General features: G+C 63.5%; 58 protein-coding genes and 1 other RNA gene (2 of these 59 cut by a window edge). 28 read left to right on the top strand and 31 right to left on the bottom strand.

From position 1 onward, the window contains the following. The 6 genes from BM059_RS22645 to BM059_RS22620 form a co-directional block, all read right to left on the bottom strand. Positions 1-469 carry the 5' end (the start) of an extracellular solute-binding protein gene (locus tag BM059_RS22645; RefSeq protein ID WP_074941438.1) on the bottom strand. It extends 533 nt beyond the left edge of the window, so only the first 469 of its 1,002 coding nucleotides appear in the window; its start codon is at positions 467-469; the stop codon falls past the left edge of the window. 93 nt (positions 470-562) lie between these two features. After that, positions 563-874 (bottom strand): YceK/YidQ family lipoprotein, encoded by a 312-nt coding sequence (locus BM059_RS22640; RefSeq protein ID WP_036999727.1) that lies wholly within the window; start codon positions 872-874, stop codon positions 563-565. A gap of 39 nt (positions 875-913) precedes the next feature. After that, positions 914-2,131, bottom strand: a complete 1,218-nt coding sequence (locus BM059_RS22635; RefSeq protein ID WP_074941437.1) for a 2-octaprenyl-3-methyl-6-methoxy-1,4-benzoquinol hydroxylase — start codon at positions 2,129-2,131, stop codon at positions 914-916. A 78-nt stretch (positions 2,132-2,209) separates the two neighbouring features. Continuing rightward, the gene (gene ubiH, locus BM059_RS22630) at positions 2,210-3,394 is read right to left on the bottom strand and encodes a 2-octaprenyl-6-methoxyphenyl hydroxylase (protein WP_074941436.1); all 1,185 of its coding nucleotides are present in this window, start codon (positions 3,392-3,394) and stop codon (positions 2,210-2,212) included. Positions 3,395-3,398: 4 nt separating this feature from the next. Further along, positions 3,399-4,733 (bottom strand): Xaa-Pro aminopeptidase, encoded by a 1,335-nt coding sequence (gene pepP, locus BM059_RS22625; RefSeq protein WP_074941435.1) that lies wholly within the window; start codon positions 4,731-4,733, stop codon positions 3,399-3,401. Between the two features lie 19 nt (positions 4,734-4,752). Next, a complete protein-coding gene (locus BM059_RS22620) occupies positions 4,753-5,307 on the bottom strand; it encodes a YecA/YgfB family protein (protein ID WP_074941434.1) in 555 nt (184 codons plus the stop codon). A 190-nt stretch (positions 5,308-5,497) separates the two neighbouring features. Between BM059_RS22620 and BM059_RS22615 the strand changes: the two genes are divergently transcribed. The 4 genes from BM059_RS22615 (at position 5,498) to BM059_RS22600 (ending at position 6,895) form a co-directional block, all read left to right on the top strand. Continuing rightward, positions 5,498-5,707, top strand: coding sequence for a TIGR02449 family protein (locus BM059_RS22615; protein ID WP_036999737.1), 210 nt, complete (start codon positions 5,498-5,500; stop codon positions 5,705-5,707). Continuing rightward, on the top strand, positions 5,704-6,009 hold the full coding sequence (locus BM059_RS22610) for a cell division protein ZapA (protein ID WP_036999739.1): 306 nt from the start codon (positions 5,704-5,706) through the stop codon (positions 6,007-6,009). The genes BM059_RS22615 and BM059_RS22610 overlap by 4 nt, the downstream gene beginning before the upstream one ends. Positions 6,010-6,076: 67 nt before the next feature. Beyond that, positions 6,077-6,255: non-coding RNA, 6S RNA (gene ssrS / locus BM059_RS22605), on the top strand. Positions 6,256-6,304: 49 nt separating this feature from the next. Next, positions 6,305-6,895, top strand: a complete 591-nt coding sequence (locus tag BM059_RS22600; RefSeq protein WP_074941433.1) for a 5-formyltetrahydrofolate cyclo-ligase — start codon at positions 6,305-6,307, stop codon at positions 6,893-6,895. A 54-nt stretch (positions 6,896-6,949) separates the two neighbouring features. On the opposite strand, the gene BM059_RS25775 is transcribed toward BM059_RS22600, so the two are convergent. Beyond that, a complete protein-coding gene (locus tag BM059_RS25775) occupies positions 6,950-7,081 on the bottom strand; it encodes a hypothetical protein (RefSeq protein WP_260619684.1) in 132 nt (43 codons plus the stop codon). A 195-nt stretch (positions 7,082-7,276) separates the two neighbouring features. Between BM059_RS25775 and BM059_RS22595 the strand changes: the two genes are divergently transcribed. From BM059_RS22595 to BM059_RS22575, 5 genes are all read left to right on the top strand, one after another. Then, positions 7,277-7,726, top strand: coding sequence for an EVE domain-containing protein (locus BM059_RS22595; RefSeq protein ID WP_074941432.1), 450 nt, complete (start codon positions 7,277-7,279; stop codon positions 7,724-7,726). A 49-nt stretch (positions 7,727-7,775) separates the two neighbouring features. Then, positions 7,776-9,632, top strand: coding sequence for a sensor domain-containing diguanylate cyclase (locus tag BM059_RS22590; RefSeq protein WP_074941431.1), 1,857 nt, complete (start codon positions 7,776-7,778; stop codon positions 9,630-9,632). Positions 9,633-9,704: 72 nt separating this feature from the next. After that, positions 9,705-10,766: an HlyD family secretion protein gene (locus tag BM059_RS22585; protein ID WP_074941430.1), complete on the top strand. Its 1,062-nt coding sequence runs from the start codon at positions 9,705-9,707 to the stop codon at positions 10,764-10,766. After that, complete coding sequence (gene rbbA, locus BM059_RS22580) at positions 10,763-13,468, top strand: ribosome-associated ATPase/putative transporter RbbA (RefSeq protein WP_074941429.1); 2,706 nt, start codon at positions 10,763-10,765, stop codon at positions 13,466-13,468. The genes BM059_RS22585 and rbbA overlap by 4 nt, the downstream gene beginning before the upstream one ends. Beyond that, positions 13,468-14,592 carry an ABC transporter permease gene (locus BM059_RS22575; protein WP_074941428.1) on the top strand — a complete coding sequence of 375 codons (1,125 nt, stop codon included), beginning with the start codon at positions 13,468-13,470 and terminating at the stop codon, positions 14,590-14,592. Before rbbA ends, BM059_RS22575 begins: the two co-directional genes overlap by 1 nt. A gap of 83 nt (positions 14,593-14,675) precedes the next feature. Here the strand turns inward: BM059_RS22575 and BM059_RS22570 are convergent, their stop codons facing one another. Next, the gene (locus BM059_RS22570) at positions 14,676-15,080 is read right to left on the bottom strand and encodes a flagellar basal body-associated protein FliL (protein ID WP_074941427.1); all 405 of its coding nucleotides are present in this window, start codon (positions 15,078-15,080) and stop codon (positions 14,676-14,678) included. A gap of 155 nt (positions 15,081-15,235) precedes the next feature. Between BM059_RS22570 and BM059_RS22565 the strand changes: the two genes are divergently transcribed. Then, the gene (locus tag BM059_RS22565) at positions 15,236-16,216 is read left to right on the top strand and encodes an NADPH:quinone oxidoreductase family protein (protein ID WP_074941426.1); all 981 of its coding nucleotides are present in this window, start codon (positions 15,236-15,238) and stop codon (positions 16,214-16,216) included. Between the two features lie 53 nt (positions 16,217-16,269). Here BM059_RS22565 and BM059_RS22560 read toward each other — a convergent pair whose 3' ends face one another. The 5 genes from BM059_RS22560 to BM059_RS22540 form a co-directional block, all read right to left on the bottom strand. Continuing rightward, positions 16,270-17,238 (bottom strand): CDP-6-deoxy-delta-3,4-glucoseen reductase, encoded by a 969-nt coding sequence (locus BM059_RS22560; RefSeq protein ID WP_074941425.1) that lies wholly within the window; start codon positions 17,236-17,238, stop codon positions 16,270-16,272. Further along, positions 17,238-18,704: a 4-hydroxy-3-polyprenylbenzoate decarboxylase gene (gene ubiD / locus BM059_RS22555; protein WP_072423534.1), complete on the bottom strand. Its 1,467-nt coding sequence runs from the start codon at positions 18,702-18,704 to the stop codon at positions 17,238-17,240. Before ubiD ends, BM059_RS22560 begins: the two co-directional genes overlap by 1 nt. A 133-nt stretch (positions 18,705-18,837) precedes the next feature. Next, positions 18,838-20,097, bottom strand: a complete 1,260-nt coding sequence (gene rho / locus BM059_RS22550; RefSeq protein WP_036999752.1) for a transcription termination factor Rho — start codon at positions 20,095-20,097, stop codon at positions 18,838-18,840. Positions 20,098-20,406: 309 nt separating this feature from the next. After that, on the bottom strand, positions 20,407-20,733 hold the full coding sequence (gene trxA, locus BM059_RS22545) for a thioredoxin TrxA (protein ID WP_003458627.1): 327 nt from the start codon (positions 20,731-20,733) through the stop codon (positions 20,407-20,409). Positions 20,734-20,842: 109 nt separating this feature from the next. Beyond that, positions 20,843-21,547, bottom strand: a complete 705-nt coding sequence (locus BM059_RS22540; RefSeq protein WP_074941424.1) for a FadR/GntR family transcriptional regulator — start codon at positions 21,545-21,547, stop codon at positions 20,843-20,845. Positions 21,548-21,834: 287 nt separating this feature from the next. On the opposite strand from BM059_RS22540, the gene BM059_RS22535 reads away from it, so the two are divergent. The 6 genes from BM059_RS22535 to ppx all read left to right on the top strand — a co-directional run bounded on the left by BM059_RS22535 (position 21,835) and on the right by ppx (position 26,778). Next, positions 21,835-22,620, top strand: a complete 786-nt coding sequence (locus BM059_RS22535) for a transporter substrate-binding domain-containing protein (RefSeq protein ID WP_074941423.1) — start codon at positions 21,835-21,837, stop codon at positions 22,618-22,620. A gap of 20 nt (positions 22,621-22,640) precedes the next feature. Next, positions 22,641-23,306 (top strand): amino acid ABC transporter permease, encoded by a 666-nt coding sequence (locus BM059_RS22530; protein ID WP_074941422.1) that lies wholly within the window; start codon positions 22,641-22,643, stop codon positions 23,304-23,306. Next, the gene (locus BM059_RS22525; protein WP_208606123.1) at positions 23,303-23,953 is read left to right on the top strand and encodes an amino acid ABC transporter permease; all 651 of its coding nucleotides are present in this window, start codon (positions 23,303-23,305) and stop codon (positions 23,951-23,953) included. Before BM059_RS22530 ends, BM059_RS22525 begins: the two co-directional genes overlap by 4 nt. Then, entirely contained in the window at positions 23,940-24,671 is a 732-nt protein-coding gene (locus tag BM059_RS22520; RefSeq protein WP_074941420.1) for an amino acid ABC transporter ATP-binding protein, read from the top strand. The genes BM059_RS22525 and BM059_RS22520 overlap by 14 nt, the downstream gene beginning before the upstream one ends. Next, on the top strand, positions 24,668-25,177 hold the full coding sequence (locus BM059_RS22515) for an ureidoglycolate lyase (RefSeq protein WP_074941419.1): 510 nt from the start codon (positions 24,668-24,670) through the stop codon (positions 25,175-25,177). The genes BM059_RS22520 and BM059_RS22515 overlap by 4 nt, the downstream gene beginning before the upstream one ends. Positions 25,178-25,275: 98 nt before the next feature. Then, positions 25,276-26,778, top strand: a complete 1,503-nt coding sequence (gene ppx, locus BM059_RS22510) for an exopolyphosphatase (RefSeq protein ID WP_074941418.1) — start codon at positions 25,276-25,278, stop codon at positions 26,776-26,778. 254 nt (positions 26,779-27,032) lie between these two features. Here ppx and ppk1 read toward each other — a convergent pair whose 3' ends face one another. Together ppk1 and hemB are read right to left on the bottom strand one after the other, a co-directional pair. After that, entirely contained in the window at positions 27,033-29,216 is a 2,184-nt protein-coding gene (gene ppk1 / locus BM059_RS22505; RefSeq protein WP_036999764.1) for a polyphosphate kinase 1, read from the bottom strand. Between the two features lie 19 nt (positions 29,217-29,235). Further along, positions 29,236-30,249 (bottom strand): porphobilinogen synthase, encoded by a 1,014-nt coding sequence (gene hemB, locus BM059_RS22500; protein WP_036999765.1) that lies wholly within the window; start codon positions 30,247-30,249, stop codon positions 29,236-29,238. A 217-nt stretch (positions 30,250-30,466) separates the two neighbouring features. Between hemB and BM059_RS22495 the strand changes: the two genes are divergently transcribed. Then, on the top strand, positions 30,467-31,021 hold the full coding sequence (locus BM059_RS22495; protein WP_036999767.1) for a DedA family protein: 555 nt from the start codon (positions 30,467-30,469) through the stop codon (positions 31,019-31,021). On the opposite strand, the gene BM059_RS22490 is transcribed toward BM059_RS22495, so the two are convergent. Then, positions 30,989-32,233 carry a sterol desaturase family protein gene (locus BM059_RS22490; protein ID WP_074941417.1) on the bottom strand — a complete coding sequence of 415 codons (1,245 nt, stop codon included), beginning with the start codon at positions 32,231-32,233 and terminating at the stop codon, positions 30,989-30,991. The two genes, BM059_RS22495 and BM059_RS22490, sit on opposite strands and share 33 nt — an antisense overlap. A gap of 175 nt (positions 32,234-32,408) precedes the next feature. On the opposite strand from BM059_RS22490, the gene elbB reads away from it, so the two are divergent. Both elbB and BM059_RS22480 read left to right on the top strand, forming a co-directional pair. Further along, positions 32,409-33,068, top strand: coding sequence for an isoprenoid biosynthesis glyoxalase ElbB (elbB, locus tag BM059_RS22485; protein WP_036999773.1), 660 nt, complete (start codon positions 32,409-32,411; stop codon positions 33,066-33,068). A gap of 225 nt (positions 33,069-33,293) precedes the next feature. After that, on the top strand, positions 33,294-33,761 hold the full coding sequence (locus BM059_RS22480; RefSeq protein ID WP_036999775.1) for a thioesterase family protein: 468 nt from the start codon (positions 33,294-33,296) through the stop codon (positions 33,759-33,761). 105 nt (positions 33,762-33,866) lie between these two features. Here the strand turns inward: BM059_RS22480 and BM059_RS22475 are convergent, their stop codons facing one another. The 6 genes from BM059_RS22475 to BM059_RS22450 all read right to left on the bottom strand — a co-directional run bounded on the left by BM059_RS22475 (position 33,867) and on the right by BM059_RS22450 (position 40,042). Further along, positions 33,867-34,316 carry a YaiI/YqxD family protein gene (locus BM059_RS22475; RefSeq protein WP_074941416.1) on the bottom strand — a complete coding sequence of 150 codons (450 nt, stop codon included), beginning with the start codon at positions 34,314-34,316 and terminating at the stop codon, positions 33,867-33,869. A gap of 52 nt (positions 34,317-34,368) precedes the next feature. After that, complete coding sequence (locus BM059_RS22470) at positions 34,369-34,704, bottom strand: enhanced serine sensitivity protein SseB C-terminal domain-containing protein (protein ID WP_036999778.1); 336 nt, start codon at positions 34,702-34,704, stop codon at positions 34,369-34,371. Positions 34,705-34,830: 126 nt separating this feature from the next. Beyond that, positions 34,831-36,720, bottom strand: a complete 1,890-nt coding sequence (locus BM059_RS22465; protein WP_074941415.1) for a cytochrome c/FTR1 family iron permease — start codon at positions 36,718-36,720, stop codon at positions 34,831-34,833. A 160-nt stretch (positions 36,721-36,880) separates the two neighbouring features. Further along, positions 36,881-37,513 carry a LysE family transporter gene (locus tag BM059_RS22460; RefSeq protein ID WP_036999781.1) on the bottom strand — a complete coding sequence of 211 codons (633 nt, stop codon included), beginning with the start codon at positions 37,511-37,513 and terminating at the stop codon, positions 36,881-36,883. 76 nt (positions 37,514-37,589) lie between these two features. Next, positions 37,590-38,129, bottom strand: a complete 540-nt coding sequence (locus tag BM059_RS22455) for a mechanosensitive ion channel family protein (RefSeq protein ID WP_036999782.1) — start codon at positions 38,127-38,129, stop codon at positions 37,590-37,592. After that, positions 38,129-40,042 carry an ATP-binding cassette domain-containing protein gene (locus BM059_RS22450; RefSeq protein ID WP_074941414.1) on the bottom strand — a complete coding sequence of 638 codons (1,914 nt, stop codon included), beginning with the start codon at positions 40,040-40,042 and terminating at the stop codon, positions 38,129-38,131. The genes BM059_RS22455 and BM059_RS22450 overlap by 1 nt, the downstream gene beginning before the upstream one ends. Positions 40,043-40,092: 50 nt before the next feature. Here BM059_RS22450 and BM059_RS22445 point away from each other — a divergent pair, with 50 nt between their 5' ends. Next, complete coding sequence (locus BM059_RS22445; protein ID WP_074941413.1) at positions 40,093-40,536, top strand: TIGR02444 family protein; 444 nt, start codon at positions 40,093-40,095, stop codon at positions 40,534-40,536. Here BM059_RS22445 and BM059_RS22440 read toward each other — a convergent pair. Then, complete coding sequence (locus BM059_RS22440) at positions 40,533-41,579, bottom strand: AlgP family protein (protein WP_074941412.1); 1,047 nt, start codon at positions 41,577-41,579, stop codon at positions 40,533-40,535. The two genes, BM059_RS22445 and BM059_RS22440, sit on opposite strands and share 4 nt — an antisense overlap. Before the next feature lie 136 nt (positions 41,580-41,715). On the opposite strand from BM059_RS22440, the gene BM059_RS22435 reads away from it, so the two are divergent. After that, a complete protein-coding gene (locus tag BM059_RS22435) occupies positions 41,716-42,363 on the top strand; it encodes an FKBP-type peptidyl-prolyl cis-trans isomerase (protein ID WP_036999788.1) in 648 nt (215 codons plus the stop codon). A gap of 188 nt (positions 42,364-42,551) precedes the next feature. Here the strand turns inward: BM059_RS22435 and BM059_RS22430 are convergent, their stop codons facing one another. From BM059_RS22430 to BM059_RS22395, 8 genes are all read right to left on the bottom strand, one after another. Then, positions 42,552-43,025 (bottom strand): Rsd/AlgQ family anti-sigma factor, encoded by a 474-nt coding sequence (locus BM059_RS22430; protein ID WP_036999791.1) that lies wholly within the window; start codon positions 43,023-43,025, stop codon positions 42,552-42,554. A gap of 311 nt (positions 43,026-43,336) precedes the next feature. Continuing rightward, positions 43,337-43,828, bottom strand: coding sequence for a disulfide bond formation protein B (locus tag BM059_RS22425; protein WP_036999793.1), 492 nt, complete (start codon positions 43,826-43,828; stop codon positions 43,337-43,339). Positions 43,829-43,979: 151 nt separating this feature from the next. After that, positions 43,980-45,227, bottom strand: a complete 1,248-nt coding sequence (locus BM059_RS22420) for a heme biosynthesis HemY N-terminal domain-containing protein (RefSeq protein WP_074941411.1) — start codon at positions 45,225-45,227, stop codon at positions 43,980-43,982. Further along, complete coding sequence (locus BM059_RS22415; RefSeq protein ID WP_074941410.1) at positions 45,224-46,354, bottom strand: uroporphyrinogen-III C-methyltransferase; 1,131 nt, start codon at positions 46,352-46,354, stop codon at positions 45,224-45,226. Before BM059_RS22415 ends, BM059_RS22420 begins: the two co-directional genes overlap by 4 nt. A 12-nt stretch (positions 46,355-46,366) precedes the next feature. After that, positions 46,367-47,137, bottom strand: coding sequence for a uroporphyrinogen-III synthase (locus BM059_RS22410; protein ID WP_074941409.1), 771 nt, complete (start codon positions 47,135-47,137; stop codon positions 46,367-46,369). Continuing rightward, a complete protein-coding gene (gene hemC, locus BM059_RS22405) occupies positions 47,134-48,072 on the bottom strand; it encodes a hydroxymethylbilane synthase (protein ID WP_036999799.1) in 939 nt (312 codons plus the stop codon). The genes BM059_RS22410 and hemC overlap by 4 nt, the downstream gene beginning before the upstream one ends. Positions 48,073-48,164: 92 nt before the next feature. Continuing rightward, entirely contained in the window at positions 48,165-48,911 is a 747-nt protein-coding gene (locus BM059_RS22400) for a LytR/AlgR family response regulator transcription factor (protein WP_036999800.1), read from the bottom strand. Then, positions 48,908-49,990 (bottom strand): sensor histidine kinase, encoded by a 1,083-nt coding sequence (locus BM059_RS22395; RefSeq protein ID WP_036999801.1) that lies wholly within the window; start codon positions 49,988-49,990, stop codon positions 48,908-48,910. The genes BM059_RS22400 and BM059_RS22395 overlap by 4 nt, the downstream gene beginning before the upstream one ends. A 232-nt stretch (positions 49,991-50,222) precedes the next feature. On the opposite strand from BM059_RS22395, the gene argH reads away from it, so the two are divergent. The 7 genes from argH to BM059_RS22360 form a co-directional block, all read left to right on the top strand. Beyond that, on the top strand, positions 50,223-51,617 hold the full coding sequence (gene argH, locus BM059_RS22390) for an argininosuccinate lyase (RefSeq protein WP_074941408.1): 1,395 nt from the start codon (positions 50,223-50,225) through the stop codon (positions 51,615-51,617). Positions 51,618-51,680: 63 nt separating this feature from the next. Next, positions 51,681-52,142 carry a sn-glycerol-3-phosphate transporter gene (locus BM059_RS22385; RefSeq protein ID WP_074941407.1) on the top strand — a complete coding sequence of 154 codons (462 nt, stop codon included), beginning with the start codon at positions 51,681-51,683 and terminating at the stop codon, positions 52,140-52,142. 67 nt (positions 52,143-52,209) lie between these two features. Then, positions 52,210-52,695, top strand: a complete 486-nt coding sequence (locus BM059_RS22380) for a GNAT family N-acetyltransferase (RefSeq protein ID WP_074941406.1) — start codon at positions 52,210-52,212, stop codon at positions 52,693-52,695. Between the two features lie 10 nt (positions 52,696-52,705). Next, on the top strand, positions 52,706-52,981 hold the full coding sequence (locus tag BM059_RS22375; RefSeq protein ID WP_074941405.1) for a hypothetical protein: 276 nt from the start codon (positions 52,706-52,708) through the stop codon (positions 52,979-52,981). A 155-nt stretch (positions 52,982-53,136) separates the two neighbouring features. Further along, positions 53,137-53,886 (top strand): substrate-binding periplasmic protein, encoded by a 750-nt coding sequence (locus BM059_RS22370; protein WP_244154450.1) that lies wholly within the window; start codon positions 53,137-53,139, stop codon positions 53,884-53,886. Continuing rightward, a complete protein-coding gene (locus BM059_RS22365; protein ID WP_074941403.1) occupies positions 53,883-54,137 on the top strand; it encodes a TIGR02647 family protein in 255 nt (84 codons plus the stop codon). The genes BM059_RS22370 and BM059_RS22365 overlap by 4 nt, the downstream gene beginning before the upstream one ends. 173 nt (positions 54,138-54,310) lie before the next feature. Beyond that, positions 54,311-55,672 carry the 5' end (the start) of a class I adenylate cyclase gene (locus BM059_RS22360; RefSeq protein ID WP_074941402.1) on the top strand. 1,497 nt of this gene lie beyond the right edge of the window, so 1,362 of the gene's 2,859 nt are visible here — the first part of the coding sequence; the start codon lies at positions 54,311-54,313; the stop codon falls past the right edge of the window.

Raw genomic sequence — 55,672 nt, 5'->3', positions numbered from 1 at the left:
GGCACAGGCGGCCTTCCCAGTTCTTGTCGGCCAGAGCTTCGTAGGTGGACAGCTCTTCCGGCTTGACGCGCTCGGTGGAGTAGAAAATGGTCCGTGCACGTAGCGACAGGCCAGTCCAGCTGTCGGTGCTGGAGCGATACTGAGCGGGGATGTTGGCGTCGATGGCGTCGGACTTGGTCGGCTGCAGTACGCCTTCCTGTTCGGCTTGCCAGAGGTTACCAGCGTCGACGGTGATCAGCAGGTCGGCCGGGGTGTTGGCACCTTCGGCCTTGAGGCGGGCGATCAGCGGGGCTTCCTTGTCTGTGATGAACTTCACCTTGACCCCGGTTTTCTCGGTATAGGCGTCAAACACCGGCTTGATCAGCTCATCGATGCGGGCGGAGTAGACCACCACCTCATCGGCAGCCTGGACGGCAGTTGCCAGGGTGCTGAGAGTGAATGCGGCGAGAAGCGCGTTACGAGCCTTCATAGGACCAGCCTCTTGTGGATTACAAAGTGGCTGAATAGTAGTGAATGTTATTTGCCTTCTCAACGTAAACAGCAACGCGAAACGCAGCAGTTATTACAAGGTATTTTCGGGCTCACGAGCTGCCAGCAGATCTGCCGGCAACAACAGCGTGTCGATTACCGCATCGACTGGCAGCGACACCACGACTATGAGCGGACAGACGATGCTAATCAGACAGATCACCGCCCCGGCATTGCCGCTACCACTGGGGCCTGGGCGCAATCCCAACAGATGGAGATCGCCGTTGACGCCCTTGTAGGTCTCCACTGGCGTCGGCTCTGCGGCGCCGCCACGACCGACCATGGTGCCGCAGCCCGCAGAAAGTGAAAATGCCGCCACAACCAGGTATTGCAGTAGGTGCTTCATTGCACACTCCTCATTCATCCATGACAGGTAAAGCGTTGGTCAGGCCCTCGCCAGCTCCGGCAGATCACCCGCCAGCCCAAGCGCCTGGCGCACGAACAGCGCCTTGGCTTCGGCCTGGCCATCGACCAGATCGAGACCGACGTTGCGCAGCAGGCGCAACGGCAACGGGTCGGCCTGGAACAGACGCTGGAAGCCCTCCATCGCCGCCATCATCGCCAGGTTGTGCGGCATGCGCCGACGCTCGTAGCGGCTCAGCACGCGCTCTTCACTGAGGCTCTCACCTCGCATAGCGGCATGCAGCAGCACCTCGGCCAGCACCGCCGCATCGAGGAAGCCCAGATTGACGCCCTGCCCCGCCAACGGGTGGATGGTGTGCGCAGCATCGCCGATCAGCGCCAGCCCCGGCTCCACGTAACGCTTGGCATGCCGTTGACGTAATGGGATGCACAGACGGCGATCAGCATGCAGGACCTTGCCCCGCCGCGACTCGAAGGCCTTGCCCAGCTCGGCGCAGAAGGCTTCGTCATCCAGCGCCATCAGCCGCTCGGCCTCCACCGGTATGGTCGACCAGACGATCGAGCACCAGTGCTCGCCGGCAGGCCCAGCCAACGGCAGAAAAGCCAGCGGACCGTCATCGGTGAAACGCTGCCAGGCGGTGGCCTGGTGCGGGCGCTCACAGCGCACGCTGGTGACGATGGCGTGGTGCAGGTAATCCCACTCGCGCGTGGCGCAACCGGCCAGGCGGCGCACTGCGGAATTGGCCCCATCGGCCGCTACCAGCAGCGGCGCGCGCAGTTGACGGCCCTCGGTAAGCGTCAGCAGCCAGTCGTCGCCGGAGCGGCGCAACTGCTCCAGGCGCGCGCCAGGCAACAGACCGATCTGGCTGTCGTGCAGGCGCTCCAGCAGCGCGTCCTGCACCACGCGATTCTCGACGATATGGCCGAGCGTCTGCGCATGCACACTGGCGGCCGCGAAGTGAATGCTGCCAGTACCGGAGCCGTCCCACACGCGCATCTCACCATAGGGGCAGGCACGCCGCGCAGCGATACCCGGCCAGACACCCAGGCGCTCGAGAATGCGCTGGCTGGCCATCGACAACGCACTGACGCGTGGCTCGAACGCTGCCTGCGCATCGAACGGCGCCACACTCAGCGAGCTGCCATCAACGATCAGGATGTCCAGGCCACTATGTTCCAGCGCCAAGGCCAGAGTGCTGCCGACCATACCGGCGCCGACGATGATCAGATCCGCGCGCATATCATTCCTTAAACCTTAGAGTGCGCTGTGCGCACCATGGCGTCCGCTTGGTGCGCACGGCACACCCTACGGGGCGGGTCATAGATTGCGGGTCCCCATACCCATGGCCTGCCGGGCAAACCAGCGCTTGGCCGGCGGCAGCAGGTCGAGGCCGAGCAGGCCCAGGTTACGCCCGGCAGTCAGCAGCGGTTGCGCGTTGCTGAACAGGCGCGTCACCTGGTCGGAGAAGCCAACAGTCATGTGTTGATCGAGCTGCTGGCGCTGCTGATAACGCTGCAGGGTGGCGAAATCGCCCAACGGCGCGTCGCTGGTGATCAGCACCTCGGCCAGCGCCAGCGTGTCGCGCAACGACAGGTTATAGCCCTGGCCGGCAATCGGATGCAGGCTGTGAGCCGCGTTGCCGAGCACCACCAGGTGCGCTCGCACCTGTTCCTGTGCCTCGACCAGGCTCAGCGGATAAAGGTGCCGCGCACCGACCTGCTGCAAGGCGCCCAGACGGTAGCCGAAAGCCTGCTGCAACTCGCCGAGAAAGCTCGCCTCGCTGACGCGCAACAAGCGCTCGGCGTCGGCGGCAGCGCGCGTCCACACCAGCGCACAGCGATTGTCACTCAACGGCAACATGGCCATCGGGCCGTCATCGGTGAAGCGCTCGAAAGCCTGGCCACGATGCGCCTCCAAGGGGCTGACGTTGGCGATCAGCGCGCTCTGCCCATAAGGTTTGACGTTGACGACGATACCGAGCTGCTCACGCAAACCGGAACGCCCACCATCGGCGAGAATCGCCAGGTCGCAGTCGAGGCAGGTTTCGTCGTTCAGCGCCAGGCGATAGCCTTCATCCAGGCGCTGCATACCGACCACTTCAGCCGGGCAGCGCCATTCGATCACGTCCGCATCCAGCGCCTGCCACAGGCAGTGGCCGATCCAGGCGTTCTCCACCACGTAGCCGAGCGCCGGCACACCTTCCTCGATGGCCTGCAAGCGCGCGGCACCGAAGCGGCCACGGTCGGAAACATGAATCTGCTGAATCGGCTCGGCACGCTTGGCGATGCTCTGCCACAGGCCGAGGCGCTCGTAGATCAGCCGACTGCCGTAGGACAGCGCGGTGGAACGCGCATCGTAGCTGGGCTGGTACTCACTGCCCGGGGCGAAGGGTTCGATCAGGGCGATGCGCCAGCCACGCTGGCGCGCCGTTTCCTGCAGGGCCAGCGCCAGGCTGGCACCGACCAGGCCGCCGCCGATAATGGCCAGCTGTACGCGCGACATGGCCTCAGGCCGCCTCGCTACGCGCGGCAGCCATCAGTGCCTCGATCTCGGCAACGGTCTTGGGCACGCCATTGGTGAGAATCTCGCAACCCTTGCGGGTCACCACCACGTCGTCTTCGATGCGCACGCCGATGCCGCGCCACTTCTTGGCGACTTTGTCGTTGTCGACGGCGATATAAATGCCCGGCTCCACGGTCATCGCCATGCCGACCTCCAGCACGCGCCATTCGCCGCCGACCTTGTAGTCGCCGACGTCATGCACGTCCATGCCCAGCCAGTGGCCGGCGCGGTGCATATAGAAGGGTTTGTAGGCTTCGCTGGCGATCAGCTCGTCGACGTCACCCTCTAGCAGGCCCAGTTCGACCAACCCGGCAGTGATCACGCGCACCGTGGCCTCATGAGCCTCGTTCCAGTGTTTGCCTGGAGCGATGAACTTGAACGCCTCCTCGTTGGCCTTCAGCACCAACTCGTAGATGGCCTTCTGCTCGGGAGAAAACGTGCCGCTGACCGGGAAGGTACGAGTGATATCGCTGGCGTAGCAGTCGATCTCGCAACCGGCATCGATCAACACCAGATCACCGTCCTTGAGCGCCGCATCGTTCTCACGGTAGTGCAGGATGCAGGCGTTGCGACCAGCGGCGACGATGCTGCCGTAGGCAGGCATCTTCGCCCCGCCCTTGCGGAACTCATAATCCAGCTCGGCTTCCAGGTGATATTCGAACAGGCCGGCGCGGCTCGCCTGCATCGCGCGGATGTGGGCGCGCGCACTGATCTCGGCAGCCTCCTTCATCACCTTCACCTCGGCGGCCGACTTGTACAGGCGCATGTCGTGCAGCAGGTGATTGAGGGCGACGAACTCGTTCGGCGGTGTCGCACCCTGGCGGGCCTTGGCACGGATGTGGTTGACCCACTCCATCAACCGATGATCGAACTCCTGGTTGCAACCGATGGCGTAATAGACGCGCTCGCGACCTTCGATCAGCCCGGGAAGGATGTCGTCGATATCGCCGATGGGGAAGGCATCGTCGGCGCCGAAATGCTTGATCGCACCGTCCTGACCGGCGCGCAATCCGTCCCACAGCTCGCGCTCGGGATCACGTTCACGGCAGAACAGCACATATTCACCATGCTCGCGACCGGGGATCAGCGCCATCACCGCTTCCGGCTCGGGGAAGCCGGTGAGGTACTGGAAATCGCTGTCCTGACGATAGACGTGCTCGACGTCGCGGTTGCGGATATACACCGGCGCTGCCGGCAGGATGGCGATGCTGTTGGGCTCCATCTGCGCCATCAGCGCCTTGCGCCGACGGGCATATTCGGACTTGGGGATGCTGATCAAGGCAGGCTCCGACGATAAATCAGTGCAGGGATGGTTTGGCGGCAGGTGCAGCGGGTTTGGCGCACTCGGTGAACAGCAGCAGCGGCGCCACGCGCAGGTACTCCATCACCTCCATGTAATCGCTCTCACCATCTTCCGATTCTTCCAGGGCGCTCTGCACCTGGGCGATGGCCGAGAGATCCTGCAACACTTCCATGGCTTCGGCACTCAGCGCACCGTCGCGAGCGGTCAGACCGAAGCCACCGAGAAAGCCCTGGCACCACTGGCCCAACGCGACCGCACGCTGCGCCAGCGGGGTTTCGTCATCCGGCAACAGCAGCACCACGGTGACGTCTTCGCTGCATAGCTCACCCTTGACCATCTCCTGCAGACCGATCAGCGCCTGGCGCACATTGTCCTGCGGCTCGCCACCGAGCAGATCGGTGGCGTCGAGCAGCCAGGCGTCGGCATCGAAGCCAGCGCCAGCACAGCTGCGACCGAGCAACAGGCCATGCAGCTCGGCAGGGGAAACGGAATGCCCAGCGCTGCTGAGCAGAGCGGCGAAGGCGGCATAGGGGGAGCTTGGAATCGACATAGATAGCTAGGCGCCAGACGGCGCAATCTCTAGAATGGAGGCCTCGTATCCTAGCACCGGCAGGCGCGGCAAGACCATCCGAGGCCGCCGGTGTGATGTCGTCATCTGCATCACACCACTGCCATCTGGGTTTGACCCGTAGCCGGGACAGGCCTATACAGTCCAGCCAGCCATCCCATAGCGAGAGCCCATGGAAGACGCCGATCTGCACGCATTGACCGCCAAGCTGGAACTGCTGATCCAGCGTGTCGATCAGCTAAAGGCTCACAACCGACTCCTGCTGGCGAATGAACAGGCCTGGCGCGAGGAACGCGCCCATCTGATCGAAAAGAACGAAATGGCCCGGCACAAGGTCGAATCGATGATTTCGCGCCTTAAAGCCCTGGAGCAGGACTCATGACCCAGTCGAACACCGTGACCGTCCACATTCTGGACAAAGAATATTGCATCGCCTGCCCGCAGGATGAACGCGCCAACCTGGAAAGTGCTGCCCGCTACCTGGACGGCAAGATGCGTGAGATCCGCACCAGCGGCAAAGTGATCGGGGCCGACCGCGTTGCCGTGATGGCCGCGCTGAACATCACCCACGACCTGCTGCACAAGCAACAGCGCCTGGATCAGGACGCCAACTCCACCCGCCACCAGGTGCGTGATCTGCTCGACCGCGTCGACCAGGCACTGGCCGACGACTCGGCTTCCTGAGCACCGCGATGCCAGCCTGTTCGTCGCAGACCGCCCCGCAGGCGCTCTGTTCGGGTATACTGGACGCTACTTCCTGGGGTGTGCGCCAGTCGGTGATGTCCCTGAGCCGATACGCACAACCACGGGGGTTGCACGTTGGGGCCGGTGTGCATGTCCGCCTGACGGAAAGCCTTAACGCCTCCTGCAACCTCCACCTTGAACTTTCGGGTTCAAGGGCTAAACCGACAGCGGCACGCCGGGAAGTCATCATTCCCTCTGGTAGCCACCGCTACCTGTCTCGCACCATCCTCGCTCCATGACCAATCCCCTTAGTCGCCCACAACTGCGTCGCGTGCTGCGTCAGCGTCGTCGTGCGCTCAGCCGTAGCCAGCAACGTACCGCCGCGCGCAACCTGTATCGGCAACTGGTGCAGAGCCCTCAGTTCCGTCGCGCCAGGCATATCGCGTTCTACCTGCCCAACGATGGCGAGATCGACCCACGCCCCCTGCTGGCCGCTGCGCAAAAACGTGGCAAATGCACCTACCTGCCGGTGCTCAGCGCCTGGCCACGCACCAAGATGGTGTTCCAGCGTGTCACGCGGCACGAGAAACTGGCGGGCAATCGCTTCCGTATTCTCGAACCGCGTCCGCAGCCAAAGCGCCAGCGCAAGGTCTGGGCATTGAATCTGGTGTTGCTGCCGTTGGTGGGCTTCGATGACCGCGGCGGGCGCCTGGGTATGGGCGGCGGTTTCTATGACCGCAGCCTGGCCTATCTACGCATGCGCAAAAATTGGCACATGCCGACGCTGCTGGGCCTGGCGCATGAGTGTCAGCGAGTGGATGAACTGGCGATGGCCAGTTGGGACGTGCCCTTGCAGGCAACGGTGACGGACGAGGCTTGGTATTGAAGCGAAGGATGCAGCACCGCGTTCCCTGCGGCGCTCACGCTTGCAGTCCGCGAATCAGGGCTGCTGCGTTACATTGACCGAAGCGTCGTTTTGACGCTCCCAGAGGCCCTGGGTGTAACCCGTGGTAACCACGCCCAGGCTGAACAGTACGACGAGAACCCACAAAAGATCTGGCTTGCGTTTCATTTATTGCCTCCCCCTTCAAGGCAATGCGCGCGTTGGTCGCGCGTTATTGTTGTATGCAATACGACAGCGCCAAGCGTTTAGCCGGGTATTTTCCGCCAGTGCCATGCGCTGCGCAATTTCCGGCGCCAACCGGCCGTCGGAGAGCGTCACTCAAACAAGCGTCCGCTTACGGACAGACCTGCAGGAGCAAAGTTCATGCCTCATTGGCTGATGAAGTCCGAACCCGACGAATTATCGATCCACGACCTGCAGCGCCTCGGTAAAACACGCTGGGATGGCGTGCGCAATTACCAGGCGCGCAATTTCATTCGCGCGATGAAAGCGGGCGACCTGTTCTTCTTCTATCACTCCAGTTGCCCGCAACCCGGTATTGCCGGCATCGCACGCATTGCCGGTGAGGTGTACCCAGACCCAACCGCGCTGGACCCACAAAGCCACTATCACGACCCCAAGGCCAGTGCCGAGAAGAACCCCTGGAGTGCCCTGGACGTCGAATTCGTCGAAGCCTTCGCCGAGGTGCTGGCATTGCAACACCTGAAGAACAACCCGCTGCTGGCCGATCTGGCACTGGTGCAGCGCGGCAGCCGGCTGTCGGTGATGCCGGTAGCCGACGCCGAATGGAAGGCAATTCTCGCCATGCGTTGAGTCACTCACGGCACTGTGCTATCACCACAGCACGCCTAGGGAGTTATCCATGCCGGCATCCTCCGCCTGGCCAGCGCGCCTTGCGCTGGCGTTCCTGTTACTGGTGCTGAGCAGCGCCAGCGTGCTGCTTTGGCGCCAGATCGAGGCGGTGCAGCAACAGCGCGTCGACGAGCGAGTTGGCTATCAGGCGCGCAGCCTGGCACGCCAACTGGAAAGCACGCTGCACCTGGAGGTGGCCAGCCTCGAACGCATCGCCCGTTTATGGAACAGCCTAGGCCGCTTGCCGCGTGCCAGCTGGGACGAAGAAGTGGAACTCGCTCTGCGCGGTTTTCCCGCTTACCAGTCGATCCAGTGGGTCGGTCCCGACCTGCACATGCGCTGGCTGCTGCCGGTGGCCGGCAACGAAGCGGCACTGAGCTTTCGCCTCGATCCCGAACACCCCAATTACCCGCTGGCCATGGAAGCTCGCGAGAGCGGCGAACAGCGCTTTTCCAACAGTTTCGACCTGGTCCAGGGTGGCCGCGGCTTCGTCCTCTATACGCCGCTGTACCGCGAGCAGGATGGCAGCAAGGTCTTCGATGGTTTCCTGCAGGGGGTATTTCGCGTCGAGCCGCTGATGCTGCAGTTGCTCACCCAGATCGACCGTGACGCCTTCAACCTCGAACTGCTGGAGAACGGTCACAGCCTGTTCCGCCACGGCGCTGCGGATGCCGAGGCGCCGCATAGCCTGCAACTGGGCCTGAGTTTGCTCAACAATCAGGGCTTCAGCCTGCGCCTGAGCCCCACCGAAGAGCTGCTCGATCAGTTGGACTCGTCGCTGCCCGACGTCGTGCTCGGCGCCAGCCTGACCATCAGCCTGTTGTTGGTTGCCGCGCTGGCCCTGGCCCTGGAGAACAGCCGCCGCGCTCACGCCCTGCAACTGGCCAACCGGCGCTTCAAGCTGGAGGCCGAACGTCGCGAGGAAACCGAACAGCGCCTGCTCGAAAACCGCGAGCGCCTGCAGCTGGTGCTCGACCTGACCGACTCCAGCCATGACGGGCTGTTCATCTTCGACAGCAGCACCCGCGAGCTGCTGCACATGAATCAGGCCACCTACGCTACGCTCGGCTACCGTCCCGAACAGTTCGCCGAGCTGCTGCGCGACGATCCGGAGAAGCTCCTGCCCGGTTTTCACCGTTGGCTGGAACAGGCGCGCCAGGCGCAACACGACAACCTCTCGCGGATTTTTCAGCGCGAACTGATTCGCCGTGACGGCAGCCGCCAGCCGGCCGAAATCAACACGCAACTGGTGCAGTTGCATGACCGCGAATACCTGATTGCCGTGTCTCGCGACAACAGCGAGCGCCTGCAGCTGGAAGCGCAGCTGCAGCGCCTGTCGCAGCTCGATGGCCTGACCGGGCTGTACAACCGCCGCTATTTCGATCAGCAACTGCTGGCCGAGTGGCGGCGACTGCGCCGCCTCGACGCGCCGCTGGCCCTGCTGATGCTGGATATCGATCACTTCAAGGCCTACAACGATGCCCTTGGCCACCTGGCCGGCGACGATGCCCTGCGCCGCGTCAGTGCCGCCCTGCGCGAGAGTCTGCAGCGCGAAGGCGACACGGCATGCCGCTACGGTGGCGAGGAATTCGCCATCATCCTGGCCAATACCAACCAGGACGGCGCCGAACAGGTCGCCGCACGCATCCATGCAACCATCGCCAGCCTGGATATCCCCCATCCGGCCAGCCCGCTCGGGCGACTGACGCTGAGCATCGGTATGACCGTGGTCGACCCGGTCAGCGACGAACAACCGGGCACGCTTGTCGCCCACAGTGATCAGGCGCTCTACCAGGCCAAACATCAGGGACGCAATCGCACCGCCCTGTGGCAGCAACCCACGGTTGACCTGCATCAAACCACCTAGACTGGTGGCGGAGGACAATGGAAAACCTCCTGATAGAGCTTCTGTCATGAGGTTCACGAAAGGACATGACCGATGAACAGAAAACCTCTGCCCTATCTGATCGCCGCCGGCGTCGCTGTGCTGGCAGCCGTGGCCTGGTGGCAGTTGCGCCCTGATGGCCTTGGTGAGGATTTTGCCAGCGGTAACGGCCGTATCGAGGCCACTGAGGTGGATGTGGCCACCAAGCTGGCCGGGCGCATCGCCAGCATCGAGGTCGATGAGGGAGATTTCGTCGAACCCGGCCAGATTCTCGCGCGCATGGACACCCAGGCGCTCGAAGCGCAATTGCAGCAGGCCCGGGCCCAGGTACGCCAGGCGCAGAACGCCGAGCGCACCGCGCTCGCTCAGGTAGCCTTACGCGAAAGCGAGAAGGTCAGCGCCGCCGCCGTAGTACGCCAGCGCCAGGCAGAACTGGATGCCGCGCAGAAACGCCACGCGCGTAGCGCCACTCTGGTCAAGCGCAACGCGCTACCGCAACAAACCCTGGATGATGACCTGGCCCGCCTGCAAAGCACCCAGGCGGCGCTGGCAGCCGCCAATGCCCAGGTCATCTCCGCTGACGCCGGTATCAGCGCGGCACAGGCACAGGTCGAGGAAGCCCGTTCGGCGGTGGAGGCGGCACAGGCCGGCGTCGAGCGCCTGCAGGCGGACATCGACGACAGCCTGCTGCGCGCACCTCGCACCGGCCGCGTGCAGTACCGCGTGACCCAGCCGGGCGAAGTGCTCGGCGCCGGCGGCAAGCTGCTCAACCTGGTAGACCTCACCGACGTCTACATGACCTTCTTCCTACCCGAGCGCCAGGCTGGTCGCGTGGCCTTGGGCAGCGAAGTCCGCCTGGTGATCGATGCAGCACCGCAATACGTGATCCCGGCCAAGGTCAGCTATGTCGCTAGCGTCGCCCAGTTCACACCGAAGACCGTGGAAACCGCCAGCGAGCGCGAGAAGCTGATGTTCCGGGTCAAGGCGCGCATCGCCCCCGAATTGCTCAGCAAACACCTGCAGCAGGTAAAGACCGGCGTGCCCGGCATGGCCTACCTGCGCCTCGACCCTGACGCCGAATGGCCCGAGCACCTGGCGATCAAGGTTCCGCAATGAACGCGGCGGTCGCGCGCCTGGTCGGCGTCGGCCTGCGCTACGGCCAGACCCACGCCCTGCAGCAGGTTGACCTGGCGCTGCCAGCACGCTGCATGGTCGGCCTGATCGGCCCGGACGGCGTCGGTAAATCCAGCCTGCTGGCGCTGATCGCAGGGGCGCGTAAGCTGCAGGACGGTCGCGTCGAAGTGCTTGACGGCGACATGGCCGACGCCCGCCATCGGCGCAACGCCTGCCCGTATATCGCCTATATGCCGCAGGGTCTGGGCAAGAACCTCTATCCGACGCTGTCGGTGTTCGAGAACCTGGATTTCTTCGGCCGCCTGTTCGGCCAGGATGCTGCAGAGCGCGAGCGGCGCATCGATGACCTGCTGCACAGTACCGGAATGGCGGCATTTCGTGAGCGCCCAGCCGGCAAGCTGTCCGGCGGCATGAAGCAGAAGCTCGGGCTGTGCTGCGCGCTGATCCATGACCCGGATCTGCTGATTCTCGACGAGCCGACCACCGGCGTCGACCCGCTGTCACGCAACCAGTTCTGGGAGCTGATCGAGCGCATCCGCACGCAGCGCCCGCAGATGAGCGTGCTGGTGGCCACGGCCTACATGGAGGAAGCCGAGCGCTTCGATCATCTGGTGGCAATGGATGCCGGCCGCGTACTGGCCGAAGGCAGCCCGGCCGAACTGCGCACACGCACCGGCTGCGACAGCCTGGAGCAGGCCTTCATCGCCCTGCTCCCCGAAGAGCGCCGGCGCGGCCACCAGCAGGTGGTAATTGCACCCCTGCAAGGCAACAGCGAGATCGCCATCGAGGCCAAAGGCCTGACCATGCGCTTCGGTGATTTCGTCGCGGTGGACTCGGTGTCGTTTCGCATCCGCCGTGGCGAGATATTCGGCTTCCTCGGCTCCAACGGTTGCGGCAAGAGCACCACCATGAAGATGCTCACCGGCCTGCTGCCAGCCAGCGAGGGCGAGGCATTGCTGTTCGGCCAGACGGTGGACCCGCGCGACATGGCCACACGCAAGCGGGTCGGTTACATGTCCCAGGCATTTTCTCTGTATGGCGAGCTGACGGTGCGGCAGAACCTGGTACTGCATGCCCAGCTGTTCCATGTCCCGGCCGACGAGATCGAACCGCGTGTGACGCAGATGGCAGCACGCTTCGACCTCGGCGAGGTCATGGACATGCTCCCCGAGCGCCTGCCGCTGGGCATCCGCCAGCGCCTGTCGCTGGCCGTTGCGGTGATCCACAAGCCGGAGATCCTGATCCTCGACGAACCGACCTCCGGGGTCGACCCGGTGGCCCGCGACGGTTTCTGGCAACTGATGCTCGACCTGTCGCGCCAGGACGGCGTGACCATCTTCATCTCCACCCACTTCATGAACGAGGCGCAGCGCTGCGACCGCATCTCGCTGATGCACGCCGGCAAGGTGCTCGACAGCGACACCCCACAGGGCCTGATGGACAAACGCGGCCTGGACAGCCTGGAAGCCACTTTCATCGCCTACCTGCAGGAGGCGGTCGGCGAGCAACCGGTCAGCGAAGTGCCGCCGCTGGAACAGGCCGCGCCGCAACAGCGCCAGCATTTCAGCCTGCGCCGCCTGCTCAGCTATGCCCGCCGCGAGGCACTGGAGCTGCGTCGCGACCCGATCCGTGGCGGCATGGCGCTGCTCGGCACGGTAATGCTGCTGTTCATCATCGGCTACGGCATCAGCCTCGACGTGGAAGACCTGACCTTCGCCGTGCTGGACCGCGACCAGACCACCACCAGCCAGGAGTACCATCTGAATCTGTCCGGCTCGCGCTACTTCCTGGAGAAGGCACCTCTCTCCGACTATGCCGAGCTGGAGCGGCGCCTGCGCAATGGCGACATCAGCCTGGCCGTGGAGATTCCGCCGCACTTCGGCCGCGACCTCAAGCGCGGCGCCAGCCCGCAGATCGGCATGTGGATCGACGGCGCCATGCCGACCCGCGCCGAAACCATCAAGGGCTACGTCACCGGCCTGCATCAACACTACCTGAGCGAGCTGGCCCGGCGCTCACCACAGCCGCAGGCAGCCAACGCCGCCGAGCTTGAAGTGCGCTACCGCTACAACCCGGACGTGGAAAGCCTCAAGGCCATGGTGCCGGCAGTGATTCCGCTACTGCTGATGCTGATTCCGGCGATGCTCACCGCGCTCGGTGTCGTGCGCGAGAAGGAGCTGGGCTCGATCATCAACCTCTACGTCACCCCGGTCACGCGGCTGGAGTTCCTGCTCGGCAAGCAACTGCCCTACATCGCCCTGGGCCTGTTCAACTTCATCCTGCTGGTGCTGCTGGCGATCACCGTGTTCGATGTGCCGCTCAAGGGCAGCCCGCTGACCCTGCTGGCCGGTGCCCTGCTCTACCTGGCCTGCGCCACCGGCCTCGGCCTGCTCATGTCGACCTTCACCAAGAGCCAGATCGCCGCCGTGTTCGGCACCGCCATCGTCACCCTGCTGCCGGCCATCCAGTTCTCCGGGCTGATCTACCCGGTAGCCTCGCTGGAAGGCTTCGGCGCCCTGGTCGGCCACAGCTATCCCACTTCGCAGTTCCTGGTGATCAGCCGCGGCCTGTTCTCCAAGGCGCTGGAGCTGCAGGACCTGGCCGGCTACTTCGGCGCCCTGGCCCTGACCATCCCACTGCTGACGCTGCTCAGCGCCAGCCTGCTGCGCAAACAGGAGGTGTGATGGAACGCCTGGCCAACATTCTGCACCTAGGTATCAAGGAACTGCGCAGCCTGCAGCACGATCTGGCCCTGGTGCTGCTGATTCTCTGGGCCTTCAGCATGGGCATCTACTCGGCTGCCACCAGCCTGCCGGAAAGCCTGCACAACGCCGCCATCGCCGTGGTCGACGAAGACCAGTCGCAACTCTCCGAACGGCTGATCCAGGCCTTCCAGGCGCCCTACTTCCGCACGCCGGAACGCATCGACCTGAGCCAGATGGATCGCGGCATGGACTCCGGGCGCTACACCTTCACACTGAACATTCCACCGAACTTTCAGCGCGACGTGCTCGCCGGCCGCAGCCCGGCGATCCAGCTCAACGTCGATGCCACCCAGGTCAGCATGGCCTTCACTGGCGCCGGCTACATCCAGAACATCGGCGCCAGTGAGGTAGCCGAGTTCGTCCGTCGCTACCGCGGCGAGTTGCAGCAGCCGGCCGAACTGGAATTGCGCGTGCAGTTCAACCCGAACCTGACCCGCGCCTGGTTCGGCTCGGTGATGGAGGTGATCAACCAGATCACCATGCTGTCGATCATCCTCACTGGCGCGGCGCTGATCCGCGAGCGCGAGCACGGCACCGTCGAACATCTGCTGGTGATGCCGGTGACGCCACTGGAGATCATGCTGGCCAAGGTCTGGTCGATGGGACTGGTGGTACTGACAGCGGCGGCGCTGTCGCTGCTGCTGGTGGTGCAGGGCTGGCTGCAGGTGCCGATAGAAGGCTCCATCGCGCTGTTCCTGGCCGGGGCGGCGCTGCACCTGTTCGCCACCACCTCGATGGGTATCTTCTTCGGCACGGTGGCGCGCTCGATGCCGCAGCTGGGCCTGCTGATAATCCTGGTGCTGCTGCCGCTGCAGATACTCTCCGGCGGCACCACACCGCGCGAAAGCATGCCGGAACTAGTGCAGCAGATCATGCTGGCGGCGCCGACCACTCACTTCGTCGCGCTGGCCCAGGCCATTCTCTATCGCGGTGCGGGGTTCGCGATCATCTGGCCCTACATGCTGGCCATCGCCGGCATCGGCGCGCTGTTCTTCGTCGCGGCACTGAGCCGCTTTCGCAAGACCCTGGCGCAGATGGCGTAAGCAATCTGTAGGAGCGGCTTCAGCCGCGAATCGCTTTGGCCTTCACCGTCGAAGCAGCGCCCGAACGCCAAGGGGATTCGCCGCTACTGGATGATCAGGTTGTTGAACAGCAGGTCTTCGACGATGGGCTTGCCCTCTTCGCCATTGATCGCGTCCTGCACCTGCTTGAGCGCCTCCAGGCGCAGGTTCTCGCGGCCATCAGGAGCGTTGATGGTCTCGCTGGTCTGGGCGGAGAACAGCATCACCATCTGATGGCGGATCAGCGGCTCGTGCTGCTTGATCTTCTCCTCGGCCTCGGTGCCGGTGACTCGCAGCGACACATCGGCCTTGAAGAACTTGAGGCGGCTCCCCTGGTCGGCCAGGTTGCCGATCAAGGCGGGGGTCAGGTTGTAGTAGAGCGTCGTCGGCGCTTCTTCCTTCTTCTCCGAAGAGGCCAGGGCAGGCAGGCAGATCGACAGGCTCAGCAGCAGGGCGGTCAACAGTTTCACGTTCGGCACTCCATCGGGGATGTGCCTAGCATAGCCATCCACAGGCCAGCACCCAAGTCCGACGCTTATGCCGACCTATCAGGCATCGGCATGCTCGTTGACCCTCGGCGGGCGCTTTCTACACTGCAAGGCACCCTGCTAGAGGAATGACCTTCATGAAAGCCCTGCTGTGCAAAGCCTTCGGCCCCGCCGATACCCTGGTACTGGAAGACCTGCCAAGCCCCGAACCGAAGAAAAACGAGGTGCTGATCGAGGTGCAGGCCGCCGGGGTCAACTTCCCGGACACGCTGATCATCGAAGGCAAATACCAGTTCAAACCGCCCTTTCCCTTCGCCCCAGGCGGTGAGGTGGCGGGTGTAGTCAAGGCCGTGGGCGAGAAAGTCAGCCACCTGCGCGCCGGTGATCGGGTCATGGCGCTGACCGGCTGGGGCGGTTTCGCCGAAGAAGTCGCCGTGCCGGCCTACAACGTGCTACCAGTGCCCAAGAGCATGGACCTGACCACCGCGGCTGCCTTCGGCATGACCTACGGCACCTCCATGCATGCCCTCAAACAACGCGCCAACCTGCAGCCGGGCGAGACTCTGCTGGTGCTCGGCGCCTCAGGTGGTGTTGGTCTGGCAGCAGTGGAAATCGGCAAGGCCATGGGCGCCAAGGTCATCGCCGCAGCGAGCAGCGCCGAGAAACTGGAGGTCGCGCGCAAGGCCGGCGCCGACGAACTGATCAACTACAGCGAGCAGAGCCTGAAGGACGAGGTGAAGAAACTCACCGGCGGCCAGGGCGTGGACGTGATCTACGACCCGGTAGGCGGCACACTGTTCGAGGAAGCCTTCCGTAGCATCGGCTGGAACGGCCGCTTCCTGGTGGTGGGTTTCGCCGCCGGCGGTGGCATCCCGGCCCTGCCGGCCAACCTGCCACTGCTCAAAGGCGCCTCCCTGGTCGGCGTGTTCTGGGGCTCCTTCGCCCAACGCCAGCCGCAGGATAACGCCGAGAACTTCCAGCAACTGTTTGCCTGGCATGCCGACGGCAAGCTCAAGCCGTTGGTCTCGCAAACCTTCCCGTTGGAGCGTGGTGGCGAAGCGATCGATGCGCTCGGCCAGCGTAAGGCGGTGGGCAAGGTAGTGGTAAACGTTCGCTGACGCTGCGTACTACGCCGCGACATGAAAAAGCCGCCCTCGGGCGGCTTTTTCGTTCAACCTCGCGGCGCGTAGGCGAATACGTCGGCGCGCATCTGGTGGGCATCCATACCGGCTTCGACCAGCGCATCGAGCGTGGCGTAGACCATCGCCGGTGAGCCGCTGGCGTAGACGTGCAGGGCCTTGAGGTCGGGGAAGTCTTCACGCACCGCCTCGTGCAGCAGGCCGCAGCGGCCTTGCCAGCCACATTGATCACTGACCACCTGGTGCAAGCGCAGGTTATGCAGTTGCTGCCAGTCGGCCCAGTGCGGCAGCGCGTAGAAATCCTCGGGCCGGCGCGCGCCCCAGTACAGGTGCACCGGATGGGCGAAACCGGCAGCACGGCAGTGTTCGATCAGGCTGTGCATCTGGCCCATGCCAGTGCCGGCGGCGATCAGCACCAACGGGCCATCGGGCAGGTCGGCGAGGTGGGTATCGCCGTAGGGCATCTGCACGCGGGCCATGCCGGTGCTACGTAGATACTCCAGCAGGGCGATGCTGCTGTCCTCACGGGCGAGGATATGCAGCTCCAGCTCACGCCCGGCATGCGGCGCAGAAGCCAGGGAAAAGGCCGCCATCTCACCATCCGGTCGCTGCAACAGCAGGTACTGCCCGGCGTGGTAGCGCGGCGCCTTGCCCGCTGGCGTACGCAAGCGCACACGGAACACGTCGCCGCCCACGTCCTGGCATTCGATCACCTGGCAGCTCAGCTCACGCACCGGCAACTCCCCCGGCGCCAGCACGCCGTCCCAGTGCAGCACGCAGTCTTCCAGCGGTTCGGCCAGGCAGGTGAACAGCTCGCCATGATCCAGCTCGACACCGTTCTGTTTGACCCGGCCTTCCACAAGCAGCGCGGCGCAGATATGGCAATTGCCGTTACGGCAGCTCTGTGGGCAGTCGTAGCCTAGACGCCGGGCGCCATCGAGGATGCGTTCGCCCGGCTGCAGCGCGAGAGTGACGCCGGAGGGTTGCAGGGTGACGTTCATCAATCGATTCCCAGCTCGCTCCACAGCGCGTCGACGCGCGCCACCACCGCAGGGTCCTTCTCGATGGCACGACCCCACTCACGGGTGGTTTCACCCGGCCACTTGTGGGTGGCGTCCAGGCCCATTTTCGAACCCAGTCCGGAGATCGGCGAAGCGAAGTCGAGGTAGTCGATCGGCGTGTTGTCGATCATCACCGTGTCGCGTTTGGGGTCCATGCGCGTGGTAATCGCCCAGATCACGTCATTCCAGTCCCGTGCGTTGATATCGTCGTCGGTGACGATAACGAACTTGGTGTACATGAACTGTCGCAGGAACGACCAGACACCTAGCATTACGCGCTTGGCGTGGCCGGGGTACTGCTTCTTCATGGTCACCACCGCCATGCGGTAGGAACAGCCTTCCGGCGGCAGGTAGAAGTCGGTGATCTCGGGGAACTGCTTCTGCAGGATCGGCACGAACACTTCGTTCAGCGCCACGCCAAGGATCGCCGGCTCATCTGGCGGCCGGCCGGTGTAGGTGCTGTGGTAGATCGGATCGCGTCGACGGGTGATGCGCTCGACGGTAAACACCGGGAAGGTGTCGACCTCGTTGTAGTAACCGGTGTGGTCGCCGTACGGGCCTTCCGGCGCGGTCTCGCCCGGATGGATCACGCCTTCCAGGACGATCTCGGCACTGGCAGGCACCTGCAGGTCGCTGCCGCGCGCCTTGATCAGCTCGGTGCGATGGCCGCGCAGCAAGCCGGCGAAGGCATATTCGGAGAGGGTATCGGGCACAGGCGTGACAGCGCCGAGAATGGTCGCAGGATCAGCACCCAGAGCGACGCAAACCGGGTAAGGCTTGTCTGGATGCTTCTGGCACCACTCGCGGTAATCCAGCGCGCCGCCACGATGGCTGAGCCAACGCATGATCACCTTGTTGCGGCCGATCACCTGCTGGCGGTAGATACCGAGGTTCTGCCGCTCCTTGTTCGGGCCCTTGGTGATGGTCAGGCCCCAGGTGATCAGTGGCGCCACGTCGCCCGGCCAGCAGTGCTGGATCGGCAGCTTACCGAGGTCGACATCGTCGCCCTCCTCGATCACTTCATGGCAGGGCGCATCCTTGACCACCTTGGGTGCCATGGAGATGACCTTCTTGAAGATCGGCAGCTTGCTCCAGGCGTCCTTGAGGCCCTTCGGCGGCTCCGGCTCCTTGAGAAAGGCCAGCAGCTTGCCGATCTCGCGCAACTCGGACACCTCCTCGGCGCCCATGCCCAGCGCCACGCGTTTGGGCGTGCCGAACAGGTTGCCGAGCACCGGCACGTCAAAGCCCGTGGGCTTTTCGAATAGCAGCGCCGGGCCGCCCTTGCGCAGGGTGCGGTCGCAGATTTCGGTCATTTCCAGAACGGGCGATACCGGGGTCTGGATGCGCTTGAGTTCGCCGCGCTTTTCCAGTTCACGGATGAAGTCGCGCAGGTCGCGATACTGCATGCAGGAGCCTCGTGTCGGACAGGCTAGAGTCGGCCGCAAAGTTTAGCGCCGAAGTCGGGCTTTCAGAAGGCTTGAAAGCCTCCAGATACAACAAGGCCGGGTTTCCCCGGCCTTGTTGCAAGACATGAACCGCTTATTTGCGCTTCATCGACAGGAAGAACTCGTCGTTCGTCTTGGTCGCTTTCAGTTTGTCGATCAGGAACTCGATGGCGGCGATTTCGTCCATCGGGTGCAGAAGCTTGCGCAGAATCCACATGCGCGACAGCTCTTCCTCGCCAGTCAGCAACTCTTCGCGGCGGGTGCCGGACTTGTTGATGTTGATGGCCGGGAACACACGCTTCTCGGAAACACGGCGATCGAGGATCAGCTCCATGTTGCCGGTGCCTTTGAATTCCTCGTAGATCACTTCGTCCATCTTCGAGCCGGTTTCCACCAGCGCGGTAGCGATGATGGTCAGCGAACCGCCTTCTTCGATGTTACGCGCGGCGCCGAAGAAGCGCTTCGGCTTCTCCAGAGCATGGGCATCGACACCACCGGTGAGGACCTTGCCGGAGCTCGGAATCACGGTGTTGTAGGCGCGCGCCAGACGGGTGATGGAGTCGAGCAGGATGACCACATCCTTCTTGTGCTCGACCAGGCGCTTGGCCTTCTCGATCACCATTTCGGCGACCTGCACGTGGCGAGTCGGCGGCTCGTCGAAGGTCGAGGCAACCACTTCGCCGCGCACGGTGCGCTGCATTTCGGTCACTTCTTCCGGGCGCTCGTCGATCAGCAGAACGATCAGGTGGCACTCGGGGTTGTTACGGGTGATGTTCGAGGCGATGTTCTGCAACATGATGGTCTTGCCCGCTTTCGGCGGGGCGACGATCAGGCCGCGCTGGCCCTTGCCAATCGGCGCACAGAGGTCGATCACACGGCCGGTGATGTCCTCGGTGGAGCCGTTGCCGGCTTCCATGCTCAGGCGCTTGGTGGGGAACAGCGGCGTCAGGTTCTCGAACAGGATTTTGTTCTTGGCGTTTTCCGGACGGTCGAAGTTGATGCTGTCGACCTTGAGCAGGGCGAAGTAACGCTCGCCTTCCTTCGGCGGACGGATCTTGCCGACGATGGTGTCACCGGTACGCAGGTTGAAACGGCGGATCTGGCTAGGCGAGACGTAGATGTCGTCGGGGCCGGCCAGGTAAGAAGAGTCGGCGCTACGCAGAAAGCCGAAACCGTCCTGGAGAATCTCCAGCACGCCGTCACCGGAAATTTCCTCGCCGCTTTTGGCATGCTTTTTCAGCAGGGCGAAGATGATGTCCTGCTTGCGCGAACGAGCCATGTTTTCCAGGCCCATCTGTTCGGCCATGTCCAGCAGTTCGGCAATCGGCTTTTGCTTGAGTTCGGTCAGATTCATAGGAATGACGTGATCATCGAGAGGAGAAGAAAGCTGTTAGCTTGAGAGGCCGCGCCGCAGAGAAGGCGACAGGATCGCGAACGAGTTCGTATAGGAATGAATCGGCGACGGCGTACAGAGAGCTGCATAGGGTATGCAGCGAGGCCGAATTTAACACTGTGAAAAAACAGCGTCTAGCCCTAAAAACGAAAAAGCCCCGCAGAAAGCAGGGCTTCTTGCAGAGCGTTAGGGTGGGCCGGGCGGCGCTCCGCTTCAGCCCACCACCACGCCAACTGCAACCAGCTCGGTGGGCTAAAGCCCACCCTACTTTTAGATATTGCTGTCGAGGAACGCAGCCAGTTGCGACTTGGACAGTGCACCGACCTTGGTCGCTTCGACGTTGCCGTTCTTGAACAGCATCAGGGTCGGGATACCACGCACGCCGTACTTCGGCGGGGTTTCCTGATTCTCGTCGATGTTCAGTTTGCAGATCTTCAGCTTGCCTTGATATTCCTTGGCGATTTCGTCCAGCACCGGCGCGATCATCTTGCACGGGCCGCACCACTCAGCCCAGTAGTCGACCAGAACCGGACCTTCAGCCTGGATGACGTCCTGGTCGAAGCTGGCGTCGCTGACGTTGGTGATGAATTCGCTCATGAGGAGTCTCCGTGATTCGGAAGCAAAAAAGTGGCGCCATCATAGCCCGGCTTGAGTGACACCGAAAGGCACTGACGATTGAGCCTTTCAATGGTGGCTAATGTACGCCTCAATCGCCCAGCGTGGTGAAGGCAATGCCGGTGCGTAGCGCGGCGGCGCGGATGTGCTGTTGCATGGCCTTTTGCGCCGGGCCGGCGGCATGCCGCGCGAGGGCTTTGAGGATCTTGCGGTGCTCCTGCCAGGTCTCCATCGCTCGCTCCGGACGGATGAACGGCAGCTTCTGGCTTTCCAGGAAGATATCGGCGCTGGAGGTGACCAGGGCGAACATCGCCTGGTTGCCGCCGGCGGCGAGGATGCGCTGGTGGAACTCGAAATCCAGCCGCGTCGCCTGCTCGAAATTTTCGGCACGCAGCTCGCGGCGCATCTGCTCGACGTTGTCTTCGAGAATATCCAGCTCCTCGGCAGTCATCACCCCGGCCGCCAGGCCACAGGCGAAACCCTCCAGGGCGAAGCGCAGCTGAAAGGTATCGGCCGCCGATACCTGTGCGGCGAAGGGCCAGACGAAAGCACCGCTCGCGTCGGGCTTCGGCGCCTCCTGAACGAACACACCCTTGCCCGCCTGCACACTGACCAGGCCCAACGCGCTGAGCGAGGACAGCGCCTCGCGCAAGGAGGCGCGACTGACGCCCAGGCGCTCGGCCAGATCACGCTGCGACGGTAGTGCGTCGCCAGGGCGATAGCCCTCGTCCTCAATCAGGCGGCGGATCGCCTGCAGGGCGTATTCAGGTACCGCGCGGGGAGCAGAAGCATTCATGACTGTTCGGGCCGGTCAGTCCAGTGAAGCTGCCTTTGTAAGGCCAGAACACCACTTCAGGCAAGCGACGCCCCCTTGTGGAACAGCCCCCCCAGCGTACGCACCGAGATGGCCCAGAAACACCTCTGACCAATCAGTCAGCAATTCAAACTGTTCAGACCAGTAAGACCTTGTTTCCACTCGCCTGAAGCGATGAAGTCCCTTATTTCATTGGACTTGGCACAGGCAATGCACTGCAGGACTCACGCAAAACGCTTCAGTTTTCGTTCATTCATCGGGAGTTCGACATGCGCAAATTTCACCGCACCCTGCTGGGTACCCTGTTCGCCGCCCTGGCCTTCGGCGCCAACACCGTTCACGCCGACGCGCTCGAAGACATCAGCAAGGCCGGCGTGCTGAAAGTCGCCGTGCCGCAGGATTTCCCACCCTTCGGCTCGGTCGGCCCGGACCTCAAGCCGCGCGGCCTGGACATCGACACCGCGCAACTGCTGGCCGAAAAGCTGGCGGTGAAGCTGGAGCTGACCCCGGTCAACAGCACCAACCGCATTCCCTTTCTCACCACCGGCAAGGTCGACCTGGTGATTTCCAGCCTCGGCAAGAACCCCGAGCGCGAAGCGGTGATCGACTTCTCCGCCGCCTACGCGCCCTTCTACCTCGGCGTATTCGGCCCGGAAGACGCCACCATCGCCAGCCTCGATGACCTCGCCGGCAAGACCATCAGCGTCACCCGTGGCTCCATCGAAGACATCGAACTGAGCAACGTCGCCCCGAAAGGCGCCACCATCAAGCGCTTCGAGGACAACAACTCGACCATCGCCGCCTACCTCTCCGGTCAGGTCGAACTGATCGCCAGCGGCAACGTGGTGATGGTGGCCATCGCCGAGCGCAACCCCAAACGCATCCCGAACATGAAGCTCAAGCTCAAGGATTCGCCGGTATACGTCGGCGTGAACAAGAACCAGGCCGCGCTGCTGGACAAGGTCAACGCCATCATCGCCGACGCCAAAGCCGACGGCAGCCTCGATGCGATCAGCCAGAAGTGGCTGAAGCAGCCACTGCCGGCCGACCTCTGAGTCGCGCGGAGAGCTGAGCCATGGCGTATCAGTTCGACTTCGCCGCCGTCCTGCAGCACAGCGACATGCTGCTGCAGGGCGCGGCCTTCACCCTCGTACTGACGGCGATCGGCACCCTGCTGGGCGTCGGTCTCGGCATTGTCGGGGCAATACTGCGTGCCTGGCGCATCCGCCCGTTCGACCGGATTTTCGGCGTCTACGTGGAGCTGATCCGTAACACGCCGTTCATCGTCCAGCTGTTCTTCATCTTCTTCGGCCTGCCCTCGCTTGGCGTACGCCTGAGCGAGTGGGAGGCGGCGGTGCTGGCGATGGTGATTAACCTCGGCGCCTACTCCACGGAAATCATCCGCGCCGGCATCCAGGCCATCCCGGCCGGTCAACTCGAAGCCGCTGCGGCGCTGGCCATGAGCCGCTTCGAGACTTTCCGCCACGTGGTGCTGCGCCCGGCGCTGGCCAAAGTCTGGCCGGCGCTATCGAGCCAGATAATCATCGTCATGCTCGGCTCGGCGGTGTGCTCGCAGATTTCCACCGAGGAGTTGTCGTTCGCCGCCAACTTCATCCAGTCGCGCAACTTCCGCGCCTTCGAGACCTATCTGCTGACCACTGCGCTGTATCTGGTCATGGCCATCCTGATTCGCCAACTGCTGGCCTGGATCGGCCGCCGCTTCATCATGGGGGCCCGCTGATGGACTTCACGCTCTGGGACATCCTGCGCAACCTGCTGGTGGGCCTGCAATGGACGCTGCTGCTGTCGCTGGTGGCCTTCGTCTGCGGCGGCATCGCCGGCCTGCTGGTATTGCTGGCCAGGCTATCGCCGCTATCGGCACCGCGCATCTTCGCCCGTGGCTATATCGAACTGTTCCAGGGCACGCCGCTTTTGATGCAGCTGTTCCTGGTGTTCTTCGGCATCGCCCTGCTCGGTATCGACGTATCGCCCTGGTTGGCTGCGGCCACCGCGCTGACGCTGTTCACCAGCGCCTTTCTCGCCGAGATCTGGCGCGGCTGCGTCGAGTCGATCACCCGCGGCCAGTGGGAGGCCGCTGAAAGCCTGGCCATGAGCCGCCTGGAAACCCTGCGCCACGTCGTGCTGCCGCAAGCGCTGCGCATCGCCGTGGCGCCCACCGTCGGTTTCTCGGTGCAGGTGGTCAAGGGCACCGCGGTGACCTCGATCATCGGTTTCACCGAGCTGACCAAGACCGGCAGCATGCTGGCCAACGCCACCTTCGAACCCTTCATGGTCTACGGCTTCGTCGCCCTCGGTTACTTCCTGCTTTGCTACCCGCTCTCGCTCGCTGCATACCGCCTGGAAAGGAGGCTGAATGTCACTGCTTAACGTCACCGCCCTGCACAAGTATTACGGCGACAACCACGTGCTCAAGGGCATCGACCTGGCCGTCGAGGAAGGCGAAGTGGTCGCCATCATCGGTCGCAGCGGCTCGGGCAAGAGCACCTTCCTGCGCACCCTCAACGGCCTGGAGTCGATCAACGACGGCGTGATCGAAGTCGACGGCGAGTATATCGACGCCGCCCGCGCCGACCTGCGCAGCCTGCGACAGAAGGTCGGCATGGTGTTCCAGCAGTTCAACCTGTTCCCACACCTGACCGTCGGCGAGAACGTCATGCTCGCGCCGCAGGTAGTGAAGAAGACCTCACGCGCCGACGCCGAAAAAGTTGCGCGGCAGATGCTCGAGCGGGTCGGCCTGGCGGAGAAGTTCGACGCCTACCCCGAGCGCCTGTCAGGCGGCCAGCAACAGCGTGTGGCCATCGCCCGCGCCCTGGCCATGTCGCCCAAGGTGCTGCTGTGCGACGAGATCACCTCGGCGCTCGACCCGGAATTGGTCAACGAGGTGCTGGCTGTGGTCAAGCAACTGGCCAGCGAGGGCATGACCCTGATCATGGTCACCCACGAGATGCGCTTCGCTCGCGAAGTGGGCGACAAGCTGGTGTTCATGCACCAGGGCAAGGTGCACGAGATCGGCGATCCCAAGACGCTGTTCGCCGCCCCGCAGACCGAAGAGCTGCGCAACTTCATCAGCTCGGTGAACCTGTGAACGCGCCGGCCCCGCTGCCACTGCGTATCGCGCCACTGACCCGCGAAGCCTTCGCGCCCTTCGGCGAGGTGATCGAAACGGCCGGCGCAACGGCCTTCCCGATCAACGCTGGCACCACCACGCGCTACCACGACCTGGCGCAGGTGAAGCTGGCCGGCGAGTCAGCACGCACCCTGGTCAACCTGTTCGAAGGCAAGGCCTGGCACCCGCCCTTAGAGATTCGCATGCTCGAACGCCACCCGCTGGGCAGCCAGGCGTTCTATCCGGTTGACGGTGGACGCATGCTGATCGTCGTCGCCCCGCCAGGTGAGCTGGACGAGTCGAAGATCCGCGCCTTCATCAGCGAGCCGGACCAGGGCGTGAACTACGCTCGCGGTACCTGGCATCACCCGTTGCTGTGCCTGCAACACCCTGGCCGCTTCCTCGTGGTGGACCGTGGCGGCGACGGCCATAACTGTGACGAGCAGCTGTTGAAACAGCCGCTGAGTGCCCTGAACCTGCCCTAACCACAGGTCTAGACCAGTTTCATGCGACATCCGTATGCGTTGGCTCATGCGCTCAGTCGTGGCAGGATGGCGCGGAAATCGAACGAGATGCCGTAATCATGCCCAAAGCCCCTGCCGAAAGTTTTCCCCTGATCGCTGCCATCGACCTGGGTTCGAACAGCTTTCATATGGTGCTGGCCAAGGCCGACAATCACGAGATTCGCATCCTCGAACGCCTCGGCGACAAGGTGCAGTTGGCGGCAGGCCTGGACGACGAGCGCCAGCTCAGCGAGGAAGCCATGCAACGCGGCCTCGACTGCCTGCGCCGCTTCGCCCAGTTCACCACCACGCTGCCGGAAGGCGCGGTGCGCGTGGTCGGCACCAATGCCCTGCGTGAAGCACGCAACCGTGCCGTGTTCATCCGCCGCGCCGAGGAAATTCTCGGCCATCAGGTCGAGGTGATTTCCGGCCGCGAGGAAGCACGCCTGATCTACCTCGGTGTTTCCCACAGCATCGCCGACACCCCCGGCAAGCGCCTGGTCGCCGACATCGGCGGCGGCAGCACCGAGTTCATCATTGGCCAGCGCTTCGAGCCATTGCTGCGCGAAAGCCTGCAGATGGGCTGCGTGAGCTTCACCCAGCGCTATTTCAAGGACGGCAAGATCACCCCGGCGCGCTATGCCCAGGCTTACACCGCCGCCCGCCTGGAGCTGATGGGTATCGAGCAGAGCCTGCGCCGCCTCGGCTGGGAAGATGCCGTTGGCGCTTCCGGCACCATCAAGGCCATCGGCCTGACGACCAAGGCTGCCGGCCTAGGCAATGGCGAGGTGACGGTCGAGGGGCTGGCCTGGCTCAAGCGCAAACTGTTCAAGCTCGGCGAGGTGGAGAAGATCGACCTCGACGGCATCAAGCCGGATCGGCGCGGCATCTTCCCGGCCGGCCTGGCGATTCTCGAAGCCATCTTCGATGCCTGCGATATCCAGCGCATGAGCCACTCCGAAGGCGCGCTACGCGAAGGCGTGCTGTACGACCTGCTCGGCCGTCACCAGCACGAGGACGTCCGCGAACGCACGCTGTCGGCCTTCATGGAGCGTTACCACGTCGATGTCGACCAGGCCGCACGGGTCGAGGCCAAGGCACTGTCGGCGCTGGACAAGGTCGCGAACGACTGGGGCCTGACCGACGATTGGCACCGCGAACTGCTCAGTTGGGGCGCCAAGGTGCACGAAGTGGGCCTGGATATCGCCCACTACCAGTACCACAAGCACGGCGCCTATCTGATCGAGCACTCCGACCTGTCCGGCTTTTCCCGCCAGGACCAGCAGATGCTCGCCCTGCTGGTGCGCGGCCACCGCCGTAACATTCCCAAGGACAAGTTCGCCGACTTCGGCGAGGAAGGCGTGAAGCTGATACGCCTGTGCGTGCTGCTGCGTTTCGCCATCCTCTTCCACCACATTCGCGGTACGCAGAGCATGCCCGAGGTGCAATTCAAGGCCGGCGACAACAGCCTGGAAATCCTCTTCCCGGAAGGCTGGCTGACAGCCAACCCGCTGACTCAGGCGGACTTCGAGGCCGAAGCCGAGTGGCTCAAGCGCATCGACCTGACGCTGAGCGTGCGCTGATCACCTTCTGAGTCAAACCCGCTATCAACCCCGTAGGGTGCGCCGTGCGCACCGGGATTTCGGGCGGGAAACCTGTAGAGCGGGTGCAACCCGCCAAGACCGCAAAGCCCTCTCCTCCGGCCTGATCGCCAGCGATCAGGCGCTCATCGGCGTAAGAAGCACTACGGCACGCGGCCATCTAAGCCCTCTCCCGCCCTTCGGGCACCCTCTCCCGCAAGCGGGAGAGGGTCATCAGATCGCCGCAAGCGGCCTTTTTAGCGCGTCACGATTACCGGGGCGGTGAGCTTCTCCAGCAAGCCGGACTGCGCGCTGCGCGGGTTCTGGTTACCGGTGGGCTGCTGACGCAGATAACGACCGTCAGACTGCAGCACCCAAGCCTGGGTGTTGTCGGTCAGGTAGCTCTCCAGCTCCTTCTTCACACGCATGATGAGTTTCTTGCCTTCCACCGGGAAGCAGGTCTCCACGCGCTTGTCGAGGTTGCGCTCCATCCAGTCGGCGCTGGACAGGTAGATCTTCTCGTCGCCGCCGTTGAGGAAGTAGAACACCCGCGTGTGTTCGAGGAAGCGACCGATGATCGAGCGCACCTGGATGTTGTGCGATACCCCCGCGATGCCCGGACGCAGGCAGCACATGCCACGTACCACCAGATCGATCTTCACCCCGGTCTGGCTGGCCTTGTACAACGCGCGGATGATCTTCGGATCGGTCAACGAGTTGAACTTGGCGATGATCTGCGCCGGCTTGCCTTCGGCCGCCGCGGCGGTTTCCTTGGCGATCAGGTCGAGCAGGGTCTTCTTCAGGGTGAAGGGCGCGTGCAGCAGCTTCTTCATGCGCAAGGTCTTGCCCATGCCGATCAGCTGGCTGAACAGCTTGGACACGTCCTCACCGAGCGCGACGTCGGCGGTCAGCAGGCTGTAGTCGGTGTACAGCCTGGCGTTACCGGCGTGGTAGTTACCGGTGCCGAGGTGGGCGTAGCGGACGATCTCGCCGTTCTCACGACGCAGAATCAGCATCATCTTGGCGTGGGTCTTGAAACCGACCACGCCATAGATCACCACCGCACCAGCAGCCTGCAGGCGGCTGGCCAGAGCCAGGTTGGACTCTTCGTCGAAGCGCGCGCGCAACTCGATCACCGCGGTGACTTCCTTGCCGTTGCGCGCCGCTTCCACCAGCGCGTCGACGATCTCAGAGTTGGCGCCGGAGCGATACAAGGTCTGCTTGATCGCCAGCACATGCGGATCTTTCGCCGCCTGGCGTAGCAAGTCGACCACCGGCGTGAAGGACTCGAAGGGATGCAGCAGGAGGATGTCCTGCTTGCTGACCACGTTGAAGATGTTCTCCGAGTTCTGCAGCAGCTTGGGGATCACCGGCGTGAACGGCGCGTACTGCAGGTCCGGGTGGTTATCCAGGCCAGTGATGCTGAACAGGCGGGTCAGGTTGACCGGGCCGTTGACCTGGTACAGCTCGCCCTCGGTCAGGCCGAACTGCTTGAGCAGGTGGTCACGCAGGTGTTTCGGGCAGGTGTCGACCACTTCCAGGCGCACCGCATCGCCGTAACGACGGCTGAACAGCTCGCCGCGCAGGGCGCGCGCCAGGTCCTCGACGTCCTCGGTATCCACCGACAGGTCGGCGTTACGGGTCAGGCGGAACTGGTAGCAGCCCTTGACCTTCATGCCCTGGAACAGGTCATCGGCGTGGGCGTGGATCATCGACGAGAGGAACACGTAGTTGTCGCCCGGGCCGCCGACATCTTCCGGCACCTTGATGATGCGCGGCAGCAGACGCGGCGCCGGAATGATGGCCAGACCGGAGTCGCGGCCGAAGGCATCGACGCCTTCCAGCTCGACGATGAAGTTCAGGCTCTTGTTCACCAGCAGCGGGAAAGGGTGCGTCGGGTCGAGGCCGATGGGCGTGATGATCGGCGCGATCTCGTCGCGGAAGTAGCGGCGCACCCAGGCCTTGAGCTTGGTCGTCCAGTAACGGCGACGGATGAAGTTGATGTTGTGCTTGGCCAACGCCGGGAACAGCGTGTCGTTGAGGATCGCGTACTGGCGCTCGACCTGTTCGTGCACCAGCTCGCTGATACGCGCCAGCGCCTGATGCGGCTGCAGGCCGTCGGCGCCGGCCTGTTCGCGGGCGAAGTTGATCTGCTTCTTCAGGCCGGCGACACGAATTTCGAAGAATTCGTCGAGGTTGCTGGAGAAGATCAACAGGAACTTCAGGCGTTCGAGCAGCGGATAGGACTCGTCCAGCGCCTGTTCCAGCACGCGGATGTTGAACTGCAGCTGCGACAGTTCGCGGTGGATGTACAGGCTGCTGTCATCCAGGCCGGGAATCGGCGCCGGCGGCGGGGTTTCCACCACGGGCGTCTCGGCGACCACCTCGGCCGGAGGCGGGTTGTTGTCGAGCACTTCGCTGTTGAGTCCTTCGCTGTTCATCACTCGGTTCCTGAGGGCGTCATTGCCCTTGTTTTAGCAGTTCTGCCGCCCGTACGGCGAAATAGGTGAGGATGCCATCGGCACCCGCACGTTTGAAGGCGGTGAGCGACTCCAGGATGACGGCCTCGCTGAGCCAGCCGTTCTGGATCGCGGCCATGTGCATGGCGTACTCGCCACTGACCTGGTAGACGAAGGTCGGCACCTTGTAGGCATCCTTCACGCGCCAGAGGATGTCCAAGTAGGGCATGCCCGGTTTGACCATGACCATGTCGGCGCCTTCGGCCAGGTCGGCGGCCACTTCATGCAGCGCCTCGTTGCCGTTGGCCGGGTCCATCTGGTAGCCGAGCTTGTTACCCTTGCCGAGATTGGCAGCCGAGCCCACCGCATCGCGGAACGGGCCGTAGTAGGCGCTGGCGTACTTGGCCGAGTAGGCCATGATGCGCACGTTGACGTGATCGGCCAGCTCCAGTGCCTCACGGATCGCCTGCACGCGGCCGTCCATCATGTCCGACGGTGCCACCACCTGGGCACCGGCTTCGGCATGCGACAGCGCCTGCTTGACCAGCGCATCGACGGTGATGTCGTTCTGCACGTAGCCGGATTCGTCGAGAATGCCGTCCTGACCGTGGGTGGTGAAGGGGTCGAGGGCCACGTCGCTGATCACCCCCAGTTCGGGGAATTTCTCGCGCAGGGCACGAATCGCACGCTGGGCGATGCCATCCGGGTTCCAGGCCTCGCTGCCGTCGAGCGATTTCTTCTCCAGCGGCGTGACCGGAAACAACGCCAGCGCCGGGATGCCCAGCGCCACCCAGTGCTCGGCTTCCTTGAGCAGCAGATCGATGGACAGGCGTTCGACACCCGGCATCGATGGCACGGTTTCACGACGGTTGTCGCCGTCGAGGACGAACACCGGCAGGATCAGGTCATCGACGCTCAGGCGATTCTCGCGCACCAGGCGGCGGGAGAAGTCGTCGCGACGATTGCGGCGCAGACGGGTGGCAGGGAACAGACGATTGGCGGGGGTAACGCTCACGGCAGACTCCAGAGCCCGCACGGGCGGGCCAGTGTGACGGTTATAAGCGGGCATTATGACCAAATGATGACAGCCGCATGACGCGATGCGACTGCGGGTCGCAGCCAGGGCGGGCGGCGGCAATGCCACGAAACCTGACCATTGTGGCATGACGCGCCACCTTCCGGCTTCCTTGTGGTCAGAGTAGTCTTCAGCACCCCATCATCGAGCGCACGGCATGCTCCAAGACCTCATTCGCCAGTTTGGCTACCCGGCACTGGTTCTCGGCACCTTCCTCGAAGGTGAAGTGTCGTTGCTGCTGGCGGCGTACATGGCCGTGCGCAACGTGTTGGAGATCGAATGGGTTGCGCTGTGCGCCTTTCTCGGCACCTTCGCCAGCGACCAGTTGTGGTACTACCTGGGCCGCCGTCACGGCCGCGCGCTGCTGGCACGCAAACCACGCTGGCAGCCGCTGGGCGACCGCGCCAGCGCGCTGATCCAACGTTACCCGGACCTCTGGGTGCTGTGCTTTCGCTTCCTCTACGGCCTGCGCACGGTGATGCCGCTGACCATCGGCCTGTCCGGCTATTCGTGGCGCCGCTACCTGCTGCTCGACGCCATCGGTGCCGGCGTCTGGGCCGGAGGTATCAGCCTGCTGGCCTACAGCCTGGGCAACGCCATGGGCGGCCTGCTCGAAGAACTGCGCAATTACCAGGTCATCCTGCTCGCGGCCGTGGTGTTGCTGCTCGCCCTGGCCTGGCTACACCGGTGGCGTCAGCGCCGGCGTGGCTGAGCCACGCGCCAGCCAGATCCCCATCAGGCTGAGCAGGCTGTAAGCGATCAGCCAGGCCCAGGCAGTGCCATCCAGCGCCAGCATGCCGAGTTCGCCAGCCAGCCAGAATGCCGGCAGGTTGCTCGCCAGACGCAGGCACTCCAGCCGCCAGGCATGGCGGCGGTTCTCCAGCCACAGGCCAATGCTGCACAGGCCCAGGGTCATCCACAGGCACGCGAGCAGCACGCCACTGATCGCCAGTGAATCGCCCTGCGTCAGCAGCCAGACGCCGGCCAGCAGGTAGCAGATGAACTGCAGCAGCGCGTAAACCTGCGCACCCCGCCCCAGCGGTACCTCGAACTTGCGAAAGTGGCTCAGGTCCGCCTTGGCCTGCGGGTAACGCGCCGCGACGTCGGCCGGGCGCCAACCGGTGGGCATGAACCAGATACGCAATCGGTCCCACCACGAGTTGGAACGTTTGGCATCGCTCCATAGCCCGGCGTAAACCTGCAGGTTGGCCCATAGCGGGTTCCAGCTGGCCAGCGGCACGGTAACGCCGAAGACCACCGGTTCTTCGTCGAGCTCCTCCTGGAAGGTGCCAAAAATTCGATCCCAGACAATGAACACACCGCCGTAATTGCGATCCATGTAGATAGGATTCTGTGCATGGTGCACGCGGTGGTTGGACGGGGTGATGAACAGCCACTCGAACCAGCCCAATTTGGGGATATGCCGGGTATGCACCCAGAACTGATACAGCAGGTTCAGGGCAGCGACGGTGAGGAAGACCAGTGGCGGCACGCCGACCAACGCCATCGGCAGGTAGAAGATCCAGCCGAAGATGAACCCCGTGCTGGTTTGCCGTAACGCGGTGGAAAGGTTGTAGTCCTCGCTCTGGTGATGCACTGCGTGGGCGGCCCAGAGCACGTTGCGCTCATGGCCCAGGCGGTGGTTCCAGTAGTAGCAGAAGTCGTAGAAGACGAAGGCGAAGAGCCACACCCAGAGGCTGCCTTCGGCTAGCTCGAACAGCGCCAGATGCTCCCAGGCGAAGGCGTAGGTGAGCAGGCCGACCACTTTGGTCAATACACCGGTCGCCTGCGACAGCACGCCGGCACTGAGGCTGTTGAGAGCATCGGCCAAGCGATACGTGCGCATGCCGCGCCAGCGGTCAGCGAGCAATTCCAGGCCGATCAGCAGGAAAAAGAAGGGCACTGCGTAGAGAACGTAATTCATGACTGCGCCATATCGTTGTACTTGTGTCGGGAATGAGCTGATATTCATCCTATGCGCAGCGGCGCCAGGCTTCGCGGCGGCAAATGACAGCCCGAGTGGCATTTGGCGACAATCCAAGAATTGGTAATACCCGCGCCCGCTTCCCGGTCGCGTCTTTCCTCACCAGGAGTCGAGCATGAGCAAAAAAGTGGCAGTGATTCTGTCCGGCTGTGGCGTCTACGATGGCGCCGAGATCCATGAAAGTGTGATCACCCTGCTGCGCCTCGACCAGCGTGGCGCCGAAGTGCAGTGCTTCGCCCCCAACGTGCCGCAGTTGCACGTGGTCGACCACTACAGCGGCGACGAGATGAACGAGACGCGCAACGTGCTGGTGGAGTCGGCACGCATCGCCCGCGGCCAGATCAAGGACGTCAAGCTGCTGCACATCGCCGAGTTCGACGCGTTGATCATGCCCGGTGGCTTCGGTGTGGCAAAGAACCTCTCCGACTTCGCCACCAACGGCGCCGGCTGTACCGTGCAGCCTGACGTGCTGGCTGCCTGCAAGGCGTTCGTCGATGCCGGCAAGCCGGTTGGCCTGATGTGCATCGCCCCAGCGCTGGCAACGAAAATCTTCGGAGCCGGCGTGGTTTGCACCATCGGCAGCGATCACGACACCGCCGCGACCCTGACCCAGATGGGCGCCGAGCACCACGAGTGCGACGTCAGCGAGATCATCGAAGACAGCCAACGCAAGTTGGTGACCACACCGGCCTACATGCTCGCCCAGTCCATCGCCGAAGCGGCCTCCGGCATCAACAAGCTGGTCGATCGGGTACTGGAGCTGGCGCACCACTGATCTGCAGGCGTCGGCGTGTAACGTTGCGCCCGACCCACCCTACGGGCTGGAATCTTGAACTTTGTAGGGTGGGCTTCAGCCCACGCTCATCGGTGCTGAAGCTGAAGCGGAACGCACCCGAGCGTCAGGCCGATCCGGCCAATGCTCAGGGCACTCCTGCATTGCCTCTGGCCAAGTCTTGCGCGGTACTGCAGCGTGACGGCAGGATTTCCCGGAGCCCTTGCCATGTCCCAGCCCTTCGTCCTCAGTCCCGACCTGCAACAGGCGGTGACAGCTTTCTTCCAGCGCATCCCGTTCAACCAGTTTCTCGGCATCGAGATCACTGAACTGAGCGAGGAGCAGGTGACCATGCACCTGCCGATGAAGCCCGAGCTGATTGGCAACTTCGTCCACGGCATCCTGCATGGCGGCGTGATTTCCTCACTGCTCGACGTGTGTGGCGGCGCCATGGCACTGATCGGCGCCTTCGCCAATCATCAGCATCTGCCGGCGACCGAGCGCATGAGCAAGCTGTCCAAGCTCGGCACCATCGACCTGCGCATCGACTACCTGCGCCCCGGCCGTGGTCAGCGCTTCACTGCCACGGCCATGCCCCTGCGCGCCGGCAACAAGGTTGCGGTAATCCGCATGGAACTGCATAACGACGAAGGCGTGCTGGTGGCAGTGGGCACTGGCACCTATCTGTGCGGCTGACGGAGTCCACCGCCCCCGGATTTTATCCGGGCTACAACTGTGCGGCTGAACGGATGCCTTTGTAGGCGCGCGCTCCTACGGTCATTGCCTCGGTAGCCGAGACAGCTAGCGACTCAAGCGCGTGAGAATCCTATCCAGCGCATTGGCGAAGGCCTGCCGGTCCTTTTCCGAATAGGGTGCCTGACCACCGCCCATCTGCCCCTGCTCGCGCAGGTCGGTGAACAGATTGCGCACCGCCAGACGCTCGCCCATGTTGCGTTCATCGAACTCGCGGCCTCGCGGGTCGAGCGCGGCAACGCCCTTCTTCACCAAGCGGTCGGCCAACGGTACGTCGCTGCAGATCACCAACTCGCCGGGCACGGCATGCTCCACCAGGTGATCATCGGCCGCGTCCGGCCCGCTGGGCACCACAATCAGCTTCACACAGGCGAAGTTCGGCCGGGCCACGGCCTGGCCGGCCACCAGCACCACCTCGAAACCTCGTTTGAGGGCGAACTTGACCACCTGATCCCGCGCCGCCCGAGGGCAGGCGTCGGCGTCGATCCATACACGCATGCAGCAACTTCCGCAGAACAATCAGCGCTCAGTATGCCAGCAGACGAATGAATCAGGCGTTGTAGAAGGGCTCGCAGCGCTCACGCACGGCACGCGACAGGTTGTCGTCGGCCAACTCGATCAGGTCCAGTTCCACCTCATCGGGCAGCAACTCGGCAACCAGCGCCGCCAGGCGCCGCTGAGCGTGCACATCGGCGCCGGAAATCGCCAACAGCAAGCGTGGCTGCGGGCCAATGGCCGGATCGCGCAGCGCCGCGAGAAACGCCTCGCGCACGGCAAGCTGAGCACATGCCGCAGAAAGTGCCTGCTCCAGGGAGGGATGACGCAGAGCAGCCAACGCCAGATCAGGACTGTCGGCGTAGTGAGTGGAGTGAATCGAGGAGGACATGCGTGCACTCGGCAAAGGAATTGAAGCCAGCCTAGGTGCACTGAGACTCGCTGTCGTGGCAGCGGTTCACGCTATCGCGCAACGAGGGCGAGCAAAGCCGCCCTCGTTCACGCCTAGTCCAACGGCTCAGGCCTGAGCCGCTGCACGGCGCCGCTCGCCCAGCAGGCTGCGCCCATACAGCAGGGCGATACCCGCCAGCGCCAGGCCCTGCGCCGACAGGCTCCAGGCATCAGCATGAATGCCCAACCAGTCGAACTCGAAGAATGCCACCGGGCGCGTACCGAGCACGCCGGCTTCCTGTAGTGCAGCCACGCCATGGCCGGCGAAGACCACGGATAGCACACACAACAGCACCGCGTTGATACCGAAGAACGTCGCCAACGGCAGTTTGCGCGAGCCACGCAAGATCACCCAGGCCAGGCCGATCAGCAGCACCAGCGCGGCGGCGGCGCCAGCCAGTACAGCACCGTGCCCGGCGGGGCCGGCCTGCAGCCAGAGGGTTTCGTAGAACAGGATCACTTCGAACAGTTCGCGATATACCGAGAAGAACGCCAACATGGCGAAACCGAAACGGCCGCCACCACCGACCAGGCTGCTCTTGATGTAATCCTGCCAGGCTGCAGCATGGCGGCGATCATGCATCCACACGCCGACCCACAGCAGCACCACGCTGGCGAACAGTGCTGTGGCACCTTCCAGCAGCTCACGCTGGGCGCCGCTGATGTCGATCAGGTAGGCCGCTACTGCCCAGGTTGCGACGCCGGCGAGCAACGCCAAGCCCCAGCCAATGTGCACACTGCGCACCGCCTGCTGCTGCCCGGTGTTGTTCAAGAAAGCGAGAATCGCTGCCAACACCAGAATCGCCTCGAGCCCCTCGCGCAGCAGAATCAGCAGGCTGGCGAAGAAGCTCAGGCTGTCATCCATCGCACCATCGGCGAGCAGCGCCGCAGACCTGTCCAGCTCGACCTTGGCTTGCTCCAGTGCCTGGGCGGCCTGCGCGACGCTGGCGCCATCCTGCAGCGCCTGCCGATAGGCCATCAGGGCGCGCTCGGTGGTCTTGCGCTGCACGCCGTCGAGGTTGTCGAGGGCACTTTCGACCAGTTCGAAACCTTCCAGGTAGGCACCGACGGAAAGGTCATAGGCCTGCTCACGATCGCCCTCGCGATAGGCCTGCAGGCTGCGCTCCAAGGTCGAGCGGGTGTAACCGATCAATTGCTGCGGACCGCGCTGTTCCAGCACCGGATGCGCCCGCTGAGCGCGAAACGCCGCCACATCGCCACCAGTGGCGGTGATCTCGGCAGGCGTGCGGCCTGCCAGCTCGTTCATCGCGAAACGTGCCTGGCCCTGCGCCGGCGCGGCGCTGAAGCCGGCGATGTAGGCCGCCAGATCCCAGCGCTGGCGTTCATCGAGCTGATCAGCGAAAGCCGGCATATCGGTGCCTTCGATGCCCAGGCCGAGGGTGTTGTAGAGGTCGTAGAGGCTCAGCCGGTCCAGGCGCGCGACGTCACGCAGATTGGCCGGTGCCGGCTCCAGGCCGATACCGGCAGGCCCATCGCCTAGGCCGGTGTCGCCATGGCACACCGAACAATGCTGCGCGTAGAGCGGTGCACCACGCTCCGGGTCCGGTGTCAGCACTGGGGTCTGCGCCACCTGATAGAGCTCGGCCAGACGTGCGCCCAATTTGCGGGCGGCGCTGGCGACGTCCTCGCCAGGCTGGCGCTGGGTGATTGCCTGACGCAGATTGCTGACGCCCTGCTCCAGCTCGGCACGTCCAGCCTGAGCCGGCAAGGCGACGACCAGCCCCTGCAGGACGTCGAGAAATTCCAGCTGCTCCTGATATTCACCGGCATCGACAACTTGGCCGCCAGTGACGGTGGCAGGGTAATCGGCGCCAATGTAACCGATCAGGTGCAGCGCTTGCGCGGCGCCGTCGAGGGGCTCGGCAACCGCGAGAAAGCTGAGGCTGGCCAGCAGTGGCAGCATCAACCAGGAAAGAGAGAAGCGAAAGCGGATCATTAATGCATCCCAAACGAGAATGGGTGGCATTAAATTGTTGCCGGCCTAACGACCGAGCACAAGAACAATCTGAAATATCTAGTAACAATCAGCCGAACGGAGCACTGCAGCGGCCTTCCAGAGCGGCATCGATCATTAATTGATCGATGCCGAAGGAGACTCAGACGGCCGCGCGCTTGACCGTCGCCAGCAAGCCGGCAGCGGCGGCGAACAGCGCAGCAAAACTGCGATTCATCAGCCGCTGCTGACGCGGCGTGCGCAGCAGTCGCAGGACCCGCGAAGCGAGGCCGGTGTAGCCGGCCATGACGATCAGATCCACGATGATCATGGTCACGCCCATCACCAGATACTGCGCCACCAGTGGCGCATGCGGATTGATGAACTGCGGCAGTACCGCGAGCATGAAGACGATGGCCTTGGGGTTGCTGAAGTTGACCAGAAAACCGCGCAACACCAGGGTCAGTGGCCGGCCAATAGGGCGCTCGGCCGCACCGGCATCCAGATCGCTAGGCAGCGCGACCCACTGCTTGTAAGCGAGAAACACCAGATAGGCCACGCCGAACCACTTGATCAGGCTGAAGGCCAGGGCCGAAGCGGCCAGGATGGCGCCCACGCCGGCAGCGACGATGGCGATCTGCAGCGCCAGCCCGAGCTGCAAACCGAGCGCGTTCCAGTAACCGCGCCAGAAGCCGTACTGCATACCGGCCGACATCGACGCCACGGCACCGGCACCCGGCGACAGGCTGATGACCCAGCAGGCGACGAAGAAAGCGAGCCAGGTTTCCAAAGCCATGATGCATACCTCGAGAAGCTGAAATCAGGAGAAGAGCGACACAGCGTACTCCTGCGTCTGCGTCTCGACCAGTGACTCAGCGCCAGCGCCGTACCGACTTCTGGAAGAACAGGCTGTTGGGTACCTGCAGCACAGCACCGGCCGCGTCTTCGCTGAGATCCAGCAAGGTGGTGTAGAACAGGTTGATGGAGATCACCCTGCCCTTCACACCCGGCTTGTCGGCGCTCTCGATGACCTCGACGGTGTCACCCAGGCGAAACGGGCCCATGGTGAAGATCAGCAGCGCGCAGAACATGTTCGACAGCACACTCCAGATGGCGAAGAACGCCACCGCAGCGACAGCGGTGAAGCCGGTCAGCGCCGTCCACAGTACGGTCGCCGAAACGCCCAGGCGCTCCAGCACCATGAGCAATGCGCTGCCCATGATCAGCCAGCGCACCAGACCGCGCAGCGGCTGCAGCACTTCTGCCGGCAGCAGGCTGTAGCGCGCGCCGAGACGGCTGATGGCGCGGGTAAGAATGCGCTGGGCGATCCATGCCAGCAGGATAATCAGCAGTACCTGGCCAGCGCGAATCAGCGGATCGCGCCAGGCTGCCAGCAGTTCAAGCTGTTCCATTACTCGGCTTCCTCCAGTTGCTGCTGCAACGCCTCCAGGGTTTCCAGCGCCAGCAGCCAGGCTTCCTCCAGCTCGGCTTCACGGGCCTTGAGCTGCGCCTGTGCGGCCAGATGCTCGCGCAAATCATCCTTGCGCGCGGCCTCGTACAGAGCGCTGTCGCCCAACTGGGTTTCCACGGCAGCGAGCTTTTCCTGCACCTTGCCCAGCTCCTGCTCGAGCTTGTCGGCCTGCTTCTTGTGCGGTGCCAGTTGCTGACGCAGCGCGGCGGCGGCCTGGCGCTGAGCGCGCTTGTCGGTCTTGTCCGCGGCACCCTCAACCGGCGCGCTGGACGGTGCCTGACGCTGACGGTAATCGACCAGCCAGCGTGCATAGTCGTCCAGGTCGCCGTCGAACGGCACTACGCGACCTTCGGCAACCAGCAGGAACTCGTCGGTGGTGCTCTTGAGCAGATGACGATCGTGAGAAACCACCACCACGGCACCGGCGAACTCCTGCAGAGCCATGGTCAGTGCCAGGCGCATTTCTAGGTCGAGGTGGTTGGTCGGTTCGTCGAGCAGCAGCAGGTTGGGCTTGCCCCAGGCGATCAGCGCCAGGGCCAGGCGCGCCTTCTCGCCACCTGAGAAATTCACCACCGACTCGTCGCAGCGCGGGCCACGGAAATCGAAGCCACCGAGGAAATCGCGCAAGGTCTGCTCGCGCTCACTCGGCGCCAGACGTTGCAGGTGCAGCAGCGGGCTGGCCTTATCGTCCAGCGCATCGAGCTGATGCTGGGCGAAGTAGCCGATCACCAGGTTCTCGCCACGGGTCAGGCTGCCGCCCAGCGGTTGCAGCTCAGCCGAGAGGTTCTTGATCAGCGTCGATTTGCCCGCACCGTTGGGGCCGAGCAGGCCGATGCGCGCACCCGGCACCAGGCTCAGTTTGACTTGCTGCAGCACGGCCTTGTCGCCATAACCGAGGCGACCTTCGCTAAGGCTGAGCAGCGGCGTGGAGATCTTGTCAGCCTCGCGGAAGACGAAGTCGAAAGGCGAGTCGACATGCGCCGCGCTCAGCTCTTCCATGCGCTCCAGGGCCTTGATCCGGCTCTGCGCCTGACGTGCCTTGGTGGCCTGAGCCTTGAAGCGGGCAATGTACTTTTCCATGTGCGCGCGTTGCACCTGCTGCTTCTCGTACGCCTGTTGCTGCTGCGCGAGACGTTCGGCGCGGGTGCGCTCGAAGGCTGTATAACCACCGCGGTACAGGGTCAGCTTGCGCTGCTCGACATGGGCGACGTGATCAACCACGGCATCGAGAAAATCGCGGTCGTGGGAAATCAGCAACAAGGTGCCGGGGTAGCTTTGCAGCCAGCCTTCGAGCCAGAGAATCGCGTCCAGATCCAAGTGGTTGGTCGGCTCATCGAGCAGCAGCAGATCGGACGGACACATCAGCGCCTGGGCCAGGTTCAGGCGCATGCGCCAGCCGCCGGAGAAGTCGCCGACACGGCGATCCATCTGCGCGTTCTCGAACCCCAGGCCGGCCAGTAGCTTGCGTGCACGGGCGTCGGCGGTATAGCCATCGGCGCTGTCCAGCTCACTGTGCAGCCGCGCGATGGCAGCGCCGTCGTGACTCTGCTCGGCAGCGGCCAACTCGGCCTGTACGCGGCGCAGGTTGTGGTCGCCGTCGAGCACGTAGTCCACCGCCAGTCGATCGAGGGTATCGACCTCCTGACGCATATGGGCGATGCGCCAGTCGCCAGGCAGCAGGCAATCGCCGGCGTCTGGCGTCAGCTCGCCACGCAACAGGGCGAACAGGCTGGATTTACCGGCACCGTTGGCGCCAATCAGACCGGCCTTGTGACCGGCGTGCAGGGTCAGCTCGGCGCCTTCGAGCAGGCGTTGCGGACCACGCTGTAGAGTGAGGTTCTGGAGTCGGATCATAATGGCGGCGGAGTCTATCAGTTTCGCCCCGAAATCGCCTGGGAGGCCGCGTGCAGGATCTATGGAATTTCGCCGTGCAACTCTATGCTCGCCCGGGCGTGGAAAGTGCCTGTCTTCAGCTGCAGGATTCAGGCTGCGACGTCTGCCTGTTGCTGACTGGCGCCTGGCTGGAGCAGCGCAGCATTCCTTGTCGGGAGGATTATCTACGCGCCCTGTGCGACCTGGCGCAGCCCTGGCAGCAGAACGTCGTCATGCCATTAAGGCAAACGCGCCAGCAATGGCGAGCAGCGGCGAGCCAGGATGCCGAATTGGCGCCCCTGCGCGAGCAGCTCAAACGATTGGAACTGGAAGCCGAACGACTGTTGTTGAAAAGACTGGAAGCACTGACCAGGGAGTGGCCTAGCGAGAACGCGGGCAGCGGCTGGCTGCAACGCCTTGCCGGAAGTGACAGCGCCGCGCTGCAAGTGCTGCGCGGCGCCGTTGCCACTGGTTAGGACGCGTTCGACGTACCTGGAGCAGCGACGCCATTACTGGCCGAGGCAGGCGCCGGAGCGGCCGCTGGAGCAGCAGGCGCTACGGGAGCAGTCGCGGCCTTGGCGGGGGCTTTCGCAGCAGCGGGTTTAGCCGGCGCCTTTGCAGCGGCTGGCTTGGCGGCAGCAGGTTTAGCTGGGGCTTTTGCAGCAGCTGGTTTGGCAGCGGCCGGTTTGGCCGGCGCTTTTGCAGCGGCTGGCTTGGCAGCAGCAGGTTTAGCCGGCGCCTTTGCCGCAGCAGGCTTGGCGGCGGCCGGTTTAGCTGGAGCTTTTGCAGTAGCAGGCTTGGCGGCGGCCGGTTTGCCCGGCGCTTTTGCAGCGGCTGGCTTGGCAGCAGCAGGTTTAGCCGGCGCCTTTGCAGCAGCAGGCTTGGCGGCGGCCGGTTTAGCTGGAGCTTTTGCAGTAGCAGGCTTGGCGGCCGCCGGTTTGGCCGGCGCTTTTGCAGCGGCTGGCTTGGCAGCAGCGGGCTTGGCTGGGGCTTTCGCAGCGGCAGGTTTAGCAGCAGGCTTGGCTGGTGCCTTCTTAGCCGGCGCCTTGGCCGCTACCGGCTTCTTCGCAGCGGCGGGTTTGCTGGCAGATTTAGCGGCAGGAGCAGCCACTTTCGCCTCTCGTACCGACAGCGCCTTGCCAGCGGCTTCCTTCACTTTGCCGACGCCCTGGGCCAGCTTCAGGCTTTCCTGAGCATCACGCTTGAGCTGAACGATATAGGTGCGGGTTTCGCTCTGGCTGCCCTTGAGAGCATCGAGCAGCTCTTCCAGCTCGGCGACTGCATCCTTGGCCTTGGCTTGCGCCTTTGCCTTGCCGGCAACGGCGGCGTCCTGCAGCTTGCTGCGGGCCTTGTGCAGTTTTTCCTGCGCTTTGCCACGCTGCTTCTCCAGCTTGGCGAGCAGTTTCTCGGCGTCGATCAACGCTTGCGAGCAGGCGTTTTCCAGATGTTCGAGCAGGCTGGCAGACAGTTGGTGCAGCAGGTGCAACGGGGTAGTGATGGACTTCTTCTTAGCCGACATGGCGCGCCTCCAGGCGGATGTGAACGCGCCCATACTAGACGCAGCCGCGAGGCCTCGCCATAGGCCTTTTGGCCACAACAGCAAAGGCACTGCTCGCCTGGCATAATCGGCAGCATTTTGATAGGGAGACATCGTCATGAGCCGCGCCGTAATCGCCGCCCTCGCTCTGTGCTGCAGCCTGGGCGTGCAGGCCGACCAGCATCAGCAGGACCTGGCCTACAGCCTCGGCGCGCGCCTGGGTGAACGCCTGCACGAAGAGGTGCCCGACCTGCCACTGAGCGAGCTGCTTGAAGGCTTGCGCCAGGCCTATGAGAGTAAGCCCCTGCGACTTGAGTCCAGCCGTATCGAGCAGTTGCTCGACGAGCACGAAGCGCGCATCGAAGCCTCACCACAGCGCCATACCAAGGCCATAGAAGCCGAGCAGCGCTTTCTCGCCGAGCAAGCTCGTCGCCCACATGTGCGAGCGCTGGCCAATGGCGTGCTGGTGACAGAGCTCAGCGCTGGCAGCGGCCCCAAACCTACTGCCCGCAGCCGCGTGCAAGTGAGTTACCGCGGTGAGCTGGCCGATGGCAGCGTCTTCGATGAAAGCAGCACACCGCAGTGGTTTCGCCTGGACAGCCTGATCGCCGGCTGGCGCAGCGCCTTGCTGCAAATGCCGAAAGGCGCTCACTGGCGCCTGGTGATTCCATCGGATCAGGCTTACGGGGAAGAGGGAGCGGGCGATCTGATACCACCCCATGCACCACTGGTGTTCGATCTACGCCTGCTCGAAGTGGCCGACTGAAAACCAGTCTGCCGGCTCAATGCCCATCAGATAAGGTTGCAAAACGGCCTTGCGTAGGAGTCCCGCCACGGGGCGAAGCTGTTCAATTGCGCGCAGCCCTGATTCGCGGCGGGGCACCGCACCTACAAACTTGATGCAACGACTGATGGGCAATGGTCGGATTGCTCCGGGCCATTGCCAGCACAAGCTCAGAGCGCTTCGGCGGCCTGTTCCTGATGGGAGTTGTGCAGCACTTCGATCAGGCAGTCTTCCAGTTCGAAACGCTCGTGCAGCAGTTGCCCCAGATGATTGAGCTCTGCGACAAGCGAGGTGCTGTCACGGCAATCACCGTTATCGCAGTGGTCGTTGAAGGCCAGCGCTACCGCAGTAATGGCTTCGATACGCGGGTAGATCTGCTTGGCCAGTTCCAGACCACGCTGATCGTTGAAGGCCTTGGCCTCGTTGGTCAGTTGCTCGTAGACCTCGAAGTGCCCTGCTGATACGTAATCCACCAGCAGCTCGCAGAAGCCCTGCAGGGATTCGCAGTTGATGGCAGGTACCTGCGGCGCCTTGGTAAGGGCGGTGTAGGCCAGCACCAGTTCGCGGCGCTCACCCAGCCAGCGATCGATCAGCTGATGAACCCCACCCCAGCGTTCCTGTGCGTTCCGACAACTATCAAGCATGATGAACCTCGCTTCCCTTATCGCTGATGCCTGCTATACGCCCGTTCCCGAGACGTTTTTTATGGACTGCCATCCTTGGTAGCCATCCTTTTGGCCGTCGCTGCGCGACATTTAAAAGCCGACTCCGACGACTTTTTGTCAATCGGAACCTGATCCTCAGAAAACAACCGAAAAATGGCGTTTTTCCGGCGCTGTGTGCGAGCCAGATTATGCTCGTGGGCACACACCATCAAGGCATCGTGGCGAGATAATTTCATACGAGCGTTTAATCTCGAAGCCACGACCCACGAGGCTTTGTGCAATTCGCATTCTCAATCGCGACGCAGCAGCTGGAGCAAGCAGAACCCGAGCATGCCGATGAAACCCAGCAGGCTCCACTCGGGGATGCTCATGCCGAACAGCGTCCACTTCACCTCAGCGCAATCGGCGCTACCCTGAAAGACCAGACGCACGATGTCCTGCATCGGCAAGGCTTCCATCATGAACTCGAGACTCGGCAGACAGGCCTCGAGCTGATCAGCCGGCACGCTCTGCAGCCAGATCTGCCGGCCAGCAGTAGCAGCGCCGGCACCGGCGAACAGCAGCGCCAGCACGGCGTAGACACGGCGGCCTACGCTACCCGGCCCGTGAATCGCAGCGACCAGGCAGACCACACCGAACAGCACCACACAGATGCGTTGCAGCACGCACATCGGGCAGGGTTCCAGCCCGACAACATGTTCCAGGTAAAGCGCAGCCGCCATCAGCAGTACACAACCGATGAATGCCAGGAAAAACAGGGGACGCGGACTGGCCAAGTGCATGGTGGCTCCGGGAAGGAAATCGAGGGCAGTACGGTAGAGGAAAGCGAGGGCGCCTTTCAAGGCGCCCTCGTGCTCAAAGCAGACTGTTCATCATGCGGGAATGCCCCCTCGTCCGTGCGGCGGGCCAACCGCGGCAATCTGCCGCAAGCGTTCAGGCTGTCACACCCTGCGGCTGCGGCAGCGGCGGCAAGCCCTGATGCAGCAGGCCGAGACTCTCGAGCAGCAACTGATTACTGCGCTCCAGCTCGCCCAGTTGCGCCAGCAGACGCGCCAGCTCGGCACAGGTCTCCGGGTGACGCTCGATTTTCAGGCTGGTCTCGAAGTAGTCGCGCGCCTTACCCCAAAGCTGGTTCTGCAGACACAGGCGCCCCAGAGTCAGCAACAAGGCTGGGTCCTGAGGATGCTGCTTGAGCCAGAGTTCGGCCGTTTGCAGCTGACCGGCCGGATCGGTACCTCGCAGCACGCCATAGAAACGTGCCAGACGGCTGTCATAACCACGCTTGAGGGCGCTGCGCAGAACGGTCTCGGCCTCTTCCTGCGCGCCGAGACGCCGCAGTTGCTCGACATAGGTGGCGATCAGTTCGGGCTCCTGACGCAGTGGGGTGGACAACTGCTGCCAGGCCTGCGTCAGCGGCTGCAAAGCGGTCTCACCATCGCTCAGACCAGCATGCCCGATATCGGCCAGACGACCACGCCAGGTCTCACGCTCCAATTCGTCGAGCTCGGCGGCTGGCAGTGCTTTTTCCTTGCGCAGCTCAGGCAGCAGCCCAAGCAGCGCCGACCAGTCCTGCCGCTGCAAGTACAGCCGCTGCAGCTGACGCAACACCAGATGATGCCCCGGATGGCGCTCACGCATCGCCTGCAGGGTTTCCAGCGCGGCCTCACTGTCGCCACGATTGCGCTGCAGCTCGGCGTGGGTCAGGGCAATCGCCAGCTCGGCCTGCGGCTGCTTGCTCAATGCACGCTCGAGCAACGCGTCGCTCTGTTCGTGCTGGCCAAGCTTGCTGGCGGCTCGCGCGGCGCCCAGGTAATACATCAGCGGCCGATCATCGGCTTCGGCGGCGCGGGTCAGCTGACGCTGCGCACGCGCCCAGCGCCCTTCGGCCAGATCCTGCATACCCTGCTCGGAGGCCAGGCGCACGCGACGATTGCGATGCAAGCGCGACCACGGGTTGGCCAATCGCGTCGAGCTGAGCAACAGGCGTAAGGTCCACTTGATCAGGTAGTACAGCACCACGACGACCACCAGCAGGCCAAGGAACGCCCACAGGCCGGACTGGTAACGGAAGCCCTGGTAGGCGAACAGCACATAGCCGCGATCAGCCTCAATGGCCAGACTGAGCAGATACAGTCCGGCTGCGAAGGCCAGCAGTAGCAGAAGCCAGATCAGGCGTCTCATTGCGCCTCCTTGGCCGCGGCGGCCCCCTGCCGACGTTGCGCCTGTTTACGTTGCAGGTAGGCCTGTAGCGCGTCGAGCGACTCGTTCAGGTCAGGCACCTTGACCTCGATGCTGGCGTCAGCCAGTTCGCCGAAGCGCTGGCGCAGCGCACGACTGTCTGGGTTGTCCAGATTGAAGTGGGCATCGAGAATTTCTTCGGCCTGCTTCAACGACTGCTGGTAGACACCGGTCTGGCCATGCAACGCTGCCCACTGTGCCTGCTCGATCGCCAGCGACAAGCTCAGCCGGACCTGCGACAGACTTTGCCCGGACAACAGTGGGCGTACGTTGCGATCAGCATCGAATTCGATACGGAAATAATCCGAAAGCTTCTTCACCCACTCACTCCACCAGGCACTGCCATCGCCTTCGGCTGCCAGCTCAGAGAGCACATCACCCTGCCCTTCGAAGGTCGGCGCCAGGGGATTGAGGGTCGCCGCCTGCTCACGCAGGGCACCCAGTTGCAGGAACAGGCCGACACGATCCGGACGCGCCGTGGTGCGCAGTGCTTCCAGGCTACGGCTGAGCTGCTCGCGGGCAGCAAAGGCCGCAGGGTCATCCTGTTCACGGAGAATTTCATCGGCTGCCTGTACCAGCGCCTCGGCTGAAGCAACATCCTGCAGCGCGGACAATCTCAAGGTGGCCAGTCGCAGCAGGTGCTCGGCTTCATCCAGGCGCCAATCCTGGCGGCTGCCATCGAGCACGCTTTCCAGACGCTGGCTCATGCGCTGTTGATCGTTCTGCAGGTTGGCCAGCAAACGACGGCGCTCGTCCAGTTCAGTTGCGCTGGGCAGGGCGGACAGGCGGGAATCCAGGCGCTGGGCCAATTCATCCACTTTCTTCGCGCTGTCGTCGCGAGTGCGCTGCAGGTCTTCAGCCTGCTGCTGGTCCCGGCTCTGCATGTCGTGCAATTGCCAAAGGCTCCAGCCACCAGCACCGGCACCTGCCAAACCGATCAGCAGGGCGAACGCGGCGAGGCCGCCGCCACCGCTGCGTGGTGCCTTCGCCGGTGGCGGTGCTGGCGTGGGGTTCACGGCTTCGCTGGCCGGTTTTTCTTCTGGCGTGTTCGGGGTGGATGCTTCGCTCACGTATCCGTCCTTTTAGAGGGCGGCAGCCGGAAACTGCTCCAAGGCTGCCTGCAAGGCCGCGGCACTGGCGCCACGACAGTCCACAACGATCTCCGCACCCGCATTGCGCGCCTGCTCGGCGACGCGCGGGCTGGGTACGAACAAGGGTAGCCGAGCCAACGCCGGCCAGTCATCGCCGGCGAGCTGCAGCAGATGTTCGAAACCCTGTCCACTGCTGACAACCAGGCCGTTCAGGCGTTCCGCTAACACCCGCCGGTTCAGCTCACCCACCGCGTACTGCGGCAGTACACGGCGATACAGTGGCAGATAGTCGACTGTCACACCTTGGCCGCGCAAGCGCTCGGCAAGGAATTCTCGGCCACCTTCACCACGCAGGATCAGAACTCGCGGCGCAGATGCCGCGGCAATAGCCTGCTGTAGCATCGGCAGAGCGAGCAGCGCTTCGCTGTCATCGCCCGAGTCAGGGAAGTGCACATGCAAGCCGTGTTCGGCAAGCACGGCTGCAGTGGCAGCACCGACGCTGAACCAGGGCAGATCGGGTGTCGGCGCCGCATATTGGGTCAACAGCCGCAGGCCAATCCGAGCCGCCGGCTTACTGACCACGATCACCGCACTGTAGCGTTGCAACGCGGCGAAGGTGCTGCGTTGCTGCGGGGTCTCATCCAGCGCTTCGATGGCCAGCAGCGGCATGCAGTGGCTGGCGACGCCCTGTGCGCCCAGGGCCTGCGCCAGCGCCGCACAATCCTCAGCAGGACGAGTCAGCAGCAGGCGCCAGGCGCTCAAGAGTGACCAGCCTCACCGTAGACGGCCTTGAGAATGGCATCGGCCCCCTGCGCTAGCAGCGCCTCGGCGACGCGCACGCCCAGGGCTTCGGCATCACCGCTGGCAGCGCGCTCTTCAGCGCGCAGCAGCAGGCCGCCGTCAGGCTGGCCAACCAGGCCACGCAGCCACAACTGGTCATTCTCGAGCAGGGCATAACAGGCGATAGGCACCTGACAGCCGCCATTGAGGTGCTTGTTCAGTGCACGCTCGGCGGTGACACGTAACGCAGTCTCACGATGATGCAGTGGCGCCAGCAGGGCATGCACGTCAGTGTCGGCGCTACGGCACTCGATGCCCACGGCGCCCTGGCCGCCAGCCGGCAGGCTGTCCTCAGCACTGATCGAGCTGCGGATGCGATCCTCGAAACCCAGGCGAATCAGACCGGCAGCAGCGAGGATGATGGCGTCGTACTCGCCAGCATCGAGTTTGGCCAGGCGGGTATTGACGTTGCCACGCAGGAACTGGATCTTCAGGTCCGGCCGGCGCGCCAGCAACTGGGCTTGGCGGCGCAGGCTGGAAGTACCGACCACACTGCCAGCAGGCAGTACATCGAGGCTGTCGTAGGTGTTGGAGACGAAAGCGTCGCGCGGGTCTTCACGCTCGCAGATGCAGTACAGACCCAGCCCTTCGGGGAAGTCCATCGGCACGTCCTTCATCGAGTGCACGGCGATATCAGCCTGGTTTTCCAGCAGTGCGGTTTCCAGTTCCTTGACGAACAACCCCTTGCCACCGATCTTCGCCAGCGGTGCGTCGAGCAGCTTGTCGCCGCGGCTGACCATCGGCACCAGGCTGACCTTCAGGCCGGGATGGGCCTGCTCCAGACGGGCTTTGACATATTCGGCCTGCCACAGGGCCAGGGCGCTCTTACGGGTGGCGATGCGAATTTCGCGGGACATGGGGCAATTCCAGAAAACGGATTGCCGCGAATAATAACAGGCTCGCCCGACGCCGGCAGAAGGAGGCGGCCATAGGCCGCAGCCGGCGCCCGTTAAAGCGCCTGCATCAACTTGCGCACACCCGCCACGTGGCGACGGCTGACCACCAGCGAATCGCCCTCGAGCCCTTTGAGGAACAGCTGGAAGTGTCCGAGCGGCGTGCGCTGCAGACGCTCGATACGCTCGCGGGCGACCAGGGCATTGCGATGAATGCGCACGAAGCGATCACCGAACTCGTCTTCCAGTGCCTTCAATGGCTCATCCAGCAGCACTTCGCCGCCTGCGTGGCGCAGGGTCACGTACTTGTGATCAGCAATGAAGTACACCACGTGATCCAGCGGAATCAGCTCGATACCCTTGCGGGTCCGCGCGCTGATGTGGGTACGCGGGCCGCCGCCGGTCTCCGCCGCCGGCCGGGTCAGGGCCGCAAGTTGTACACGGTTGGGCCGTTCGGCTTTTTTCAGCGCTTCGCTCAGGCTCTCGGGGCGCACCGGCTTGACCAGATACCCCACCGCGCTGACCTGGAAGGCTTCCAGGGCGAACTCGTCGTGGGCCGTGCAGAAGATCACTGCGGGAGGCGCTTCACGCTCGCACAACTTGGCAGCGACCTGCAGGCCGTCGAGGCCGGGCATGCGGATATCGAGCAGGACCACGTCCGGCTTGAGGCTATCGATCAGGGTCAGGGCTTCCTCGCCATTGCTGGCGGCGGGCTCCAGGACCCGGTAACCCTCGAGCTCACCGATCATGCGGCTGAGGCGCTCGCGGGCGAGGGGTTCGTCATCGACGATCAGGACATTCATATTGCTCTGGCTTCCTGCGTGAGTCTCGCACAAGGATAGCGTAGACAGCTGTAATGACGGCCGTCACGGCGCTCCACGCTGAGACTCGCGCGCGGCCCAAAAAGTGCCGCCAGGCGCGCATCGATATTACTCAGCGCTTGGTGCGTTCCCCGCGACGGGTGCTGCTCGCCCCGCTCTTCATACGGATTGCTGACACACAAGCTGAACACACCATCCTGGTAATCCGCTTCGACCCGCACCAGGCCACCTTCGATACGTGGCGCGATGCCATAGATCAGCGCATTCTCCAACAGAGGCTGCAGGGTCAGCTGGGGAATCGGCAGATCCTCCGGCACACCTTCGACCTCCCACTGCAACTGTAGTCGCTCGCCGAGCCGATAGTGCTCGATCGACAGATATCGTTTCGCCAGTTCCAGTTCCTCCTTCCACGGCACCAGCGTGCCAGGTTTGGCCAGGCTGGCGCGAAACAGATCGGACAGATCCAGCACCGCCTGCTCGGCCTTGTATGGATCAAGCGTGACCAGGCTGGCAATGCTGTTGAGGCTATTGAACAGAAAGTGCGGGCGAATCCGCGCCTGCAACGATTCGATCCGCGCACGCAGCTCGGCCTGCTCCTGCCGACGCCATTGGCTCTGCAGATAGAAATAGCGTAGCAGCAGTGCAGACATGATCAGGCTGATCAACGCATGGCGTAGATAAAGATTCACCTCACCACTACGCGGCAGCGGCCCGCCCAGGTCGTAATAATCGGCCACGGCCGTGCACCCCAGGGCCAGCAGCACCACCAGAGCGCTGCACAGACAGCCCGCCAACGCTGGGCGCAGGCGCGCCAGCAGGGGTCGCAGGCGACAGAGCACGGCAGCCGACAGCAGTACGATCCACTGCACGAACAGCGAGGTCAGGGCCAGGCGTACCCAGTCGAATCCCGGCGTCATGGGTTCGGCGAGCACCAGCACCAGTACCAGCAGCTCGGCCAGCAGCACCATGCTCAGCAGCGCTTCTGGCTGGCACAGTTCCGGGACGAAGAAATCGTCGATGGCCACCTTGGGTTTGTTCTTGGCAAGCGATTGTGTGTGCATCGACGCAGTTTCCGTGTCGCCCTGCTAGCCGGCAAGCCAGACGGCACCGGCCGGACAAAATAAAGCACCGAAATGCCGCCTTCGCGATAGATTTGTGAAGCAACCGACAACACCGCCCCCTGGCCGACGGCGAATGCGGCGCGGCGAAACGCCTGCCGACCCTGTTATTATCGACGCACTTTGTCCGTCATGCTGGCCGCCAACGTGGCCCGCCCGATCCCGAGCCCAAATCATGAGCAGCGAAAAAACCAACCAATCCTGGGGCGGCCGCTTCAGCGAGCCAGTCGACGCCTTCGTCGCCCGTTTCACCGCCTCGGTCGAATTCGACAAGCGCCTCTATCGCCACGACATCATGGGCTCCATGGCCCATGCCAGCATGCTGGCCAAGGTCGGCGTGCTGACCGATGCCGAGCGTGAGGCCATCGTCGACGGCCTCAAGCAGATCCAGGCAGAGATCGAAGCCGGCCAGTTCGACTGGCGCGTCGACCTGGAAGATGTGCACATGAACATCGAGGCACGCCTGACCGACCGCATCGGCGTCACCGGCAAGAAGCTGCACACCGGCCGCTCGCGTAACGACCAGGTGGCCACCGACATCCGTCTGTGGCTGCGCGACGAGATCGACATCATCCTTGCCGAGATCACCCGCCTGCAGCAGGGACTGCTGGGCCTGGCCGAAGCCGAAGCGGACACCATCATGCCCGGCTTCACCCACCTGCAGACCGCACAACCGGTGACCTTCGGCCACCATCTGCTGGCCTGGTTCGAGATGCTAAGCCGCGACTACGAGCGCCTGGTCGACTGCCGCAAGCGCACCAACCGCATGCCACTGGGCTCGGCAGCGCTGGCCGGCACCACCTACCCGATTGCCCGCGAGATCACCGCCGAACTGCTCGGTTTTGACGCCGTTGGCGGCAACTCGCTCGACGGTGTTTCCGATCGCGACTTCGCCATCGAATTCTGCGCCGCCGCCTCGCTGGCGATGATGCACCTGTCGCGCTTCTCCGAAGAGCTGGTGCTGTGGACCAGCGCCCAGTTCCAGTTCATCGATCTGCCGGATCGTTTCTGCACCGGCTCCTCGATCATGCCGCAGAAAAAGAACCCGGACGTGCCTGAACTGGTGCGCGGCAAGACCGGCCGTGTGTTCGGCGCCCTGACCGGCCTACTGACCCTGATGAAAGGTCAGCCGCTGGCCTACAACAAGGACAACCAGGAAGACAAGGAACCGCTGTTCGACGCCGCCGACACCCTGCGCGACAGCCTGCGTGCCTTCGCCGACATGGTGCCGGCGATCAAGCCCAAACGCGAGATCATGCGCGAGGCAGCGCTGCGCGGCTTCTCCACCGCCACCGACCTGGCCGATTACCTGGTGCGTAAGGGCTTGCCCTTCCGCGACTGCCACGAAATCGTCGGTCACGCCGTGAAATATGGCGTACAGACGGGCAAGGATCTGGCTGAAATGAGCCTGGACGAACTGCGTCAGTTCAGCGACCAGATCGGTGATGACGTATTCGCCGTACTGACTCTGGAAGGCTCGGTCGGCGCCCGTGACCATATCGGCGGCACCGCGCCGAATCAGGTACGTGCCGCAGTGGTGCGTGGCGGCGAACTTCTCGCCAGCCGCTGAGGTCGCAAAGGGGCGGCGGCACGCCGCCCCTGCCAAGGCAGGCCATTCGAACAGGAGGTCGCCATGCGTTACACACTCCCTACGACCCTGCTACTGAGCCTGCTGGCAACATCAGCAGTCGCGACTGAACACGACTACTGGCAAGTGCAGACGAGCGTCTACACCCGCCACTACAACCCCGAGCCCGACCACAATAACCACCAACGCCTGATCGGCCTGGAGCGTGGTTATGCATCCGGCAATCTCTGGGGCGGCGCGGTCTTTCGCAACTCTTTCGACCAGAGCTCGCAATATGCTTATGTGGGGCGGCGCTTCGAGAGTGACAACCATCCGTTCTACGCCAAGCTGACGAGTGGCCTGCTGCACGGCTACCGTGGCGAATACCGCGACAAGATCCCCCTCAATCACCTCAGAGTAGCGCCAGCGATCATTCCTTCGCTAGGCGTGCAGGGCCACGGGATGGCGGCCGAGCTGGTATTGCTGGGCAATGCCGCGCTGATGGTCAATCTAGGCCTGCGTCTTTGATGCACCTGAACGAAAACGCGCTGTAAGCACCTGCCCCGGCACCTTATTGCAGCGCCCGGAGAGACTCATGCCCCTGCACATCCGCCCCGCCACCCCTGAAGACGCCGAGCTGATCCTGCGCTTCATCACCGACCTGGCCATCTACGAGAAGGCCGAACATGAGGTGAAAACCGACGCGGCCGGCATCCGCGACAGTCTGTTCGCCGAAGACAGTACCGCCCATGGCCTGATCTGCGAGAACGATGGCCAACCCATCGGCTACGCGGTGTACTTCTTCAACTATTCCACCTGGCTGGGCAAGCACGGTCTTTATCTGGAAGACCTCTACGTCAGCCCCGAAGCCCGGGGCTTGGGGGCCGGTAAGGCGCTGCTGCGTCATTTGGCGCAACTGGCCGTAGCCCGCGACTGTGGTCGTTTCGAGTGGTCAGTGCTTGACTGGAACACGCCGGCCATCGACTTCTACGAATCCTTCGGTGCCCGTCCGCAGAGCGAGTGGACCACCTATCGCCTGGCCGGTCAGGCACTGCTGGATTTTGCTGCCAGCAATCAATGAGAAAGCGAACATGAGCCAAAACAACGAGCAAGAAGACGAAGATTTCGCCGAAGCCACCCTGATCCAGGCCATCGAGAATCAGCTGGAAAGTGGCGAGCCCGCCGCCGCCAAGGCGGTGTACAACAAGCTGACATTGGTGGGTTACGAGCGCGAGGAAATTCTCGAGCTGATGGCGCTGGTGCTGGCCCACGAGGTCGATGCCATGCTGCGTGACGACCGCCCCTTCGACGGTGCCTGGTACGAGCAAGCCCTGCGCGCCCTGCCGGAGCTGTCGGAGGAAAACTGAGCAAGGATTGACCCAGGCCACTGGCCGGACTGGCAGGCAGATTGCTACTGTCACAACCAATCCCGACCGAGAAGGTGCCACCTTCGATGGCCTGTACGCTGCCTAGATTCATCGCTCTGCTGGTCTGCGCCCTCTGCTTGAGCGGAGCCAGCATCGTGCGAGCGGAAACGCCGCGTATTGGTGCCGAGGACGACTGGTACCCCTACACGGCCTGGCGCAATGAGCGCATCGAGGGCATGTCGGCCGACATTGTCCGCGCCGCCTTCGCCGCCAGTAATGCATCCGTAGAGTTGGCGCCCTACCCCTATTCGCGCTGTATGGAGCTGGCGCGTTCGGGCAGCCTCGCGGGCTGCTTCAACACCACACCCGACGCGAACATCCGCGCAGAGTTTCTGCTGCCGCAGGAGGTGCTGTTCAGCGACGATATCCTGCTCTGGGGCCGCGCCGACGCCGAGGCACTCGATGACCTGGACGCCATTGACGGCAAACGCGTGGCCGTCACCATCGGCTACACCTACGGCGAATACTTCGACAACTATGCGGATATCCAGCGCATTGCGGTGCGACGCGATATCAACGGTTTTCTCATGCTGCAGCGTGATCGGGTGGACTACGTGATCGCCTTTCGCGGCACCACCGAGGCGCTGCTGCGCGACAATCCCGAGCTGGTCGGCCAGTTCAAGGCCCTGGCCAGGGTGCATCACCCGCAGCTCTACCTGACCTTTTCTCGCCATCATCCACAGGCCGAGGCCTTGCTGCACGACTTCGATGCGGGCATGCGGCAAATCCGGCAGGATGGCACCTACCAGCGAATTCTCGCCAACTGGCAACTCATTGATGGGCAGAGCACCGCGCATGGCTCTACACTGCAAGAGCGCCATAACAACAAGACGGAGTCACCATGAAGTCATTCACCGCTGACCTGATCGACGAGCTGGAAATCCTCGCCCTGTACAACCTGGACAATCATCAGGAAGGGCTGAAAGTGCACAACAACGCCTCATTCAAGGCACAAGGCGCCATTACTCGCCTCCACGAAAAAGGCCTGGTGAGCCAGGCCGATGGCGGTTACCTGACCAGCCTGGGCATCGATGCTGCCGAGCACGCACAAGCGCTGCTAACCATTCTTTCGACTCGCCAGACCACCCCCGTTTAACCTCAATCGCCCACCGACTAATGCCGCTCAGTCACCGGTGCTACGCCGCGAATTCTGATCGGCATTAGCTAGCCGCTCTTCAGAGAGCGGCGTAACGGGCGATAAAGCGTCAAGGCACTGCACTGGCGAGCACGCCGCTGATAGGCTTGCAGCATCCGCAGTTGAGTTCGAGCATGACGCGCACGCAGGAAATACGCCCCGATATCGATGACGGCATCGACCGCAAGGTGCTGGCACAACTGCGCGCACGTTTTCTGCAGATCAATCAGGGTCGCCTGCAGCGGGCCATGGAGGCGCTGTCCACGCGCCAGCAGTTGGTCCTCAAGCTACTGCCGCTGCTACTGCACGTCAACCATCCGCTGTTGCCCGGCTACGTCTCGGCCAGCACGCCGGCTGGCCTCAGCGGGTTCGAGCCAGATGATGCCAGCCTGGCCGAAGTCCAGCGCCTGACCCGCTCGTTCGTCTACAAGCCACGTCGTGGCCAGGGCGCAGCGCCCCTGCATGGTCTGTTCCTGATGGGCAGCCTGGGCACCGTGGCACAGGCCGAGCAGAGCGATATGGACCTGTGGCTGTGCCACTCGCCCAACCTCACCGCGCAGGAACTGCAGGACCTGCGCAAGAAGTGCGACCAACTGGAGAGCTGGGCCGCCACCCAGGGCGCCGAGGTGCACGTCTTTCTGGTCGATCCGCAGCGCTTCACCCAGGGCGCACGCGAGGCTCAGCTGACCTCGGACGACTGCGGCACCACCCAACACTATTTGTTGCTCGACGAGTTTTACCGCACCGCGATCTGGCTTGGCGGACGCACACCGATCTGGTGGCTGGTACCGGTTTACGAGGAGGCGCGTTACCACGACTACTGCCGCACCCTGCTGAGCAAGCGTTTCGTGCGCGCCGAGGACGTCCTCGATCTCGGCAACCTGGCGCGCATTCCGCCGGAAGAGTTCATCGGCGCCGGCATGTGGCAGCTGTACAAGGGCATCGAGTCGCCCTACAAATCCGCGCTCAAGCTGCTGCTCACCGAGGTCTACGCCAGCGAGCACCCCAAGGTCGAGTGCCTGGCGCTGCGTTTCAAGCAGGCGGTGTTCGAGGGTCGTCTGGACCTGGACGAGCTCGACCCCTACATCGTCGTCTACCGCCGATTGGAAGAGTACCTGAGCACACGCGGCGATCACGAACGGCTCGAACTGATCCGCCGCTGCCTGTACCTCAAGGTCAACAAGAAGATCAGCCGCCCGCCGACGCGCGGTCGCAGCAAGAGCTGGCAGCGTCTGCTGCTGGAGCGTCTGACCGCGGAATGGGGTTGGCAGGCCCGCCAGCTCAACGTGCTCGACAGTCGCAGCCAGTGGAAGGTACGTCAGGTCGCTGCCGAGCGCCGCGTGCTGGTCAACGAGCTGACCTACAGTTACCGCTTTCTTTCACAATTCGCCCGCAGCGCCGAGGCCGGCAGTTCGCTGAACACCCGCGATCTCAATGTGCTGGGTCGGCGCCTGTACGCCGCCTTCGAACGCAAGGCGGGCAAGGTGGAGTTCATC

Origin of the sequence: Ectopseudomonas composti (assembly GCF_900115475.1) — a bacterium.
In the GTDB taxonomy this organism is placed as follows: Bacteria; Pseudomonadota; Gammaproteobacteria; order Pseudomonadales; family Pseudomonadaceae; genus Aquipseudomonas; species Aquipseudomonas composti.
This window is presented reverse-complemented; position numbering and strand designations above follow the sequence as displayed.

Bases quoted from the DNA above. Each gene is read 5' to 3' on its own strand.
- BM059_RS22595 (WP_074941432.1), top strand. From the start codon at position 7,277: ATGCCTCATTGGCTGATGAAGTCCGAACCCGACGAATTATCGATCCAC.
- BM059_RS22635 (WP_074941437.1), bottom strand. From the start codon at position 2,131: ATGCGCGCGGATCTGATCATCGTCGGCGCCGGTATGGTCGGCAGCACT.
- BM059_RS22400 (WP_036999800.1), bottom strand. From the start codon at position 48,911: ATGAATGTCCTGATCGTCGATGACGAACCCCTCGCCCGCGAGCGCCTC.
- BM059_RS22385 (WP_074941407.1), top strand. From the start codon at position 51,681: ATGCGTTACACACTCCCTACGACCCTGCTACTGAGCCTGCTGGCAACA.
- rbbA (WP_074941429.1), top strand. From the start codon at position 10,763: ATGAACGCGGCGGTCGCGCGCCTGGTCGGCGTCGGCCTGCGCTACGGC.
- BM059_RS22565 (WP_074941426.1), top strand. From the start codon at position 15,236: ATGAAAGCCCTGCTGTGCAAAGCCTTCGGCCCCGCCGATACCCTGGTA.
- BM059_RS22615 (WP_036999737.1), top strand. From the start codon at position 5,498: ATGGAAGACGCCGATCTGCACGCATTGACCGCCAAGCTGGAACTGCTG.
- ubiH (WP_074941436.1), bottom strand. From the start codon at position 3,394: ATGTCGCGCGTACAGCTGGCCATTATCGGCGGCGGCCTGGTCGGTGCC.
- ppk1 (WP_036999764.1), bottom strand. From the start codon at position 29,216: ATGAACAGCGAAGGACTCAACAGCGAAGTGCTCGACAACAACCCGCCT.
- BM059_RS22365 (WP_074941403.1), top strand. From the start codon at position 53,883: ATGAAGTCATTCACCGCTGACCTGATCGACGAGCTGGAAATCCTCGCC.
- BM059_RS22455 (WP_036999782.1), bottom strand. From the start codon at position 38,129: ATGGAACAGCTTGAACTGCTGGCAGCCTGGCGCGATCCGCTGATTCGC.
- BM059_RS22480 (WP_036999775.1), top strand. From the start codon at position 33,294: ATGTCCCAGCCCTTCGTCCTCAGTCCCGACCTGCAACAGGCGGTGACA.
- BM059_RS22585 (WP_074941430.1), top strand. From the start codon at position 9,705: ATGAACAGAAAACCTCTGCCCTATCTGATCGCCGCCGGCGTCGCTGTG.
- BM059_RS22440 (WP_074941412.1), bottom strand. From the start codon at position 41,579: ATGTCGGCTAAGAAGAAGTCCATCACTACCCCGTTGCACCTGCTGCAC.
- BM059_RS22430 (WP_036999791.1), bottom strand. From the start codon at position 43,025: ATGCTTGATAGTTGTCGGAACGCACAGGAACGCTGGGGTGGGGTTCAT.
- BM059_RS22465 (WP_074941415.1), bottom strand. From the start codon at position 36,720: ATGATCCGCTTTCGCTTCTCTCTTTCCTGGTTGATGCTGCCACTGCTG.
- ppx (WP_074941418.1), top strand. From the start codon at position 25,276: ATGCCCAAAGCCCCTGCCGAAAGTTTTCCCCTGATCGCTGCCATCGAC.
- BM059_RS22530 (WP_074941422.1), top strand. From the start codon at position 22,641: ATGGCGTATCAGTTCGACTTCGCCGCCGTCCTGCAGCACAGCGACATG.
- BM059_RS22590 (WP_074941431.1), top strand. From the start codon at position 7,776: ATGCCGGCATCCTCCGCCTGGCCAGCGCGCCTTGCGCTGGCGTTCCTG.
- BM059_RS22540 (WP_074941424.1), bottom strand. From the start codon at position 21,547: ATGAATGCTTCTGCTCCCCGCGCGGTACCTGAATACGCCCTGCAGGCG.
- BM059_RS22490 (WP_074941417.1), bottom strand. From the start codon at position 32,233: ATGAATTACGTTCTCTACGCAGTGCCCTTCTTTTTCCTGCTGATCGGC.
- BM059_RS22450 (WP_074941414.1), bottom strand. From the start codon at position 40,042: ATGATCCGACTCCAGAACCTCACTCTACAGCGTGGTCCGCAACGCCTG.
- rho (WP_036999752.1), bottom strand. From the start codon at position 20,097: ATGAATCTGACCGAACTCAAGCAAAAGCCGATTGCCGAACTGCTGGAC.
- BM059_RS22420 (WP_074941411.1), bottom strand. From the start codon at position 45,227: ATGAGACGCCTGATCTGGCTTCTGCTACTGCTGGCCTTCGCAGCCGGA.
- BM059_RS22380 (WP_074941406.1), top strand. From the start codon at position 52,210: ATGCCCCTGCACATCCGCCCCGCCACCCCTGAAGACGCCGAGCTGATC.
- elbB (WP_036999773.1), top strand. From the start codon at position 32,409: ATGAGCAAAAAAGTGGCAGTGATTCTGTCCGGCTGTGGCGTCTACGAT.
- BM059_RS22620 (WP_074941434.1), bottom strand. From the start codon at position 5,307: ATGTCGATTCCAAGCTCCCCCTATGCCGCCTTCGCCGCTCTGCTCAGC.
- BM059_RS22520 (WP_074941420.1), top strand. From the start codon at position 23,940: ATGTCACTGCTTAACGTCACCGCCCTGCACAAGTATTACGGCGACAAC.
- ubiD (WP_072423534.1), bottom strand. From the start codon at position 18,704: ATGCAGTATCGCGACCTGCGCGACTTCATCCGTGAACTGGAAAAGCGC.
- trxA (WP_003458627.1), bottom strand. From the start codon at position 20,733: ATGAGCGAATTCATCACCAACGTCAGCGACGCCAGCTTCGACCAGGAC.
- BM059_RS22535 (WP_074941423.1), top strand. From the start codon at position 21,835: ATGCGCAAATTTCACCGCACCCTGCTGGGTACCCTGTTCGCCGCCCTG.
- BM059_RS22600 (WP_074941433.1), top strand. From the start codon at position 6,305: ATGACCAATCCCCTTAGTCGCCCACAACTGCGTCGCGTGCTGCGTCAG.
- BM059_RS22640 (WP_036999727.1), bottom strand. From the start codon at position 874: ATGAAGCACCTACTGCAATACCTGGTTGTGGCGGCATTTTCACTTTCT.
- BM059_RS22470 (WP_036999778.1), bottom strand. From the start codon at position 34,704: ATGTCCTCCTCGATTCACTCCACTCACTACGCCGACAGTCCTGATCTG.
- BM059_RS22575 (WP_074941428.1), top strand. From the start codon at position 13,468: ATGGAACGCCTGGCCAACATTCTGCACCTAGGTATCAAGGAACTGCGC.
- argH (WP_074941408.1), top strand. From the start codon at position 50,223: ATGAGCAGCGAAAAAACCAACCAATCCTGGGGCGGCCGCTTCAGCGAG.
- BM059_RS22460 (WP_036999781.1), bottom strand. From the start codon at position 37,513: ATGGCTTTGGAAACCTGGCTCGCTTTCTTCGTCGCCTGCTGGGTCATC.
- BM059_RS22495 (WP_036999767.1), top strand. From the start codon at position 30,467: ATGCTCCAAGACCTCATTCGCCAGTTTGGCTACCCGGCACTGGTTCTC.
- BM059_RS22435 (WP_036999788.1), top strand. From the start codon at position 41,716: ATGAGCCGCGCCGTAATCGCCGCCCTCGCTCTGTGCTGCAGCCTGGGC.
- BM059_RS22375 (WP_074941405.1), top strand. From the start codon at position 52,706: ATGAGCCAAAACAACGAGCAAGAAGACGAAGATTTCGCCGAAGCCACC.
- BM059_RS22425 (WP_036999793.1), bottom strand. From the start codon at position 43,828: ATGCACTTGGCCAGTCCGCGTCCCCTGTTTTTCCTGGCATTCATCGGT.
- hemC (WP_036999799.1), bottom strand. From the start codon at position 48,072: ATGTCCCGCGAAATTCGCATCGCCACCCGTAAGAGCGCCCTGGCCCTG.
- BM059_RS22395 (WP_036999801.1), bottom strand. From the start codon at position 49,990: ATGCACACACAATCGCTTGCCAAGAACAAACCCAAGGTGGCCATCGAC.
- BM059_RS25775 (WP_260619684.1), bottom strand. From the start codon at position 7,081: ATGAAACGCAAGCCAGATCTTTTGTGGGTTCTCGTCGTACTGTTCAGC.
- BM059_RS22560 (WP_074941425.1), bottom strand. From the start codon at position 17,238: ATGAACGTCACCCTGCAACCCTCCGGCGTCACTCTCGCGCTGCAGCCG.
- BM059_RS22475 (WP_074941416.1), bottom strand. From the start codon at position 34,316: ATGCGTGTATGGATCGACGCCGACGCCTGCCCTCGGGCGGCGCGGGAT.
- BM059_RS22610 (WP_036999739.1), top strand. From the start codon at position 5,704: ATGACCCAGTCGAACACCGTGACCGTCCACATTCTGGACAAAGAATAT.